58 protein-coding genes, 1 rRNA gene and 3 pseudogenes (1 of these 62 running past the window's edge) are annotated in these 57,671 nt (G+C 27.4%); 13 read left to right on the top strand and 49 right to left on the bottom strand.

Annotation, left to right across the window (positions count from 1 at the left end; all coding sequences use genetic code 11):
* The 3 genes from LLF98_RS08315 to LLF98_RS08305 form a co-directional block, all read left to right on the top strand.
* On the top strand, window positions 1-527 hold the 3' portion of the coding sequence (locus LLF98_RS08315) for a response regulator transcription factor (protein ID WP_291702650.1). 151 nt of this gene lie to the left of the window's left edge; 527 of the gene's 678 nt are visible here — the last part of the coding sequence; its start codon lies beyond the left edge, outside the window; it ends in the stop codon at window positions 525-527.
* Window positions 524-1,951, top strand: a complete 1,428-nt coding sequence (locus tag LLF98_RS08310; protein WP_291702648.1) for a HAMP domain-containing sensor histidine kinase — start codon at window positions 524-526, stop codon at window positions 1,949-1,951. The genes LLF98_RS08315 and LLF98_RS08310 overlap by 4 nt, the downstream gene beginning before the upstream one ends.
* A 215-nt stretch (window positions 1,952-2,166) precedes the next feature.
* Window positions 2,167-2,928: a hypothetical protein gene (locus LLF98_RS08305; protein ID WP_291702647.1), complete on the top strand. Its 762-nt coding sequence runs from the start codon at window positions 2,167-2,169 to the stop codon at window positions 2,926-2,928.
* A gap of 242 nt (window positions 2,929-3,170) precedes the next feature.
* Here the strand turns inward: LLF98_RS08305 and cax are convergent, their stop codons facing one another.
* The gene (cax, locus tag LLF98_RS08300) at window positions 3,171-4,220 is read right to left on the bottom strand and encodes a calcium/proton exchanger (RefSeq protein WP_291702646.1); all 1,050 of its coding nucleotides are present in this window, start codon (window positions 4,218-4,220) and stop codon (window positions 3,171-3,173) included.
* Window positions 4,221-4,447: 227 nt separating this feature from the next.
* Here cax and LLF98_RS08295 point away from each other — a divergent pair.
* The 3 genes and pseudogenes from LLF98_RS08295 to LLF98_RS08285 all read left to right on the top strand — a co-directional run.
* A pseudogene (locus tag LLF98_RS08295) lies at window positions 4,448-4,672 on the top strand (NTF2-like N-terminal transpeptidase domain-containing protein); the annotation flags it as partial.
* 37 nt (window positions 4,673-4,709) lie between these two features.
* Window positions 4,710-5,036 (top strand): annotated as a pseudogene (locus tag LLF98_RS08290) (transposase); the annotation flags it as partial.
* 475 nt (window positions 5,037-5,511) lie between these two features.
* Window positions 5,512-5,886: a hypothetical protein gene (locus LLF98_RS08285; RefSeq protein WP_291702645.1), complete on the top strand. Its 375-nt coding sequence runs from the start codon at window positions 5,512-5,514 to the stop codon at window positions 5,884-5,886.
* Between the two features lie 110 nt (window positions 5,887-5,996).
* Here LLF98_RS08285 and fba read toward each other — a convergent pair whose 3' ends face one another.
* Both fba and LLF98_RS08275 read right to left on the bottom strand, forming a co-directional pair.
* Window positions 5,997-6,863: a class II fructose-1,6-bisphosphate aldolase gene (fba, locus tag LLF98_RS08280; protein ID WP_291702644.1), complete on the bottom strand. Its 867-nt coding sequence runs from the start codon at window positions 6,861-6,863 to the stop codon at window positions 5,997-5,999.
* 423 nt (window positions 6,864-7,286) lie between these two features.
* Window positions 7,287-7,526 (bottom strand): annotated as a pseudogene (locus LLF98_RS08275) (IS110 family transposase); the annotation flags it as partial.
* Between the two features lie 358 nt (window positions 7,527-7,884).
* Between LLF98_RS08275 and LLF98_RS08270 the strand changes: the two are divergent.
* Entirely contained in the window at window positions 7,885-8,376 is a 492-nt protein-coding gene (locus LLF98_RS08270; RefSeq protein ID WP_291702642.1) for a CarD family transcriptional regulator, read from the top strand.
* Window positions 8,377-8,723: 347 nt separating this feature from the next.
* Here the strand turns inward: LLF98_RS08270 and LLF98_RS08265 are convergent, their stop codons facing one another.
* The 6 genes from LLF98_RS08265 to LLF98_RS08240 form a co-directional block, all read right to left on the bottom strand.
* A complete protein-coding gene (locus LLF98_RS08265) occupies window positions 8,724-8,933 on the bottom strand; it encodes a cold-shock protein (RefSeq protein WP_291702640.1) in 210 nt (69 codons plus the stop codon).
* A gap of 610 nt (window positions 8,934-9,543) precedes the next feature.
* On the bottom strand, window positions 9,544-10,737 hold the full coding sequence (locus LLF98_RS08260) for a hypothetical protein (protein ID WP_291702639.1): 1,194 nt from the start codon (window positions 10,735-10,737) through the stop codon (window positions 9,544-9,546).
* Window positions 10,738-11,292, bottom strand: a complete 555-nt coding sequence (locus tag LLF98_RS08255; RefSeq protein ID WP_291702637.1) for a sigma-70 family RNA polymerase sigma factor — start codon at window positions 11,290-11,292, stop codon at window positions 10,738-10,740.
* A 175-nt stretch (window positions 11,293-11,467) separates the two neighbouring features.
* Window positions 11,468-12,487 carry a hypothetical protein gene (locus LLF98_RS08250; protein ID WP_291702635.1) on the bottom strand — a complete coding sequence of 340 codons (1,020 nt, stop codon included), beginning with the start codon at window positions 12,485-12,487 and terminating at the stop codon, window positions 11,468-11,470.
* A 369-nt stretch (window positions 12,488-12,856) separates the two neighbouring features.
* The gene (locus tag LLF98_RS08245) at window positions 12,857-13,357 is read right to left on the bottom strand and encodes an RNA polymerase subunit sigma-24 (protein WP_291702634.1); all 501 of its coding nucleotides are present in this window, start codon (window positions 13,355-13,357) and stop codon (window positions 12,857-12,859) included.
* Window positions 13,358-13,620: 263 nt separating this feature from the next.
* Window positions 13,621-14,742, bottom strand: a complete 1,122-nt coding sequence (locus tag LLF98_RS08240) for a hypothetical protein (protein WP_291702633.1) — start codon at window positions 14,740-14,742, stop codon at window positions 13,621-13,623.
* A 255-nt stretch (window positions 14,743-14,997) separates the two neighbouring features.
* Between LLF98_RS08240 and LLF98_RS08235 the strand changes: the two genes are divergently transcribed.
* The gene (locus LLF98_RS08235) at window positions 14,998-15,570 is read left to right on the top strand and encodes a class III extradiol ring-cleavage dioxygenase (protein ID WP_291702631.1); all 573 of its coding nucleotides are present in this window, start codon (window positions 14,998-15,000) and stop codon (window positions 15,568-15,570) included.
* Between the two features lie 269 nt (window positions 15,571-15,839).
* Entirely contained in the window at window positions 15,840-16,454 is a 615-nt protein-coding gene (locus tag LLF98_RS08230) for a zinc dependent phospholipase C family protein (protein WP_291702630.1), read from the top strand.
* A 208-nt stretch (window positions 16,455-16,662) separates the two neighbouring features.
* Here LLF98_RS08230 and LLF98_RS08225 read toward each other — a convergent pair whose 3' ends face one another.
* The 5 genes from LLF98_RS08225 to LLF98_RS08205 form a co-directional block, all read right to left on the bottom strand.
* Entirely contained in the window at window positions 16,663-17,361 is a 699-nt protein-coding gene (locus LLF98_RS08225) for a response regulator transcription factor (protein ID WP_291702629.1), read from the bottom strand.
* A 51-nt stretch (window positions 17,362-17,412) separates the two neighbouring features.
* Complete coding sequence (locus LLF98_RS08220; protein ID WP_291702628.1) at window positions 17,413-18,885, bottom strand: HAMP domain-containing sensor histidine kinase; 1,473 nt, start codon at window positions 18,883-18,885, stop codon at window positions 17,413-17,415.
* A gap of 53 nt (window positions 18,886-18,938) precedes the next feature.
* The gene (locus LLF98_RS08215; protein ID WP_291702627.1) at window positions 18,939-19,676 is read right to left on the bottom strand and encodes an ABC transporter permease subunit; all 738 of its coding nucleotides are present in this window, start codon (window positions 19,674-19,676) and stop codon (window positions 18,939-18,941) included.
* Window positions 19,673-20,398 (bottom strand): ATP-binding cassette domain-containing protein, encoded by a 726-nt coding sequence (locus LLF98_RS08210; RefSeq protein WP_291702625.1) that lies wholly within the window; start codon window positions 20,396-20,398, stop codon window positions 19,673-19,675. Before LLF98_RS08210 ends, LLF98_RS08215 begins: the two co-directional genes overlap by 4 nt.
* Window positions 20,399-20,588: 190 nt before the next feature.
* Window positions 20,589-21,464, bottom strand: a complete 876-nt coding sequence (locus LLF98_RS08205; protein WP_291702624.1) for a hypothetical protein — start codon at window positions 21,462-21,464, stop codon at window positions 20,589-20,591.
* A 215-nt stretch (window positions 21,465-21,679) separates the two neighbouring features.
* On the opposite strand from LLF98_RS08205, the gene LLF98_RS08200 reads away from it, so the two are divergent.
* Window positions 21,680-22,744, top strand: coding sequence for a galactose ABC transporter substrate-binding protein (locus LLF98_RS08200; protein WP_291702622.1), 1,065 nt, complete (start codon window positions 21,680-21,682; stop codon window positions 22,742-22,744).
* A gap of 142 nt (window positions 22,745-22,886) precedes the next feature.
* On the opposite strand, the gene LLF98_RS08195 is transcribed toward LLF98_RS08200, so the two are convergent.
* From LLF98_RS08195 to LLF98_RS08180, 4 genes are all read right to left on the bottom strand, one after another.
* Window positions 22,887-23,324, bottom strand: a complete 438-nt coding sequence (locus LLF98_RS08195; RefSeq protein WP_291702621.1) for an ACT domain-containing protein — start codon at window positions 23,322-23,324, stop codon at window positions 22,887-22,889.
* Complete coding sequence (gene thrB / locus LLF98_RS08190) at window positions 23,324-24,220, bottom strand: homoserine kinase (RefSeq protein WP_291702620.1); 897 nt, start codon at window positions 24,218-24,220, stop codon at window positions 23,324-23,326. The genes LLF98_RS08195 and thrB overlap by 1 nt, the downstream gene beginning before the upstream one ends.
* Before the next feature lie 12 nt (window positions 24,221-24,232).
* Complete coding sequence (gene thrC / locus LLF98_RS08185; RefSeq protein WP_291702619.1) at window positions 24,233-25,690, bottom strand: threonine synthase; 1,458 nt, start codon at window positions 25,688-25,690, stop codon at window positions 24,233-24,235.
* A gap of 164 nt (window positions 25,691-25,854) precedes the next feature.
* Entirely contained in the window at window positions 25,855-26,793 is a 939-nt protein-coding gene (locus LLF98_RS08180) for a hypothetical protein (RefSeq protein WP_291702618.1), read from the bottom strand.
* Window positions 26,794-27,048: 255 nt separating this feature from the next.
* On the opposite strand from LLF98_RS08180, the gene LLF98_RS08175 reads away from it, so the two are divergent.
* Window positions 27,049-28,023 (top strand): alpha/beta hydrolase, encoded by a 975-nt coding sequence (locus LLF98_RS08175; protein WP_291702617.1) that lies wholly within the window; start codon window positions 27,049-27,051, stop codon window positions 28,021-28,023.
* Between the two features lie 148 nt (window positions 28,024-28,171).
* On the opposite strand, the gene LLF98_RS08170 is transcribed toward LLF98_RS08175, so the two are convergent.
* The 8 genes from LLF98_RS08170 to hemA all read right to left on the bottom strand — a co-directional run bounded on the left by LLF98_RS08170 (window position 28,172) and on the right by hemA (window position 36,237).
* Window positions 28,172-28,729: a DUF3867 domain-containing protein gene (locus LLF98_RS08170; RefSeq protein WP_291702616.1), complete on the bottom strand. Its 558-nt coding sequence runs from the start codon at window positions 28,727-28,729 to the stop codon at window positions 28,172-28,174.
* A gap of 96 nt (window positions 28,730-28,825) precedes the next feature.
* A complete protein-coding gene (locus LLF98_RS08165) occupies window positions 28,826-29,461 on the bottom strand; it encodes an epoxyqueuosine reductase QueH (RefSeq protein ID WP_291702615.1) in 636 nt (211 codons plus the stop codon).
* Between the two features lie 53 nt (window positions 29,462-29,514).
* Window positions 29,515-30,813, bottom strand: coding sequence for a glutamate-1-semialdehyde 2,1-aminomutase (gene hemL, locus LLF98_RS08160; RefSeq protein WP_291702614.1), 1,299 nt, complete (start codon window positions 30,811-30,813; stop codon window positions 29,515-29,517).
* A gap of 118 nt (window positions 30,814-30,931) precedes the next feature.
* Window positions 30,932-31,897, bottom strand: a complete 966-nt coding sequence (hemB, locus tag LLF98_RS08155) for a porphobilinogen synthase (protein ID WP_291702613.1) — start codon at window positions 31,895-31,897, stop codon at window positions 30,932-30,934.
* A 67-nt stretch (window positions 31,898-31,964) separates the two neighbouring features.
* Window positions 31,965-33,425 (bottom strand): uroporphyrinogen-III C-methyltransferase, encoded by a 1,461-nt coding sequence (gene cobA, locus LLF98_RS08150; RefSeq protein ID WP_291702612.1) that lies wholly within the window; start codon window positions 33,423-33,425, stop codon window positions 31,965-31,967.
* 18 nt (window positions 33,426-33,443) lie between these two features.
* Complete coding sequence (hemC, locus tag LLF98_RS08145) at window positions 33,444-34,319, bottom strand: hydroxymethylbilane synthase (protein ID WP_291702611.1); 876 nt, start codon at window positions 34,317-34,319, stop codon at window positions 33,444-33,446.
* A gap of 77 nt (window positions 34,320-34,396) precedes the next feature.
* Window positions 34,397-35,074, bottom strand: a complete 678-nt coding sequence (locus LLF98_RS08140; RefSeq protein WP_291702610.1) for an NAD(P)-dependent oxidoreductase — start codon at window positions 35,072-35,074, stop codon at window positions 34,397-34,399.
* A complete protein-coding gene (gene hemA, locus LLF98_RS08135) occupies window positions 35,032-36,237 on the bottom strand; it encodes a glutamyl-tRNA reductase (RefSeq protein ID WP_291702609.1) in 1,206 nt (401 codons plus the stop codon). Before hemA ends, LLF98_RS08140 begins: the two co-directional genes overlap by 43 nt.
* A gap of 570 nt (window positions 36,238-36,807) precedes the next feature.
* Between hemA and ade the strand changes: the two genes are divergently transcribed.
* Window positions 36,808-38,577, top strand: coding sequence for an adenine deaminase (ade, locus tag LLF98_RS08130; protein ID WP_291702608.1), 1,770 nt, complete (start codon window positions 36,808-36,810; stop codon window positions 38,575-38,577).
* 115 nt (window positions 38,578-38,692) lie between these two features.
* Here ade and LLF98_RS08125 read toward each other — a convergent pair whose 3' ends face one another.
* Genes LLF98_RS08125 through yidA form a run of 4 tightly spaced genes read right to left on the bottom strand, consistent with a single transcriptional unit; the run spans window position 38,693 to window position 41,034 of the window.
* Window positions 38,693-39,802: an HD-GYP domain-containing protein gene (locus LLF98_RS08125; RefSeq protein ID WP_291702607.1), complete on the bottom strand. Its 1,110-nt coding sequence runs from the start codon at window positions 39,800-39,802 to the stop codon at window positions 38,693-38,695.
* 11 nt (window positions 39,803-39,813) lie between these two features.
* A complete protein-coding gene (locus tag LLF98_RS08120) occupies window positions 39,814-40,047 on the bottom strand; it encodes a hypothetical protein (protein WP_291702606.1) in 234 nt (77 codons plus the stop codon).
* A 4-nt stretch (window positions 40,048-40,051) separates the two neighbouring features.
* The gene (locus LLF98_RS08115) at window positions 40,052-40,198 is read right to left on the bottom strand and encodes a hypothetical protein (protein ID WP_291702605.1); all 147 of its coding nucleotides are present in this window, start codon (window positions 40,196-40,198) and stop codon (window positions 40,052-40,054) included.
* Between the two features lie 29 nt (window positions 40,199-40,227).
* Window positions 40,228-41,034 (bottom strand): sugar-phosphatase, encoded by an 807-nt coding sequence (gene yidA / locus LLF98_RS08110; protein WP_291702603.1) that lies wholly within the window; start codon window positions 41,032-41,034, stop codon window positions 40,228-40,230.
* Between the two features lie 253 nt (window positions 41,035-41,287).
* Between yidA and ytaF the strand changes: the two genes are divergently transcribed.
* On the top strand, window positions 41,288-41,914 hold the full coding sequence (ytaF, locus tag LLF98_RS08105) for a sporulation membrane protein YtaF (protein WP_291702601.1): 627 nt from the start codon (window positions 41,288-41,290) through the stop codon (window positions 41,912-41,914).
* A 129-nt stretch (window positions 41,915-42,043) separates the two neighbouring features.
* Here the strand turns inward: ytaF and LLF98_RS08100 are convergent, their stop codons facing one another.
* From LLF98_RS08100 to rrf, 19 genes are all read right to left on the bottom strand, one after another.
* Window positions 42,044-42,553 carry a hypothetical protein gene (locus tag LLF98_RS08100; RefSeq protein WP_291702600.1) on the bottom strand — a complete coding sequence of 170 codons (510 nt, stop codon included), beginning with the start codon at window positions 42,551-42,553 and terminating at the stop codon, window positions 42,044-42,046.
* A 33-nt stretch (window positions 42,554-42,586) separates the two neighbouring features.
* Window positions 42,587-43,102 carry a hypothetical protein gene (locus LLF98_RS08095; RefSeq protein ID WP_291702599.1) on the bottom strand — a complete coding sequence of 172 codons (516 nt, stop codon included), beginning with the start codon at window positions 43,100-43,102 and terminating at the stop codon, window positions 42,587-42,589.
* Between the two features lie 15 nt (window positions 43,103-43,117).
* Complete coding sequence (locus tag LLF98_RS08090; RefSeq protein ID WP_291702598.1) at window positions 43,118-44,617, bottom strand: cobyric acid synthase; 1,500 nt, start codon at window positions 44,615-44,617, stop codon at window positions 43,118-43,120.
* An 86-nt stretch (window positions 44,618-44,703) separates the two neighbouring features.
* Window positions 44,704-45,360, bottom strand: coding sequence for a diphthine--ammonia ligase (locus LLF98_RS08085; protein ID WP_291702597.1), 657 nt, complete (start codon window positions 45,358-45,360; stop codon window positions 44,704-44,706).
* Between the two features lie 203 nt (window positions 45,361-45,563).
* A complete protein-coding gene (locus LLF98_RS08080) occupies window positions 45,564-46,646 on the bottom strand; it encodes a histidinol-phosphate transaminase (protein ID WP_291702596.1) in 1,083 nt (360 codons plus the stop codon).
* 121 nt (window positions 46,647-46,767) lie between these two features.
* Complete coding sequence (cbiB, locus tag LLF98_RS08075; protein WP_291702594.1) at window positions 46,768-47,718, bottom strand: adenosylcobinamide-phosphate synthase CbiB; 951 nt, start codon at window positions 47,716-47,718, stop codon at window positions 46,768-46,770.
* The gene (locus LLF98_RS08070; protein ID WP_291702593.1) at window positions 47,711-48,331 is read right to left on the bottom strand and encodes a phosphoglycerate mutase family protein; all 621 of its coding nucleotides are present in this window, start codon (window positions 48,329-48,331) and stop codon (window positions 47,711-47,713) included. The genes cbiB and LLF98_RS08070 overlap by 8 nt, the downstream gene beginning before the upstream one ends.
* A gap of 196 nt (window positions 48,332-48,527) precedes the next feature.
* Complete coding sequence (locus LLF98_RS08065) at window positions 48,528-48,902, bottom strand: bifunctional adenosylcobinamide kinase/adenosylcobinamide-phosphate guanylyltransferase (RefSeq protein ID WP_291702592.1); 375 nt, start codon at window positions 48,900-48,902, stop codon at window positions 48,528-48,530.
* A gap of 18 nt (window positions 48,903-48,920) precedes the next feature.
* A complete protein-coding gene (locus LLF98_RS08060) occupies window positions 48,921-49,679 on the bottom strand; it encodes an adenosylcobinamide-GDP ribazoletransferase (protein WP_291702591.1) in 759 nt (252 codons plus the stop codon).
* 15 nt (window positions 49,680-49,694) lie between these two features.
* Window positions 49,695-50,216, bottom strand: coding sequence for a bifunctional adenosylcobinamide kinase/adenosylcobinamide-phosphate guanylyltransferase (locus tag LLF98_RS08055; protein WP_291702590.1), 522 nt, complete (start codon window positions 50,214-50,216; stop codon window positions 49,695-49,697).
* A 10-nt stretch (window positions 50,217-50,226) separates the two neighbouring features.
* Window positions 50,227-50,757 carry a cob(I)yrinic acid a,c-diamide adenosyltransferase gene (locus tag LLF98_RS08050; protein WP_291702589.1) on the bottom strand — a complete coding sequence of 177 codons (531 nt, stop codon included), beginning with the start codon at window positions 50,755-50,757 and terminating at the stop codon, window positions 50,227-50,229.
* A 98-nt stretch (window positions 50,758-50,855) separates the two neighbouring features.
* The gene (gene cobT / locus LLF98_RS08045) at window positions 50,856-51,947 is read right to left on the bottom strand and encodes a nicotinate-nucleotide--dimethylbenzimidazole phosphoribosyltransferase (protein ID WP_291702588.1); all 1,092 of its coding nucleotides are present in this window, start codon (window positions 51,945-51,947) and stop codon (window positions 50,856-50,858) included.
* 534 nt (window positions 51,948-52,481) lie between these two features.
* Entirely contained in the window at window positions 52,482-53,243 is a 762-nt protein-coding gene (locus LLF98_RS08040) for a cobalt-precorrin-6A reductase (RefSeq protein WP_291702586.1), read from the bottom strand.
* A gap of 57 nt (window positions 53,244-53,300) precedes the next feature.
* Window positions 53,301-54,023 carry a precorrin-3B C(17)-methyltransferase gene (gene cobJ / locus LLF98_RS08035; protein ID WP_291702584.1) on the bottom strand — a complete coding sequence of 241 codons (723 nt, stop codon included), beginning with the start codon at window positions 54,021-54,023 and terminating at the stop codon, window positions 53,301-53,303.
* A gap of 248 nt (window positions 54,024-54,271) precedes the next feature.
* Window positions 54,272-54,631 (bottom strand): hypothetical protein, encoded by a 360-nt coding sequence (locus LLF98_RS08030; protein WP_291702711.1) that lies wholly within the window; start codon window positions 54,629-54,631, stop codon window positions 54,272-54,274.
* Between the two features lie 196 nt (window positions 54,632-54,827).
* Window positions 54,828-56,234 (bottom strand): dipeptidase PepV, encoded by a 1,407-nt coding sequence (gene pepV, locus LLF98_RS08025; RefSeq protein WP_291702582.1) that lies wholly within the window; start codon window positions 56,232-56,234, stop codon window positions 54,828-54,830.
* Between the two features lie 247 nt (window positions 56,235-56,481).
* Window positions 56,482-56,622: a heavy metal-associated domain-containing protein gene (locus LLF98_RS08020; protein ID WP_291702580.1), complete on the bottom strand. Its 141-nt coding sequence runs from the start codon at window positions 56,620-56,622 to the stop codon at window positions 56,482-56,484.
* 238 nt (window positions 56,623-56,860) lie between these two features.
* A complete protein-coding gene (locus LLF98_RS08015; RefSeq protein ID WP_291702578.1) occupies window positions 56,861-57,001 on the bottom strand; it encodes a hypothetical protein in 141 nt (46 codons plus the stop codon).
* A 531-nt stretch (window positions 57,002-57,532) separates the two neighbouring features.
* A 5S ribosomal RNA gene (rrf, locus tag LLF98_RS08005) occupies window positions 57,533-57,649 on the bottom strand.
* Window positions 57,650-57,671: the final 22 nt, after the last annotated feature.

The following is a 57,671-nucleotide window of genomic DNA, read 5'->3' as shown; positions in this document are numbered from 1 at the left end:
TAATATTGGATGTAATGATGCCTAAATATGATGGGTGGGAAGTCCTTAATGAAATTAGGGAACATTCAGATGTGCCTATAATAATGTTAACAGCACTAGCAAACGAAAAAAATGAGATTTTTGGACTTGAGAAAGGAGCAGATGAGTATATTGCCAAACCGTTTAGTTATAAAATATTTGTTGCTCGTCTCAATACCATTGTAAGAAAATTAAAGAAAGCAAGATTTGATGAAATAATTGCAGGACAAATAAAAATAAACCAAACAACACATAAAGTAAGAGTAGATGATTTAGAAGTTGAATTAAACCATAAAGAATATAGTCTTCTTATTTATTTTGTGAAAAATAGTGATAGAGTATTAACACGAGAACAAATATTATACAAAGTATGGGGATATGACTTTGATGGAGATATACGAACTATAGATACACATATAAAAACTTTAAGGGCTAAACTTTTAAAATGTAGTGAGTATATAAAGACAGTTCGGGGTAGTGGCTATATGTTTGAGGTGAAAAAATTATGAATACAATTAAGACAAAGCTATTTTTAATATTTTCAATATTTATGGTTTCCTTAGTAGCATTGGGTATATTTATAAATTCAATATTTCTAGAATCATATTATATTTATAAAAACAAAGGTATACTTATATCGACAAGTGAAAAAATTAGCAGTGAGTATATTAGGAATAAAGAAAATAGCTATGAGTACATAAGCACCATAGAGAATATTGAAAATATAAGAACAACCATTGTTGATCAAAATTTCAACATCGAATACAATTCTATTAGCCCACAAAAGGATGCTAATGGTAAACGTTTATCCAAAGAAATTAAACAAATTATTTTAGATAATGAAAAGAAACTTTCAAAGAAATTTTTATATTATACTGAAGAAAAAAACAATGATCAAACAAACAAATTAGTTTTTGTATTAAAGATGAGTAATGGAGAATACATTATTCTAAAAAAACCTTTTAAGAGTATTGACCAAAGTGTTTCAATAGCAAATCAATTCTATCTAATTGCAGGCTTCATTGTGATTTTAATTGGTGGCATAATAATACTTATCTTTTCAAAGAAAATAACAAAACCTATTATAGAAATGAGTAATGTTGCAGAGAATATATCAAACCTTGAATTTGATAAACTTGTACATATTGAGTCACAAGATGAAATTGGAAAATTAGGGCAAAGCATTAATAGAATTTCTGAAAAATTAAGTTCTAGTATTAATGAGCTTAAGCAGGATGTAGAACGTCGAAAACAACTTGTTAGTAATATGTCCCATGAATTAAAAACTCCAATAGGAATAATTAAGGGATATGCTGAAGGTCTAAAATATGGTGTGGTAGATGATAAGGAAAAAATGGCGAAGTATTGTTCAGTACTAGTGGAAGAATGTGATAGAATGGACAACTTAGTACGTGAACTTTTAAATCATTCTAAGATGGAAGCAGGAATGATTGAAATGAATACAACCAATTTTGATAGTGGTGAATTTATATCTAAAATAGCAGAACGATTTAAGCCTACATTTATTGACAAAGGTATTACTTTTGATTTTAAGTGCGTAAGTAATTATGTAATATCTGCTGATCGTGATATGTTAGAGAAAGCTGTAAACAATTTTATTACGAATGCTATTGATCATGTAGAGGGAAGAAATTTTATTCAATTGACTGCTGAAAAAAATGAAAATGGAATAGAAATAAGTGTTTTTAATACAGGAAATCATATACTAATGGAAGATATTGAAAAAATTTGGGATTTATATTATAAAGTAGATAAATCAAGGTCTAGGAAATATGGAGGGCATGGGGTAGGACTGGCAATTGTAAAATTAATAGCGCAACTTCATGGAGGTATTGCTAAAGTAGAAAATATAGATGACGGTGTAAGGTTTTCTGTTGAAATACCTATTTTAGGTGATAAACTAGGCAAATAAACAATTTATATAGTTTTGTCAAAAAACTTAAAAAACTGAAGTAGTTGGAATTAAATATAGTAAATAATACCTAAAAGTATAATTTTAATTAATTTATTTCACATAAATTTCACAAAAGAACGTTATTATGTACTTGTAACTAGTTATTACTAAGTTGCAAGTACATTTTTATTAATTTACATTCAAAAAAATATATAATAAAAGGAGAGATAATTATGAAAAAGAATAAACTATTAGGAATTGCTATTACAGCTATGATTTCAATGTCAAGTATTGTGCCAGCATTAGCTACTGATATTACTGCACATGATTCAACAACTAATATGGCAAACGTTGAAACACAACAAGTTAGTGAAGCAGACAAACTTGCAAAACTTACTCAAAAGGCAGCAAAACTTGGAGTAGATATTACAGGTCTTTCAAAGGAAGATGCAAAGGGTAGAATTCAAAGCGCAAGAGCTGCAAAGCTTGGCGTAGATATTACAGGATTATCAAAGGAAGAGGCAAAAGCTAAAATACAAGCAGCCCTTGAAGATAAAAAGCTAGATACAGATGAAAAAGTTTCGGCAAAAGCAGCAGTACTTGGAATTGATATAACAGGATTATCTACTGAAGAATCAAAATCTAAAATACATGAAGCTATTGAAGCTAAAAATCTTGAAAGACTTACTAAAAAGGCAACAGAACTTGGGGTAGATATTACAGGCCTATCAAATGAAGATGCAAGAATTAAAATTCAAACAGCAAAAGCAGCAAAACTTGGAGTTGATATTACAGGATTAACAAAGGAAGATGCAAGAGCAAAAATAAAAGCAGCTCGTGAAGCAAAAAAACAAGTAGTAACTGAAAAACTTTCAGAAAAAGCTACAAAATTAGGAGTAGATATTACAGGTGCTACTAACAAGGAAGCAAAAGAAAAAATTAAGGAAGCTCGTGAAGCAAAAAAAGCAGTGAAGGCTGCTACTATAGCACAATAAATAAAACTTATTATACGATTTTAATCAAACCTATATTCAGAAATAGATATTACTATTAAGAATAGAAAAAGTAGATTTTTGATAGATAAAGAGATATTTTCACCAATGAAAATATCTCTTTTGTAAATGTTATATTTTAAATTTATTTTGTTGTTCGATCATGTTTTTAGTAATATCATTTAAAGTAATTGATGTAAATTTCAATAATTCAGATGCTGGGAGACAGATTTTAAATAATTGAGCTATAGAATAAAAAATGAAGCTGCAATTATGAAATATACAGCAAGTAGTTGCACACCTTCTAACCAATTAGACTCACCATCATTGGAGACTCTGTTAGCTATTAATACTGCTACTATAAGAGCTATTAATTCAAAGGTATTAAATATAATACTCATAGGAGTAAAGATTAAGCTTATGAATATTAGTATTGGAGCTACAAATAGTATTATTTGTAGACTAGAGCCTATAGCAATCTCTAAAGCTACATCCATCTTATTCTTCATTGCCATAACAATACCTGTACTATGTTCAGCTGCATTTCCTATTATAGGAATTATTATTATACCAACAAAAAACTCACTAAGACCTAAGCTTTTTGTTATGGATTCTATGCCATTTACTAAGAATTCACTTTCAATAGCTATTAATGCAGTAGCAACAACTAATATTGATATTGATTTTTTTAAGGACCACTTAGCAGTAGCCTCACCTTCTTCTTCAGAATTAACTACATAGATATCTTTATGTGTGAAGAATGAAAAAATTAAGCTTAATATGTATATTGTGATCATTATTATTGCAACAACTATACTTAGCCCTTCATATCTTGTATTTAAAAGAGAAGGATCTACGGTATGTGTAAATAATGCAGGTACACATAAACCAACAACTGCAAATAATAACATACTTGAGGAAACTTCAACAACTTTTTTATTAAAAGTTTGAGTTTTGTACTTTAATCCTCCAGCAAGCATACTAGCACCAAGTACTAATAATACATTTCCTATTACAGCACCAGCTATTGAAGATTTAACAACTTCAAAAAGACCTTCTTTAAGAGCAAAAAATGATATTATAAGTTCTGTGGCATTTCCAAAAGTACCATTTAAAAATCCACCTATTTTAGGACCTGAATAAAATGAAATTTCTTCTGTTCCTTCCCCCATAAGTCCTGCTAAAGGAATTATAGAGAATGCTGCGAGTATAAACATTATTGATGGGGATGCATGTATGAATTCTGCGATGAAGCTTATAGGTACAAATATAAGCAAATACTTTAATATCTTCATAAAAATAATGACCTCCTAAATTAATTTTAATAAGCTTAACTACTTATGAAATATAAACTTGTTATAAATAGGAAAAAAAGCTCATCATATACTATTATAAAACATTATTGGATATAACACCAACTATAAATAGTATTTTTATTTAGTATATCCAATTATACAAGATAAAATTTATTTAGACGAATTAAAAAAAAATAAGTTGGTAAAATATTGAATTTCAGGAATATATGAATTTAATAAATGCAAAAGATTACGAAAAAATGTATGAACTAACTAATGGTGAGACTAAGCAAAAACTTTCTAAAGAAGACTTTGTTGCAAGAAATAAAAGAATATATGAAGGTATTCAAGCTAGTAATATTAAGATTGAAGTTAAAAAGGTTGAAAATAATAGCAATGTAGCAACAATAGATTACGATGCAACTATGAATACATTATGTGGAGAATTAGAATTTTCAAATACTATAACTATGACAAGAGAAATAGGTAAAGACTATACTGTAAAGTGGAACTAAAATAAGAAAGTCAAAATCAGGATATGAAGCAGATGTAACCATCTACGAATGCGAAAGCTGCAATGATTGTGAGTATAAATCAAAATGTACGAAAGCTAAAGATAATAGAAAAATGTAGGTATATAAAACATTTATTGAAAAAAGACAAAAATCTTTAGATAATATAACAACACCAGAAGGAATTCTATTACGAATGAACAGGTCAATTCAAGTTAAAGGTGCTTTTGGAGTTTTAAAAGAGGATTATGGATTTCGAAGATTTTTAACCAAAGGGAAAAATAATGTGAAGATTGAATTTTTGTCATGTTCAAAAATAATTATTAACTCAAAATGGACTCATTTTTATCATAGATTTTTACTCTGTTTATTTAAAAATACATAAAAAGAGGATGTTGCTCAAAATGATTTGAAAAATCATTTTGCAATCCCCCCTTATAATTTCTAAAGACATAAAAACTGATACTATTTAAAGGCTTTAGCTTTAAACTACAGGAGTAAAAAATCTATTTGGAATTTATCATAGTTTTATATTAATTAACAGTAAAAAGTAAAAATAATACAAAAAAATATATATAAGAAGGAAAGTAGAACATATATGTAGAATAATATAAAAAGGGGAAAGACTTAAAAATTGTACAGCTAATGTAAACGTATAAGTAATTTTGGATAAGTGTATAGTAACTAAAACTTCTTTAAATAATATTATTTACAGAAGTTTTATAAATTGAGAAAATATTATAGCTAAAATGCTTAATTCTTATCAAGGAGATGTTGGAGTGTTTATATATATATTAAATCTTTTACACGATGGTTTAAAGAAGAAAAATAATATTTATGAATATTCAGCTTTTGAAATTATAAATGATACTATGTATATTTCAGAACTAGCGTGCATTAAAAGGAGTTTCAATTATAAAAATATTAATGATAAGATTATGGATATTTTTAGAGTTTTAAATAAATATAATTTAACAGATAAAGATAGCATAGAGATTTTAAATATGCTTATAAGAAATAAAAATAATTCATGGCTCTTAGAATACCATTATAAAAATGAATATAATAGTAAAAAAGTAGAATTAGAGTCAGCTTTAAGACTAATTATAAATAATACATTTGATAAAACTAAAATGATAGATAAATACATATAAATAAATTAGAGATTTTCGCTTATGATATTTAATTGTGAAGAAAGAAATACGAGTGATAAATATTAAAAAAAGAGCATCTATACATAGATACTCCTCTTTTATAAATGAAATTAAGCTTGGTTTATTGAACCAAATAATTGCATTTTTTCTTTAACACAAACTTTAATAGCTTCAAATCCAGGATTTAATAATTTTCTTGGGTCAAATCCTTTTCCTTCTAAGTCTTTTCCAGCTTCAATATATTTTCTAGTAGCCTCTTGGAATACTAATTGACATTCAGTGTTAACGTTGATCTTAGCAACTCCTAAAGATATAGCTTTCTTTATCATATCTTCTGGAATTCCAGTACCACCATGTAATACTAATGGCATAGAAGTTCCAACTGCTTCTTCGATTTTAGCTAATGCATCAAAATCTAATCCAGCCCAGTTAGAAGGATATTTTCCATGGATGTTTCCGATTCCAGCAGCTAACATAGTAACTCCTAAATCAGCGATTTGCTTACATTCATTTGCATCAGCAACTTCGCCTTTTCCTATAACTCCATCTTCTTCTCCACCAATTGAACCAACTTCCGCTTCTAAAGAAAGTCCTTTTGCATTAGTTATAGCAACTAATTCTTTAGTTTTTTCTATATTTTCAGCTATTGGATAGTGAGATCCATCAAACATGATTGATGAAAATCCAGCTTCTATGCAAGCTTTAGCTGCTTCATAACTACCGTGATCTAAGTGTAATGCAACTGGTACAGTGATATTTAATTCTTCGATCATTGCTTTAACCATTGCAGATACAGTTTTGTATCCAGTCATATATTTTCCAGCACCTTCAGATACACCTAAAATAACTGGTGAATTGTTTTCTTGTGCAGTTAATAATATTGCTTTTGTCCATTCTAAGTTATTAATGTTGAATTGGCCAACTGCATATTTTCCTTCTCTAGCTTTGTTTAACATTTCTTTAGATGATACTAACATGTTACGACCTCCGTATAATTTATATTTATTATAATAACTATAATATCTTAAGAAAACTGATTATTAAACTTTACATATCAAGTTTTCTTTTCCTAATTTATTATACTCTAAAATTTAATGTATGAAAACAAAAAAAGAAAATTCTACATTTACAATATTAAGTAGAGTTTATAATAGAACTTTTCTAAAATATAAATAAATATTCAAATGGTAAAGTTTTCATAAAATATATTGACATGCTAATACATTCATGATAAAATAAAATTTTGAAAAAAGTAAATAATATGTTATACTAAATATAATAAGACAAAATAGACTAGCTAATAATAGTCAAGCAAAAAAATAAAAAATATTTTTTATAAAAAAGTGCATAAGAAACAAACCATTTAAAAACACGAATGGTTACAAAATTTGGATGATAAATTAAGCAGCCTTATTTAAAGTTTTATTTTCTAAAAACATTTGTTTATGTATTTTAGGATCTCTTTACTCAAACGGTGTTTTATCTCGGAGAACCGCAAAAATATAATTTATGCTTTTGTGTATTATAGCTACTTTAGCCTTTTTTCCTTTAAGATTTGTTTGATAATAGTCCAATAAAACGCTATTTATAGGAATTACGTTACGACTGCTTCTTATAGAAGCAAGTGCGACAGCATATAAAAATGAGTAAGGTTAAGCACGTAAAAACCCCCATTAGGGCTTAAATGACTCAGTATACAAGGATTAACGCAGCACCTGCTCTAAAATGCAGAACGAAGGAATAATAGAGGCACTACTAAGTGGTGTACTCAGGGAGATATGGTAGGATCAGCATTAGAGCTTTCGAGGTGAATACCTTCAAATTATTGAAAAATTAAAGATATATTGGGGACATCTAGAGTGCTTCATCAAAATAATTCTATTTATTCAACATAACACCATATATCTATTGAGTTACTTTAAGATATAAATTTAAAAATCTAAGAAAACAAGAGAAAATTAAAGAAAATATTAAATTATTGAGGTAGGAGGTAATTATTTGTTTAATATAGGAGATAAAATTGTCTATCCAAGCCAAGGGATAGGTGTAATTGATATTATAGAAGAAAAAGATTTTAAAGGTGAAAAAGAAAAATATTATACAATTCAATTATTTAATAATACTATGAAATTAACATTGCCACTTAGCAGAATAGAACCATCAAATATGAGATTAGTAAGCGATTCTAAAACTTTAGACAATAGTTTAAATGGTATTAAGAAATTTTTAGATGAGACAGATGAATTTTCTAAAATTAATTTTAAAGAAAGAAAAGCCATTAATGAAGTAAAAATAAAGTCAGGAACTTTAGATGCTTATCTTGAAGTTATATGTAATCTTACTCAACTTAAAAAGGAACATAATTTAAATTCAAGTGAAAAACAAATGCTAAGTAGTACAAAAAAAATTGTAATAGAAGAAATATCTCAATCAAAAAACTTATCTAATGATGAAGCTACTAGTTTATTGGATGTTTCTATGTTATTTTAAAATTAAGTCATATGTCACAAATCAAAAAGACTTGTTGTTTTGTTGAAACATGTTATACATAAAGAATATAAGTCAAAAAAGGTTTTTTTATAGATATGTAAACTTCTCCTTTTGAAAATTATGTTAATTAATGAACCTACAACATGTGTTGCTTGTAGAAGAATTAAAAAAGAACAAAATAACAGAAGATAATTTTGTTCTTTTTTGAAGAGTTATAAGATTTTCTTATGACTTTTTTTAATTTGTAAAAAAGTATTAAAAAATTAAATTGCTGGGACAGTAGATAGTTTTGTTTTTATATAAAACTATCTACTGTCCCGTACTTTCTTTATTTTATGGCAGCTTTATTATATTTTTTGAATATTTATAGCCATAGGACCCTTTTCACCATTTTCAATATCAAAGGTCACGCTTTCATCTTCATGTAAATCTTTCTCAGAACCTTTTTCTTTGACTTGTGAATGATGTACGAAAACATCATCTCCTTTATTGCAAGATATAAATCCATATCCTCTTTCTGCATCAAACCATTTAACTACACCAGTTATTTTAGCCATACAAAATCTCTCCTTATGCATTAATTATCATGCATAGTATTTGTTAAAAGAATTAAATTTAAACATTAATAATGAAATATTTATAAAAAGAAGAGATTAACCTAAAATAAATATAAGAAAGAATAAAAACTAGCATATAACATATATAGAATTCTAAATTTTAATTTATATAATAATTATTATGTAAACTAAACTTTATTAAAACTAGATTAGTACGGAAATAAATCTCAATAAAGTTTAAAATTCAAAATTCACAAAAATCAGAAGTAACTATCAAAAGTAAAATTATAATTATGTGATAAAATCACAGACAATAATAATTATATTAACTAAACTTATATATAAGTTGCAGTAAAGAGTTTATAGTAGCATTAACTTTTTAAGATTGAAGTTGCTATCTACAATATAATTTCATTATCACAACTTATATACATAATTAGAACATTTTTTTTGTTTATTAACCTATAAAAATTAGTTATAGAATTACCTTATTAAATAAAACAAATTTAACAATATAAAGAAAGATAGGATAGTTTACTTTTTGAACTATCCTATCTTTTCTTAAGTATAATTTTATTTAATTATTTTTTCATACTTTCTTATGATTTAATTAGTTATTCTTGCTTTTGCCTTTATTTTGTGAGCTTGAATTATTATTGCTTTTTGAATTTGATGAATTACTCTTTTCTGAATTTGAAGAATTATTATTTTCTTGTGAATTTACATTGTTACCATTATTTTGTTTTTGAGTTGTTGTAGTTGTAGTCTTTTTTTCTTCATTGCCATTACTCTTTTCTTCTTGTTTACTATTTAAATTACTGTCTTCTTCTTTTTTAGCATTATCTTTATTATTAGAACAATTACTATTTCTTTCTCGTTCTATAACTGTAGCTTCTTCTGAATCAACTGATGTTTTAGATAAAGTTCCCTCTTGAGTACTTTCTCCAGTAACTACATCCGCATTTGTATCCGTATTTATTTCAGTATTTGTGCTATTATCTATAGTAACCTCATCACTCTTACTATTTTTTCTTAATTCTTTAGTTTTCTTTTGAATGTCCTTTACAGAACTAGATTTATAATCTTCTACATTTATTGTTGGATCTATTGCTTGAAGCTTTTGTATAAGATTTAACTTACCAGGTGTTATTCCAAGTTTTCTTGCTTCATCTCTTCTTGCAAGAGCTACTTTTTCAGTTTCAACTTCAGCCTCTACATCATTGTTATTTAATGTTTCATCAGCTACATTTTTTAAAGATTCTTCTAATTCAGTTGCAACTTTTTCCTTGTCTGTAGACGTAGTAATTTCGATTGCAGATGAACCATCCGCATGAATATATCCATCAGAAATTGCATCTGAAATTACAGTACTAACAGCATTATCAATATCATAGTTTATTAAATTAGTACCTTCTAATACCTTTTCACCATCATCATTATAGGCTTCAACTGATACTACTTTATCAAAAGCATTTACACCTAATTCAACACTTGGATTAATATCTAAACTCACGTATGCGACTGGTGTCTTAGCATATGCATATGTTCCTCCACCTAAACTTAAAATTGCACCAACCGATAGAGCTAAAGCTATTCTTTTTTTCATAAAAATTCCCCCTAAAAGATTATTTATTTTATTTATAATTATATTATTTTCATTATAATAGCCTGTCTTCTTCTTTATAGATCTTTCAATACGTTTTCTAGTAGAAGAATCTAATGATAAGTTAATATCTTTATCTAATAGTAATTTAGTGTCTCTAATATTCAAATTATCTAATACTTCAAATAATTTATCTTCCACTTATATAATCCCTCCTAGCACTTTTTTTAGTTTTTGCATACATCTGGATACTTTTTTATCAATAGTATTAACCTTCAAACCAATATTCTTAGAAATATCTTTTGAACTTTGATACAAATAATACTTTCTTATAATTATTTCACTATCAGGTTCCCCTAAAGACTTTATAGCATCTATTAACACTGAATTACTCTCTTTTAATAATATTGAATCAGCTACATCATCTACTATACTATATAAATCTTGTGATACATCATCTATATGGATGTGATTATTATTCTTATTTTTTCTATACATATCTATGGCTTTTCTTTTTGCTATAATTGCTAAAAATGCTTTAATTGATCCCTTTTCCAGATCAATTCTATTTTTGTAATGAAATACTTCAAAAAAGACATCACTTACACATTCTTCTATATCTTCTTTTGAATACATACCGGAAATTTTATTAAATATTATTGTATAAATAAGTGCCATGTAGTTATCCATCATCATTTTTAGACCTACTTCGGGCTTATTATTCAATAACTTAAGTAATTCAATATCAGAAATCAAAGTGCACCTTCTTTCTATCAAATTTGATTTATATAATATATTTCGTAATACAATTAGTAAATCTGACAAAAAGTTAATAAAAAACATAATATTTATTATTATCTTAATTATTTACGTAGAAACTATCCTTATGTCAATAGTTCTACGTAAATGTGCTTGCAGGACTTTTGTTGTATTAATTATTCTTATTTTTCTCTTTATTGCTATTATTATTTTGTGAATTTAAATTATTACTATTATTTTGTTTTTCGGATGTATTTGTAGTATCTTTTTCTTTATTATTTGCACTATTATTTTCTTCTTTTTTACTATTAGCATTATTATTAGAAGAATTATCAGTATTCTCATAAGTAATTACATCAACACTTGTATTAGTGTTTGTACTATCATCTGCAGTGACTTCATTACTCTTATAATCTTTTCTTAATTCTTTAGTTTTCTTTTGTATGTCCTTTACAGAACTAGATTTATAATCATCTATATTTATAGTTGGATCTAATTCTTGAAGCTTTTGTATAAGATTTAACTTACCAGGTGTTATTCCAAGTTTTCTTGCTTCATCTCTTCTTGCAAGAGCAACTTTTTCGGTTTTAACTTCAGCATCAAAATTACTGTTATTTAATGTTTCATCAGCAACTTCTTTTAAAGATTCATCTAATTTGGTTGCAACCTTTTCTTTATTTGTAGATGTAGTAATTTCAATTGCAGATGAACCATCCTCATTTATATATCCTTCAGAAATGGCATTTGAAATTACAATACTAACTGCATAATCAATCTCAGAGTTTAATAAATTAGTACCTTCTAATATTTTTTCACCATCTTCATTATACGCTTCAACTGATACTACTTTTTCAAAAACATTTACACCTAATTCAACGCTTGGATTAATATCCATACTAACATACGCCACTGGAGCTTTAGCATATGCATATCCGCCTCCACTTGAAATTAACATTACCCCAACTGCTAATGCTAACGCTATCTTTTTTTTTATGAAAATTCCTCCTAAAGTATCACTTATCTTTTCTATAACAATATTTCTCTTTTCATAATAACCTGTCTTTTTCTTTATGGACTTTTCAATACGTTTCCTAGTAAAATAATCCACTGATAAATTAATATCTTTATCTAATAATAAAGTAGTGTTCTTAATATTTAAACCATCTAAATTTTCCAACAATTTGTTTTCCACTTCTAAAAATCCCTCCTAATAATTTTTGGGCTTCTGCATGCATCTAGATGCCTTTTTATCAATAGTATTAACTTTCAAACCAAGATTCTCAGAAAAATCCTTAAAACTCTGATATGAATGGTATATTCTTTAAAACTTCCAAAAAAATGCCTTAATTTGATTTATATAATGCATTTCGTAATGTCACCTTAAAATCTGACAAAACAAATAGCAAATTACATTATTTATTTAATTCAACTAATTATGAAAATAATTTTTATTTATAATTTATGTGTTTTATTATAATAAAAAAGAGCTTGTTAGTTTTAATACTAACTAGCTCTTTTCAATCTCAATTTTAACCATTCATGTTTTAAAATGGTTTATTAGTTATGCATAGATACTAACTCTCAACCCAGTATTCTTAGAAATATCTTTTAATCTTTGATTTAAATAGTACTTTCTTATAATTATTTCACTATCAGGTTCACCCAAAGACTTTATATCACCTATTAATTGTGAATTGCTCTCTTTTAATAAGATCGAGCGTACTACATCATCTGATATAGTATTTAAATGAACTGATACATCATCTATATAAATTTCATTATTATTCTTATTTTTTCTATACATATCTATAACTTTTCTTTTTGCTATAATTTCCAACAATACTTTAATAAAACTTTTTTGCGTATTAATTCTATTTTTGTAATGAAATACTTCAAGAAAGACATCACTTACACATTCTTCTATATCTTCTTTTGAATACATACCAGAAAGTTTATTAAATATTATTGTATAAATAAGTGCCATGTAGTTATCCATCATCATTTTTAGACCTACTTCGGGCTTATTATTCAATAACTTAAGTAATTCAATATCAGAAATCAAAGTGCACCTTCTTTCTATCAAATTTTATTCATATAATATATTTCGTAATACAGTTAGTAAATCTGACAAAAAGTTAATAAAAAATATAATATTTATTATTAGTATAATTATTCATAAATACTTATCTCTCTTTTCACCCTCATCTATGCACGTATATCACATATAACATTTAGATTGAATTATTGTTACAAAATTCAATCTAAATGTTTATACATAAAATTAGTGGTTTATATTAAATATAAACCACTGATTTTATAATTTAATTAATCATTTTTGTTTTTTTCTTTATTGCTACTATTATTTTGTGATTTTGAATTATTATTCTTTTCTGGATTTGAATTGTTACTATTATTATTTTGTGAATTTAGATTATTACTATTATTTTGTTTTGAAGGTATAGTTATAGTATCTTTTTCTTTATCATTTGAACTATTACTTTCTTCTTTTATACTATTTGAATTGCTATGTTCTTCTTTTTTACTGTTACCATTATTATTAGAAGAAGTATTAATATTTTCATCAGCAGTTACATCAGTACTTGTATCTGTAGTGTTTGTATTCTCCTCTGTAGTAACTGCATTACTCTTATTATCTTTTCTCAATTCTTTAGCTTTCTTTTGTATATCTTTTACAGAACTATCTTTGTAATCTTCAACAGTTATTGTTGGATCTAATTCTTGAAGCTTTTGTATAAGATTTAACTTCCCAGGTGTTATTCCAAGTTTTCTTGCTTCATCCCTTCTTGCAAGAGCTACTTTTTCAGTTTCAACTTCTGCATCCACATTATTGTTATCTAATGTCTTATCAGCAACTTCTTTTAAAGATTCATTCAATTCAGTTGCCACATTTTCCTTATCTGTAGATGTAGTAATTTCAACTGCAACTGCAGATGTAGTTGTAGCATCTTGAGTTATATATCCATCAGAAATTGCATTTGAAATTACAGTACTAACAGCATCATCAACATCACTGTTCACTAAATTAGTTCCTTCCAATACTTTTTTGCCATCTTCATTATAGGCTTCAGTGGAAACTACCTCATCAAAAGCATTTACCCCTAATTCAACACTTGGATTAATATCCACACTAACATATGCGACTGGAGTAGTTTTGGCATGTGCATATACTCCTCCACCTAAACTTAAAACTACACCAACTGATAATGCTAAAGCTATTTTTCTTTTCATAAAAATTTCTCCTAAAATATCATTTATTTTTTCTATACGAATATTGCTTTTCTCATAATGACCTATCTTTTTCTTTATGGATTTTTCAATACGTTTCCTAGTCAGATAATCTATTGATAAATTAATATCTTCATCTAATAATAAAGTTGTGTTTTTAATATTTAAATTATCTAATTCTTCAAACAATTTGTTTTCCACTTCTAAAATTCCTCCTTATACTTTTTAACTTCTGCATGTCTAGATGCTTTTTTATCAATAGTATTAACTTTCAAAACTACGCTTCTTAGAAAAATCTTTTTGAACTTTATATAATATATTTCGTAATGTCATTCAAAAATCTGACAAAACAAATAAAAACTTATATTATTTTTTTAATTAAATTAAATATGCAGCTATTTTATCATCTATGACTCGTGCGTTTTACTACAATAAAAAAGAACTTGTTAGTTTTTTATGGATTTCCTAAAGAACTTTATCAAATTAAATTATGAAGCAAAAGGTTGCGCTCTAATTGCATCTGAAATTGAAAATAAACTCAAAAAGCAAGGGATTGAAGTGAAAAAAGACTTAACTAGAGGTTTGGATCATGGAGCTTGGACTCTTCTAAAACATCTTTATCCAGATGCTGATATACCTATTATACAAATTTCTATAAATTCTCATTTACCTATTGAAAATCAAGTTAATATTGGTAATGCTATTAAAGATCTTGGTGAAGAAGATATTTTAGTAATTGGTAGTGGAAATACTGTTCATAATTTAAGATTAGTTAACTGGGAACAAACATCTGTAGATTCCTGGGCACAGGAATTTAATGATTGGTTAATTGATAAAATAAAAAATAAAGACTTCAATTCTCTTTTTAACTATAGAGATTTAGCTCCTCATTCTAATTTAGCAGTTCCAACTGCAGACCATTTTGTTCCATTGTTTATAGCTCTAGGTAGCAGTAAAAGCTCAAATCCTGAAATTCTGTTTAGAAGTTATGAATTGGGAAATTTAAGTTACCTTTGTTTTAAATTCTAGAATAATATTTTAGCTTATATTAAATTGTAGATATTCAACGTGAAAACTGCACTTTGAATATCTATAATTTTAGACTTTCATCTTAGGTTAAATATTTCTTGATTTTTACTTTTTACTAGCATAACATGTTAACTAAATAAATTTACATATTGTTTATATTTGATTTATATCAAATTTATAAGATTGATTTATGATTAAGTTAAATCTTAACACTTTTATGTTTTAATTAATTTATATACAAAATTTATTATTATGAGGAGAGATTAATTATGAAAGTAAAAACTCATGTTAAATTAGGCGAATTATCCTTAATCAAAAATATAAATTCTATTCCAAAAGGATTTTCTAAGTTTATGTTTAATTTTGGTCTTGTAATGGTTGATCAAAGTTGGCTTGTTAAAACTCATCCTCATTATATGCAAAAATCTCTTGTATATATTAATAAAAAAATAGAAGAGCTTCTATCCATTAAGAAATTTAATGCTTATTATTCAATGCAACTAGGAATAATTGTACATTATCTTTGTGATTTTTGTTGTAATTCTCATATATCTGGCTCAATTGGTAATATTTCATATCATTTGAAATATGAACGTGAATTGCAAAAATATTTATTTAGCAATTTTCATATTTTTAAAAATCGAATTCACAATAAATCAAATAATTCGAACTTAACTTTTCATAACATATCTTCTATAAAAACTTTAATTGATAATACATTAAGTAACTATATTAAAGGGGACTCATCTTACTTTTGGGATATTAAACATTGTGTGCAAATTAGTTCTTTTGTTTGCTCTACCATTTTTAATTTCAATATTAATTCGTCAAATAATATTGATTACCCTAAAAAGCAATTGAAATTATCTAATTTAGGCATATGAAAGAAAATAGCAAGTCAGTAGGTAGATTTATTTTGCATCAGACAAAATAGACACGTATACTGGCTTGTTATTATTTTAAGTATCTCTTAATACATGAAAACTTATTATTTTTAAAAATATGAACATAAAAATACTTCATCAGCATTTATACTAATGAAGTACTTTAAATTAAATTTAGAAATTATATGATTTTCTATAAAGTGAACAATTATATTTTGAATCTATAACCTGCCCCCCATACAGTTTCTATAAATTTAGGATTACTACTATCCTCTTCAATCTTTTCTCGTATTCTATTAATGTGCACTGTGACAGTAGCAACATCTCCAAAACAATCTAACCCCCAGATTCTATCTAAAAGAGTTGCCTTTGAAAATACAATATTAGGATTAGTCGCTAAAAATAATAACAGTTCAAATTCTTTGTTTGCAAATTTAACTTCTTTTTCATCAACATATACTCTCCATGCCTGTGTTAATATTTTTAATCTCCCAAAATTTATAACACCAAGTTCTGTATCCTCTTTTTTTTCTACTGTTGTTAATCTATCGTAACGTGAGAGATGTGCATTTACTCTAGCTACGAGTTCACTAGGATCAAAAGGTTTAACAATATAGTCATCTGCTCCAAGTCCAAGTCCTCTAATCTTATCTATAGACTCTTTTTTTGCTGTAACCATTATTATAGGTATCTCTTTACTATTTCTTATTTCTCTACAAATCTGAAATCCATCTTTACTAGGAAGCATTAAATCTAAAAGTATTAAATCAAATTCCTTATTTAATGCAAGCTCTAATCCTTTATCTCCAGTCATTGCTATCTCTGTTTCAAATCCGTTTATTTCAAGATAATCTCTTTCTAATTCTGCAATAAGTTCATCATCTTCTATAATCAATATTTTCCTCATTTTTCTCCCCCATTATGCCTTTATCAAACTAATTGAACATACATATATATATTAAATATTTTCTTCGTGCACTTCATCTTGACTACTAATTGGTAACGTTATAGTAATGACAAGTCCATCCATGTTTTCAGCAGTAATTTTCCCCCCATGTGCCTTAACTATATGTTCAGAAATAGAAAGTCCAAGTCCACTACCCTCACTTGGATTAGTTCTTGCCACATCTCCTCTATAAAAACTAACAAATAAACGTGAAAGATTCTCTTCTAAAACTCCTGGTCCATCGTCTTTAATCCTTAAAACAATATTATTTTCTTGTTTATTTACTGTAATATTTACATTTCCGTAATCACTAGTTTTATATTTTGCACTATTTTCAAGTATGTTCATCAAAACTCTATTTATTTCTTCAGAGTCAATATTAATCAAAATATTATTATTACAATTATTCTCATAAAATAAATTAATACCTTTTCTCTCAAATTCATCTGTAGCACTTTTAAAGAAACTTCTTAAAAATTCATTGCAATATACTTTTTCAAAACGGAAAGGAAATTTTCCTGTATCTAGCTTAGAGAACAAAAATAATTTATCAACTAGCATATCCATATCACAAGCTTTATTATATATAATATCATGATATCTTTCACATTTTTCAGGAGTATTTGCAACACCATCTTTTAATCCTTTAATATATCCCTTAATTGTTGTAAGTGGAGTACGTAAATCATGAGATATTCCTACTACTAAATCTTTTCTATCTTCTTCATATTTTAATTGCATTTGAACAGATTCTTGCAATCTAATTCTCATTTTATCAAAATCAGCACAAACCTTTGCAAATTCATCCTTTCCTTGATAATTCATTTTAAAATCAAGGTTACCTTCTTCGATTTGCCCTGCACCATAACTTAATAAATCTAAAGGTTCAATTAAACTTTTAGCTACACGTGATGATAATATACCATTTGTTAATATAATAATAAGTAATGCTATTACAAATACAATTCCCATATAGCTTACAAAAAAAGTTTTAACTTCAGCTTTCATATGCTCTCTACTCATTAAATTATTTGATTTAACTGCAATAATATTAATATGTTTATCATCTTTTATGAAACTATTTTTGATTAAACAAACAGAGTTAACTTCAAGTACTATTGAATCTGATGAAGAAAGCACATCACTTTGCACCTTAGAAATAGAATTTTTATCTTCATCAGTTAAATTTGAAAAGATTGTTTCTTCATCTCTGGTAATTATTAAATTATATCCTACTTCTTTAAGAACTTCTTCAATTTTTTTATCTTCTTCATCTTCTTCATTATAATTTTTTAAATTTTTGCTATAGGAATTTAAAACTTTATGTACATAATAAGTTCCATTATTATCATCTAAAACTTTTATCTTTTTCCCATATATCTCTGTAAAACCCTCAAGCACGCCTCCAGCAATTGCTACTATTAGTATTGCTGGAACTACTAACATGAGAATATTAGAAATAGTAAGACGCTTTTTTATCATCATAATAAGATATCCTCCTAATTTATCACATAACTAAGAGGTCCCTCCTAGTTATATTAATATTCCTTCTTTTCAAATAATTCATATGCTCCTGAAAAAAATATTAAAGAATATCCCATGAGCAGTCCTACAATTATTAATATTGATTTTATTGGCATTTGAGCTCCAATAAAAAGTTTATACCAACTTGTATATGAAATAAATATTATTGATGATATTGAAGGAAAAATTATTCCAATTAACATAATTATAATATAAATTAACACTGAAAGCATTACTGAAGAAGAGCTACTTTTTGATAATTGTGATATTAGTATCGAGAGGAAAATTATTGGTATTATAGGTAATATTGATACGACGTATGCAATAAAAATCTCGGGAATATTTATTACTTGTGTTCTTCCAAAGAATATTCCCATAACTAAACCTATTATAAATGTGATTATTAAAATGCTTGTCACATAAATCAAAATAGATATCATCTTTGAAATAAGAATTTCATTTCTACTTATGGGTCTTGTTATTACAGCTTTAATTGTTCCATTTTCTTGTTCTGCTGCAAATAAATCCGCAACTGCCATAAAAATAACTAACGGAATCAGAACAGTAGTCAATATTGATAATAAATTTAATGGAAGATTAGATAATGAAACATTAATTAAACCGCCTGTAAAATTACTTATTAAGCCTAGATCCATACATAATATTCCAATACAAATTAATAAAATTTTGTACTTACTTCTTTTAAATAGTTTTGTGCTTTCATTAATTATTCCGATTCTTATTGTATTCATACCTCTTCCCCCTTTCTTCCAACGTATTTAAGAAAATATTTTTCTAAAGTTTCACATTCATCCAGTGCATTTTTCATACATGTTACATTTAATAATTTCCCTTCCTTTATAATGCCAACTTTATTACACATAAGTTCTATCTCATGAGAAATATGACTTGAAACAAGAAATGTTATTCCAAGCTTTGCTTGTTTCATTATAATTTCTCTAATATCTACAGTTCCTTCTATATCTAAGCCATTAGTAGGTTCATCTAAAATCACTAACTTAGGTTTAGATATTAAAGCTAGAGCAAGCCCTAAGCGTTGCTTCATTCCAAGTGAAAAGTCTTTGACCTTTTCATTCGCATATTTTATTAATCCTGTTTGTGTAAGCATATCATCTATTCTTGGCACTTTAATTTCTGAATAATAATTTGCTGCAAGTTTTAGATTTTCTCTAGCTGTAAGATAATCATAAATTGCTGGTGCCTCAATAAGACATCCAATTTCTTCAAATGCCTTTGAACTTTCTTCTAAAGAATCACTTCCCAATATTTGAACACTTCCTTTGTCTGCATATGACAAACCAGTGATAATTTTCATAGTAGTAGTTTTTCCAGAACCATTTGGACCAAGTAAACCAAAAATATCTCCTTTTTCCATTTCAAAAGATATATCTATAATTCCACGACCATTTTTGTATGTCTTTGTTAACTCATTTACTTTAAGTACAGGTACCATACTAATTTCTCCTTTTTTCAAAAAACTGTCTCAAAGCTTATAAATCAAAAATCTAAATTCTACAATTTTAATAGTTCTTCTTTTCAAATTTAACTTTGAGACAGCCTTTGTATTTAGCTACATCTTGAATATCTTTAATATATATCTAAAATACATATTAATTTTGCTATTAATTTCTATATTCTGCTTATTATTTTAAGTGTTGTTTACTATTCATCATGTCTTGCATAGTTTGAACTTGCTTGCCTGTTGTATCAATTGAATCTGCTTTTGTTGAATTTACGCCACTAATTGTAGTATCTGCAGATACTTCAAATTCATGTGAAACACCACTTTCATCTTCGCCAGTAATTACAATTTTAAAAGCATTATCAGTCAATGTACTTCCATTTACTTTGGCAGTTATACTCAAAGATTTAATATCCACATTTTTTAAATTGGGTATACTTTTTAATGCGTCTTTTAATCCATCTTTTCCAGCTTCACCTTTATTATTATCTTTTTTATTATTTTGCTCTTCAGCAGCTGCTGAAATAGCTAATTTTGCAAGTTCAGGAATTTGTGCACCTTCAAGATTTACACTAATTGTATCTCCATCTACAACAAATTGATTTTTAACATCTCCAACTAAAGTGTCTAAAACCATTTCTCCTAGTTTTGCTCTACTTGATGAAGCATCAAATTTTTTCTCCATTCTCACATTCTTCTCTTTACCATTATTGTCTCTAGAATAATAATTTTCTCCATCTTTTACAATAGATTTACCATCTATTCTACTTGTTTCAGTTTCTTTTGTAACATCCCCAATTTTTATATTTGTAATTGAAGAATTATTAGTACCTTCAAGCTTTTCTACACTAGTTCCTGAGATGCTAGTATTTCCATTATCCTTTACATCAAAGGATGTTGAGAATGTGGCATTATCCGTAACTACTATATTTTTTGCTGCACTTTTATATGTTTCATATCCGGAAGCTCCACTTGCTGATGCCACTACAGTAACTGATAATAACATACATCCAGTTAATGCTGTAACCATTATTGTTTTAATTTTTTTACTTTTCATAGTTTACATCTCCTTTTATTTTTTAGCTATTAACCTAACCTATCTATTAACAACTTAATTTAAGTATAAAAGTCATGTGTAATTTTTTTATAAATGATATATAAATAATATATAAACAGTCCATCTATATCGAGGAATTACATAGTATAAATTTTTAATTAAAACATAATCTAAAAATAAATATTATCATTAAAATAATGATATGGAGGATTAAAATGAAATTATTAAAAAAGATAATACTTATTATAATTACACTTATCATAACTCCTATCCTAATAGGTAGTACTGAGAATAATTTATATATTAGTTCAAATGCTGATACTCGAAAGCAAGTTGACGTAGGAGTATTAGTATCTAATATTGATGATCCATACATAGCTCTAGTTAAACAAGGTTTAGAAAATATTCAAAGAAAGAATGAAAATACAGTTAAATTCACTTTTTTTGATGCAAAAAACAATCAATCTATACAAGATGAGACTTTAGACACTTTACTGCGAAATAATATTGATCTTTTATTAGTAAATTTAGTTGATACGAACACAAATGTAGTAGAAAGCTTTATTGATAAAGTCAAACAAAAAAATATACCATTACTTCTCTTTAATTCTGAACCAATCTCAAGTATAACAAATAAAATGAAAGATTATAAAAAATTTGCTATTATAACAACCTATCCTAAAGAAGCTGGCACTCTGCAAGGAAAACTTGTTGCCGATGAATGGAATAAAAATAAATCAAGTATAGATAAAAATAGTGATAACATAATGCAGTATATAATGTTACAAGGTAAACTTGATAATATAGGAGCAATTGATAGAACAATGTCTTCTATTTCAACAATTGAAAATGCAGGAATAAAAACTCAAAAACTTGCATTACAGGTTGCTAACTGGAGCCAAGAATTAGCTAAAAATGCTATTGAATCGTTATTTCTCACATATAATAACAGAATAGAAGTAATAATTTCAAATAATGATGCAATGGCAATAGGAGCTATTGAAGCATTACAAAAGTATGGTTATAACAAAGGAGATGCAGCAAAAAACATTCCTGTTTTTGGAATTGACGGAATACAAGCTGCTCAAGATTTAATAAGAAAAAATTTTATGACAGGTACTGTTGTTGAAGATCCTAACGACACAGCTGTAGCACTTTATACGGTAGGTATGAATTTAGTTAATAATAAACCTCCTCTAGAAGATACATCTTATAAATTTGATGAAACAAGATTTATAATTAGAATTCCATATCATAGAACATTTTCGGCAAAACAGTAATCTTCTTTATTATTCTCATTATTTTAGGCAAAAAAGTTAGGAAACAGGATTACCTCCTATTTCCTAACTTTTATACACTTTTTATATCTTCAATTTAAAATATAACACTAAGTATTTTTAACTTAACCTAATCAAGTTTGTATTATTCCATCCCAATAAACTCGACCTTCTCCACATTCTTAATGCTAAGCAAGCCATCGGTTAATGTTTTTATATCCCCATCCACAGTTGAAAGATCTATTGTTATACTTAAGTTAGCATATCCATTTAGAGGTATACCTTGATTTATAGTCAAAATATCTCCGCCTTTTTCTGCTATATAATTACTTATATTAGATAAAACACCCTTTTCATTTTTTAAAATTATATTATAAGTAACTTTTCTTCCTTCAGATGTTTCTGAAAAATCAAATACAAAATCTTTATACTTATAATATACACTTCTGCTTATACCTGCTATTTTTACTGCTTCTGTTATTTCTTTTACTTTTCCATCTTTTAATAGTTTCTTTGTAAAAAGAACTTTTTCATAAACATCAGGTAAAACCCGTTTATCTATAACTAAGTAATCTCCACTCATTAATTTGTACCTTCTATAATGGTTGCCCCCGCATCATCAATAGATAACTCTAATATATCCCATTCCAATCCTTTTATTCTTAAAAATTTCTTAAGCTCATTGCTAAAGCGCTCATCTTCTTCGTTAATAATCGCCATTATTGTTGGACCTGCTCCACTTAAGTAGCACCCTAATGCTCCTAATTCATAGCTCTTATTATACACCTCTTCAAAACCAGGAATTAACTTACTTCTGTAGTTTTGGTGAAAGGCATCTTTGCATGCATATTTTATTAATTCATATTTACCACTTGAAAAACAAGCTACCATAAGAGCTGCTCTTGAAACATTATAAACCCCTTCTTTTAAGCTTATCTCTTTTGGAATTACACTTCTTGCTTTTTTTGTAGATAATCTAAAATTAGGAATTATTGAAACAAACTTAATTCCTTTTTTTACATCTACTTTATCATAGAAAGTCTTGCTTTCATCAACTATTGCAACAACCATACCCCCAAGTAGTGCTGGTGCAACATTATCTGGATGACCTTCAATTTCTACAGCCATCTCTAATAATTCATTTTCTGAAAACTTCTTGCCTAAGATTTCGTTAGCTCCTACTAGTCCCCCAACTATACACGTAGAGCTACTTCCAAGACCCCTAGATACTGGTACATCTTGTTTAAGTTCGCTTATTTCCAATCCTTTTATTTTATAGCCCGCTTTATCAAAACAATATTTCATTGCTTCATAAATTATATTTTTTTCATTACAGAATTCTTCTGGCATTCCCTTAAATTTTAAACCATTTTCTAATTCTCTAAATTCAAAATCATTATATAAATTTAATGCTATTCCTAATGAATCAAATCCAGGTCCCATATTTGCTGATGTAGCTGGTACTCTAACTTTAATCATACGCTATTTCCTCTATGAGTTTAAGTAAGAAAGTAGAGCATCTCTCATTTCTGACTTATCCCAAACTTCATCATGTAATATTTTAGCTGTTTCTAAAGTGCTTAAGCTATTTGGTATTTTACTACTTGTTTCAGTTGATAACTTTTCTAACACTTTAAAATCATTTATTTTTTCTACATCAATATTAAGTGCATTACAAATACTTCTTGGGAATTTAAATGGACTTGCTGTTGAAAGTATTAAAGCTGGTTTATCATCTTTAGTTTCTTCTACATATTTGTTTTTAACTACATATGCTACAGCTGTATGAGTATCCATTAAATAATTATCTTTTTCATAAACTTCTTTTATAGCTGCATATACTTCTTCAGTATTTGCAAAGTTTCCATAGAATTCTTTTATGAAGCTTTTTACCTTTTCATTTACTTCGTAAACACCTTTAGTGTTTAAATCTTTCATTAATTGACTAACAATTTCAGCATCTCTTCCACTTGCTTCAAATAATAATCTTTCAAGATTTGATGAAACAAGAATATCCATAGATGGTGATTCTGTTAAAACAAGTTCTCTCTTCTTATCATATACCCCTGTTTCAAAGAAGTCTGTTAAAACTTTGTTTTCATTTGATGCACAAATAAATTTATCTATTGGTAGTCCCATTTGTTTAGCATAATAGCCCGCTAAAATGTTTCCAAAGTTACCAGTTGGAACTACTACATTTATAGCATCATCTTTTTTTATTATCCCTTGATTTACTAAATTAAAATATCCATAAAAATAATACACTATTTGAGGTACAAGTCTTCCAATGTTAATTGAGTTTGCAGATGATAAAATAAATCCCTTTTGAGCTAGCCCTGCTCTGAAATCATCATCCCCAAAGATTTCTTTTACTCCAGTTTGAGCGTCATCAAAATTTCCTTTTATTCCAACGACTTTAACATTGTTTCCTTCTTGACTTGACATTTGTCTTTCTTGAATAGCACTAACTCCATTTTTAGGATAGTAAACTACAACTTTAAAGCCTTCAACATTTGCAAAACCTTCAAGTGCAGCTTTTCCAGTATCTCCTGATGTTGCAGTAAGAATTGTTATATCTTCCTTAACATCACAAATTTTCTTAGCTCTTTTCATAACTTGTGGTAAAAATAGCAATGCTGCATCTTTAAATGCACAAGTTGGCCCATGATATAATTCTAAAAAATTATTTTTAACTTCTACACTAAATCTATCATTATATGCATCATTAATTGCCCCCATTAATTCTGCATCATCAATGTCTGTAAAATATTCATTGATAACCTTAAATGCTAAATCTTCGTATTTAATTTTTGTATTATTTTTTAATTCATCATATACCTTAGGAAATTCATCTGGAACATATAGCCCACCATCTTTTGAAATTCCATTAATTATTGCTCTAGCAGACGCTATATCTCTTTCTAAGCCCCTAGTACTTCTAAACTTCATTTAATCTCACCTCAAAATTGTATTAAATATGAATATATATGCTCTTTTATTGACAATTTTTATTATATATAAACATATTTCACCTGTAATCTATATTATCATGTATACTATAGATATACAAGTGTTTTTCTGTAAAATACATAATAATTATTTTATGAAATTATTTACATATAAATATTTAAAGGCATTATTTGTATCGCACATTTATTTATTCTTAAATCTGGACATTCTGGCACTAAAATATCATTTTTCTTTAAACACTCCAAAAGAGGTTTACACTGATCAAAAAAATTTTCATAAAATTTCTCTTGACCTGTTTTTCTAAGCAAACTTATGGAATCATCTTCCTCACTACAAGTTTTTATTACCTTACCGACAACCTTGCAATGACAATTAATGTTATCAAACATATTGCATCTATTGTTCATGAAATTATCTTTATTTACAGTTAAAATTGCTGTACCACTTCCACTTTTCATTATTAAATCTTGTGTATTATTATAAGTTAAAATACTTTTTATATACGTTAACATTTTTAAAAACATCGAAAAATTAATTTTCCCCGTGCAGTCTTTAGTTAAAGTATCTAAATATTCAGTTTCAAATATAGTTATTAAATTTATTAATGCATCAATATATGACAAAACACCCTTGTTAGTAATTGTTCCTTCAATTTCAATTAAATCCCCTTGATATATATTATCATTTTCAATATCTGTTTCATTTTTATGTTGTAATTGTTTATTTTCATTAAGATAGTTAATCAAGTTTCCATTTAATACAAAGGTAGTATAGGTAGTTTTAACTTGTTTTTCTTCTCTTATACATTGTCTGGCATCTATCTCATTATCTATATGATGGTGCAGATTATTATTATTATCTTCTAATTTATTCTTATCTTTAAAACCTTCTCTCTCACTTTTTATAATGCGTCTTTCATTAGAACTTTCAATTTTATCTCCTTGGTGAAATCCTGCTGATAAAGTTCTATCAAAAGATTGACTTTGGGTTATTGTTTCAATAAATCCTGTTAATACCAATGAAGATAAATTTCTAATTAAATTTTCATCTAAATAAATAAGTACATCAAAAGGATTACTCATGATTCCTCCTTCCAAAAAGATTAATAAATAATATATATTATTTATATTCATATAAATAATATATATTATTTATGCTTTTATTTTTGATTTATATAAATGAAAATCTATTATCTTCTAGAAAATTACAAAATTCTTAATTTACGGATTTTGTTAATTTCATATGTTATAATCTATAATGTAAATTTTTAAGAAAGGAGATAAGCCTAATTTATTCCAACTTATATCTACTTTGATTTATGGTTAGGCGCATACTTTATGAAGAAATTTTTCAAAATGCTTTTTTCAGTTTTATTTATTACAATTATTATTTTAACTATAGTATTTTACAAAAGAATAATGTTATGTTATGGAATTGCTGACAAGTATATTTTTTTAAAGAAGAATATATGGACAACGCAAGAATTTGATATAAAAAAATCATCAAGCTCTATGAGTTATAAAGATGTTGTTTATAAAAATACTAATGGAGTTTCTTTAACCCTTGATATTTATGGTTCAATAAAGCAAGTATACAAATCTTCACCTGTACTTTTATATGTTCATGGTGGAAGCTTTGCTTATGGTGATAAAAGTATTCCTGATACTTTAAGTCCAATACTTGATACATTTAGAGAACAAGGCTATACAATTATAAGTACTTCTTATGAACTTATGAAAGATACGGAAAACTTTAACAAGCAAGTTTCAGATGTTAAAGATACTATCAGGTGGATATATAAGAATAAATCTATTTATAATCTTGATACAAATGAGATAGGAGTTATTGGTGTTTCATCTGGAGCTCATCTTTCCCTTATAGCAGCCTATAGTAACAAATGTGATTTTATAGATGATACTGAATTAAGTAACTATTCATCAAAAGTTAAATACCTAATTGATTTTGCAGGTCCAACTGATTTAAGTCTTTTAAATACTAGAGAATTAAACTATGATTTATCAAAGATTTTTTCATCAATTGCAAATAAAGAGAATATAATTGAAAAATATAATCCTATAGATTATGTTAATTCCACAGTTCCACGCACCTTGATAATTCATAGTAATTCAGATGCTGTAGTTCCTTATGAAAGTTCAGAAAGGCTTTATGATAAGTGCATACAATCAAATGCTAAAGTTAAATTAATTACTTTAAATGGCACTGCTCATGATTTAGCAAGTATTTCAAATGATGATATTATTTCAATCTCTGAAGGACTATTAAAATTTGTAATACTAAATTCTCCTTTATAGATGAATATATTCACTCATTGTACATGTTGTGCATTAAAAATTCTCTATAATTTCCACACATAACTAAAGGTCATGAATTTGTTACAGTTACGTCAAATCTTCAGTAACTGTAACAAATTCATGGCCCTTATTTTGGTGAGTTATATTATTAGTATTCATAGCTGTTTATATTTTCACATAATACTATTTGTATTTTCTTATCTTCAATTACTTTTTTATATGAGCATAAAAATTCATTTAACTCATTATCATTTAAATCTATGTTTTTCTTACTTATTAATATTACATCTTCATTTTCTAACAATATTTTAAGATCATTTTTTTCATTTTTTATAAAATATTCAGACATTGCTTTAGTAGCTATTCTACTTTTGTATTTTTCTTGAAAGCCAATAGTCTTTTTCATTGTTTCATAATTTAATCCTAAGTTGTTCATATTAAATCCTGGAATTTTAAACTGTTCCTCCATTGTAGATGAATCAAATCCATATCTCTCTAAGAATTTTTTCTGTATATTAAGTAATTTGTCTTGTGATATATTGTTTTCTTGCATATAAGACATTATATTTTTAGAAAAATCAGACATATTCATTTTACCTTCAGCAAGTTTATAATACATCGAATATATGTAATCTTCGAACTTATCTATGTCTTTATCCTTTGCTTTATTTTTCAATTCATTAAAATCTATAATTTTATCAGACATATTTAATCCTCTCCTTTATACTATTATATAGTAATATATATATATCTGTTATAAATTTTTCATTAAATTTTTATAACAAAATAAAATCGAATCATCTTAATTTTGATTAATATAATTTATTCTTTCATTTTTGGAAAATATACATCCACAATAATCTTGTCTATATAGGTTATATTCATTAGAAAGCTCTATGGAGCGCTTATATCCTTCTTTCTTTTTAAAATCTGAATATAAATATTTTATGTTATATTCCTGTGATAACTTTTCACCAATTTCATTTAATTTTTGTGCATTTTTATAAGGACTTATAGATAAAGTAGTTGTGAAGTAATCATAGGCTTCTTCCTTAGCAATAATTGCAGCTCCTTTAAGTCTTAACTCATAGCACTTAAAGCACCTTGCACCACCTTCATTTTCTTCTTCTAATCCCTTTGATATATTATAAAAGTTTTCTGTATCATATCTTCCTTCAATGAATCTTATTTCATGCTTCACTTTAAGAGCTGAAATAAGACCTTTTTGTTCTGCTACCCTTCTTGAGTATTCCTCCATAGGATATATATTGGGATTATAAAAGAAAAGATCTATTTTAAAGTATTGTGATAAATATTCTAATACATAACTGCTACAGGGTGCACAGCAACTATGCAATAATAATGTTGGTATTTTTTTATCTTTTACTAAAGTTTCTATTAACGAATCTAATTCTTTTTGATAATTAATTTTATTCATATTTAGGTCATCCTTTTATAGGTTTTATTATTTCTTAAATTATAATGTATTATTTAAGATAAGAGAAATAAATTTTCATCTGCTGCAAATTCTTCAAAGGCTCTCAAAAAAGTATTAATATGGCTATCTTCATGCTTTACACTTAAAAATACAGCTTCAAATTGTGATGGAGCTATATTTATGCCACTCTTTATCATATGCTCGAAGTATCTATTAAATCTATCTACGTTGCATGTCTTAACATCATCATAAGTCCTAACTTCTTTTAAATCAGTAAAGAATATTGTCATCATTCCTCCAACTCTATTTATTACCATTGGAAGATTATATTTTTTTGATATATCTAATATTCCTTCTTGTAGCTTAGTTCCTATGTTTTCAATATGATCATAATAGGCTAAATTATTTTTTAATTTAGTCAATGTTGCAAGTCCTGCTGCCATTACAATTGGATTTCCTGACATAGTCCCTGCTTGATAAACTCCACCTAGAGGTGATAAGTTCTCCATTATTTCTTTACTTCCACCATATGCTCCACATGGAAGCCCACCGCCCATGATTTTAGCATAAGTAACTAAATCTGGTTTAACATTAAATAAAGATTGCGCACCTTTAAATGCTACTCTAAATCCATTCATTACTTCATCAAATATCAATAATGCACCATATGTATCACAAAGTTCTCTTAGAGTTTTCATAAAATCATATTCAGCTTTTATTACTCCCATATTCCCAGCTATAGGTTCAATAATAACTCCAGCAATTTCATTTCCATATTTCTCAAAAATCTCTCTTATTTGATTTTCATTATTATATATACCTATTAAAGTATTTTCTATACTTTCATTTGGAACTCCAAGTGAGCCTGGAATTCCACCTGTCATTACGCCAGAACCAGCCTCTATTAGAAATCCATCAAAATGTCCATGATAACATCCTGCAAATTTAACTATTCTTTTTCTCTTAGTATATCCTCTTGCAAGCTTTACTGCACTCATGGTAGCTTCAGTCCCAGAGTTAACCATTCTAATCATTTCAATATTATCTAAATTATTACACATAAACTTAGCCAAATCTAATTCTAATTTTGTTGGTGCCCCAAAGGCTAGTGCTTTTGAACTTGTTTCTTGCACAGTTTTTACAACATCTTCATCACAATGTCCAAGAATTAATGGTCCCCAAGCTAATACAAAATCTATATATTCATTATCATCTTCATCTTTAATTATGACACCTTTTCCTGATTTTATAACAGGAGGATTTAAATTAACTCCTTTAAATGCTCTAACTGGACTATTAACTCCACCAGGCATATACTTTTCAGATTCTTTAAATATTTCAAGGCTTTTCATTACAATTCCTCCCCCACTCGCATTTTACAAGTAAATCCCAAAATTCTAAAATTTTAAGATTCTGAACTTCCTAATTTCTAATATTCTTAAGAAGTTATGTTCTTATATTCTAAAGCGCTTATCTTTTTAGAACTTTTGCTGCCTCTAAAGCATGATACGTAATAATAATATCTGCGCCTGCTCTTTTAATAGAAGTTAATGTTTCCATCATTACTTTTTCTTCATCTATTAATCCAAGCTTTCCTGCAGCTTTAACCATTGCATATTCTCCACTTACATTATAAGCTGCAAGAGGCATATTAAAGTTTTCTTTGCAATCTCTAATAATATCTAAATAAGCAAGGGCAGGTTTCACCATAACAATATCTGCGCCTTCTTCTATATCCATTTGTGTTTCTCGAAGAGCTTCTATTCTGTTTGCTGGATCCATCTGATAAGTTTTTCTATCCCCAAATTGAGGCATAGAACCTGCTGCTTCTCTAAATGGTCCATAAAATGCCGAACAATATTTTGCAGAATAACTCATTATGCTAATATTTTTAAATCCGTTCTCATCTAAGGAATTTCTTATGTAGGAAATTCTTCCATCCATCATGTCTGAAGGTGCAATTATATCTGCACCAGCCTTTGCATGAGATACAGAAATTTTACATAGATATTCAAGAGTTTCATCATTATCTACATCACAGCCATGAATTATTCCACAATGACCATGGGAAGTATATTCACACATGCAAACATCTGTAATAACAAGTAAATCTTTATCTATTTTTTTTATTTCTCTTATAGCTTGCTGAACAATTCCATTGTCATTATATGCCTCTGAACCACATTCATCCTTCTGTTCTGGTACTCCAAAAAGCAATATTCCTGCAATATCTGCTTCTTGAACTTCCTTAATCACCTCATATAATCTATCAATAGAAAAATGATAATTCCCATCTAATGAAGAAATTTCTTTTTTTATATTTTCCCCCTCTACAACAAAAATAGGATAAATAAAATCCTTTGAACTTAAAGTTGTTTCTCTAACCATATCACGAATGGCAGAATTAGCTCTAAGTCTTCTACCTCTTTTAATCATCTCTTAAGTCTCCTTTTTATTATCTATACTTAATTATTACTTTTTATTTCTAAACCTATTTCTTGTATTATAATAAAGTTTTTATTTCATTCAAAAATCCATCTTCTGAATGTTCTTTGCACACACTTGCTTTTATCCCTAATTCTTCTAATGATTCATTTGTTTTTGGTCCTATCGCTATAACTTTTTTCTTTTTAATTTCCTCTACACCTAACATGTCTACCATATTTCTAACTGTTGATGGACTTGTGAAAAATACTATATCAACTTCATCAAAAGCTCTTTTATTTGCTACACTTCCACAAACTGTATCATATATAAATACTTTATCTACATGTACACCAGTCTTTAAAAGTTCTTCGTATATATATGCTCTGCTTTTTTCTGAGCATGGCAAAAGTAGTTTTTCATTTTCTTTTAAATGAGTTTTTAATATACTTATTAAACCTTCTCCAACAAATTCTTTTGCTTTTGCAAAACATGCAATGCTCCTTTGCTTTAAGGCTTTTGCTGTTGCATCGCCAATAGCAGAAATTTTTGCTTTTATTCTTCTTATATCATAGTCTTTTTCAATTAGATAATCAAAAAATGTTTCTACACTATTTACTGAAGTAAATACCATATGATCATAATCTTCTAATTTATTTATATAATTTTCTAAATTATTTGAACTACTTTTTATTTCTATGGAATTAAAACTTGTAACCTCTGCACCTAATTGTACTAATTTATTTTTTAAATTCTCTGACTGTTTTTTAGATCTTGTAATACATATATTCTTTCCAAACAAAGGTTTATTTTCAAACCAACTTAAATTTTCATTTAAGTTTACAACTTCTCCAACCACAATTATACATGGTGATTGTAGCTTTGCATCCTTTACTTTTTGTGAAATATTATCTAAGGTTCCTATTACTTTTTTTTGTTTAGCTGAAGTTCCCCTCATTACAACTCCACATGGTGTAGATAAGTCTTTTCCATTAGCTCCAAGCTGTCTAACGATATTATCTAAATTGCTTAAACCCATCATAAAAACTAATGTTCCTTCTTCCATAGCTAAAGCTTTAAAATTTACATTCAAATCTTGTGCAGATTTACCTGTTATAACATGAAAACTTTGAGCTATGCCCCTATGAGTTATTGGAATTCCTGCATAATTTAAAACTGCAATAGGAGATGTTACTCCGGGAATTACTTCAAAAGGAATATTTTCATTAGCTACAGCCAATACTTCTTCTCCGCCTCTTCCAAAAACATAAGGATCTCCGCCTTTAATTCTTCCAACTATATGACCTTCTTTTGCAAGACTAACTATAAGTTCATTAATTTCATCTTGAGTCTTAGAATGAGCTCCAGGCTCTTTACCACAATAATAAATTTCACAATTTTCATTCAAATAATTTAGTACATTATTTGAAACTAATCTATCATATAATACTGCTGTACATTCTTTTAGAACTCTAACAGCCTTTAATGTCAATAATTCTTCATCACCAGGACCTGTTCCTATTATATATACTTTACTCATATTATACTTCTCCTAATTTTAATAATTTAATATTTTTTCAGCTAATCTTCTTCCAAGCTCAATATTTTCATATTTACTTCCTAAAATATCTTTCTTAACTATTCTTCCGCAAACATCATATATTCCAATCATATATAAATCATTTCCTTGAATTTCTGAATATGCTCCAATGAGACTATGGCAATCACCATTTAATTTTTTCATAAAACTTCTTTCAGCTTCTACTGTTAATTTTGCATTTGAATCTTCTAATTTTTTAAAATACTCTTTAGCTTCACTACTTTTTAAACACTCAATGCCAAGTGCCCCTTGAGCAACTGCTGGCAAGAATTCTTTTGGATTAAAATATTCAGTTATTAAATTTTCTTCATTTAACCTTTTTAACCCTGCAGCTGCTAATATAATCCCATCTAAATTCTGTTGCTTCATTTTTTCCAATCTAGTTTGAACATTTCCTCTAATTGAAACTATCTCTAAATCATCCCTAAGTAATTTAAGCTCACATGCGCGTCTTATACTACTTGTTCCAATTATTGCTCCTTTTCTAAGTTCTTTAAATGGTATTTTATCCTTTGAAACAAAAACATCTCTTATATCTTCTCTTTCAGTTATAGCAGCAATTTCAAATTCATCATTTAACTCATAAGGAACATCCTTCATACTATGAACTGCACCATCTGCCTTTTTATCTAAAAGTGCAATTTCTATATCTTTAACAAATAGTCCTTTTCCACCAATTTTAGCTAAAGAGACCTCTAAATTTCTATCCCCTTCTGTGACTATAAGTAACTTTTCACTATCTATATTAAATTTATCTTTTAAACTTTTAATTATTATTTCTGTTTGTGTTTGAGCTAATTTACTCTTTCTTGTTGCTATGACTAAATTATTCATTAACTAATGTTACCTCCACACTTTTCTATTTAAAATATATTTACTACTTATGCTCTAAAAATATCTATTATATTAATTTATTTAAGTAAATAATCTACAATTTCTTTTGAAAAATTAATTCTTAATGCACTTTCACTTTTATTTTCATCAAAAAACTTCTTAAAATCATCAGTTACAATAAATTTAAGTATTTCATTCTTATATCTTGGAAATTCTTTTGCCCTAGTTCTTATTTTCCCTATAAATCCAATAAAATTATCATATTCTTCTAAAATATTTTTTACTTTATTAGAAACTAAAACTGCACCTTTAGGATTGCCATACTTAGTATTTAATGCAAAAGATATGTTTTCTGTATTTCTTTGAATTGGAATCACTCCCATTCCATCTATGAAATTAGATGAATCTATGTATATTTTATAATTTTCATCACAATATTTTTTAACTTTATCTTTTAAAATATCATCATCTAATGCAATAATTATAAGGTGCTTATCGCTTAAAAATTCATAACTAAATTCTTCATTTATCAGTTTGAGTCTTTCCATTGAAGTTTTTGAAAGTTCAATTATTTCTTCACTAAAAGTATGTGATAATACTTCAACATAGCATTTATTATTTACAAAATGCTTAGTTTTTATTGAACCAGCTTTCCCTCCACCAATTATTCCAACTCTAAGTTTACTAGATATTAATGAAATATAAGAATAGTCTATTCCTTCATTACAAATATCTTTTCTATTATCTTCATACATTCTTCACCACATCCTTTTAAAGTTTCTTCTTTAATAACTTCAATGGCTCTATTTATGTAAAAATCCGATGTACTTTCAATCAATTTATTAGCCAAAATAATATCTTTTTCACTATTACTTTTATGTGAAAAAGTTTGAATTCTTTTTTCAGAAATTTCAATTCCTAAAGCTTTTAAGCTTTTAATTGTAGGCGCAATACTTCTAAGTTTAAGCCACTCTTCATATTCTTTTAGATACTTAGTCATAATGTATTTGTTTTCTTCCATCTTTTCTTCTCGTAATTTTTTATTCTTATCATTTATGTAACTTATAGTATCAATATTATATACTTCCGTTCTATCTAATAAAGCAACTTCTTTTTCCACATCTCTTGGTACAGATAAATCATATATTATAAGTTTATTTCCCTTTTCATTAATATCCTTTTTTTTAACAACTGCATGAGGTGCTGAGGTGCAACCTATAAGGCATTCAACTTCATCTATGTACTTATTCTTTTCTTCGAAACCAATTACCTTAACTCTTTTATCATATATTTCATCTTTAATTTTATTATTTCTTACAACTAAATAAACAAACTTAGCTCCGTGAGAAAGCAAATATTTCATAGTAAGCTGTCCAACTTCTCCGTATCCAAAGATCATAAATTTAGTACATCCATGGCTAACAGCTTCATTTACTACTATGGAAGCAGATGATACTGGGATTTCAAACAACTTAGATTCTTTTCTAAATCTCTTTCCACAAGTTATGGCTTCTTGAAATAATCTATGTAATTCTAAAGAAATTGCTTTTATATTTAAAGCTTCTCCATAAGCATCTTTAACCTGCCCTAAAATTTGATCCTCTCCCAATATTTTGGAATGAAATCCACAGCAAACTTCAAATAAATGCCTATAAACATCTTGGCACGTAGTTATAAAAATATATTGTTTATACTCATAATCCCAGTTAAAAATATCAAAAATCTTTTTTAATAATTCTTCCTCATTAAAAGAAGCATTAAAATAAATTTCTGTTCTATTACAAGTAGCTAAAAGAACTACTTCCTTCATTTCCTTAAGTAATTCTTGCATATATTCTTTATGTCTTTTAGGTTTTATTACAAATTCCTCTCTAATTTCTAGTGGAATATTTTTCCGAATACCTATTAAACCTATCATCCATTGTCACCTCACACACTTTATTAAATTTGAATATGGTAAAATTCTTAACTATATATTCTGTAGAATATTCTTATATAATGTAGGTTAAGAATTTATTCGCAAACACAATTATAAATTTTTTCTCCTAATAATATTTTACTATATATTATTATCACATAAAAAGCTTTTAATTTAAAACTAATTATTCAATCAATACAATTAAACATACTGTTTCAAAATTACTTATTTAAATTGGCTTGCTGAAAATTGTTACATTTACTACTTATTTTCTTATATAACTATCTTATCTAATATCCCTTTCGAAAATAACTAAACTTGCAAAATCATATTTTTCCTATACGAAATATAAAAATAAGTTTATTGATATATTTTAATAAATTTATCAAATATATTCAAATACTTTTTAATATATATTTGTATAACAAGTGTTTAGTTACATACAAAAATTATATTTATTTAATCCTTTTTGCTTTTACAATATTAATCAACTTTGCTATAATTAAGAAATATATTTTACCGTATATACTACATGTAGTAATTAAAAATTTGCAAAAGGAGGAAATTATTTTGAATAAACAAATATTAAAAAATAAGATTGAAGCTTCTAATAGAAGTATAAAATGTGATTTAGTAATTAAAAATGTAACTATAATTGATGTTTTTAATAAAGATAGATTTGTAAATAGCATTGGTATTAAAGATGGTTATATTGTAGGAATTGGCGATTACGACGGTGAGGAAATTATAGATGGTACTAATAAATACATTTGTCCTGGTCTTATTGACTCTCATTGTCATATTGAATCCAGCTTAGTCACACCTACTGAGTACTCTAAAGTTGCCTTATTAAATGGAATTACATCCGTTATTGCAGATCCCCATGAAATATCAAACGTAATGGGAATTGATGGCATAAACTTTATGCTTGATTTATCAAAGAAAATTCCTTTTGATATATACTTTATGCTTCCATCTTGTGTCCCAGGCACTAGTTTTGAAAGTTCTGGTGCAACTTTACTTGCTAAAGACTTAAAGAATTTTTATAAAAATGATAACGTTCTAGGCTTAGCTGAAGTTATGGATTATCCTGCAGTATCAAATTGTGAAGAAAATATGATTGATAAGATTTATGATGCTATCACTAATAATAAAGTTATTGATGGACATGGAGCGGGTCTCACACCTATGATGACAAATACCTATAGAAGTGCTAATATCTTGACTGATCATGAATGTAATAATGCAAGAGAAGCTCTTGAAAAAGTTAGACGCGGTATGTACATTTTAATTAGAGAAGGTAGCGTTGCTAAAAACTTGAAAGAATTATTACCAGCAGTTAATGAAAGCAATAGCAATAGATTTTGTTTTTGTACTGATGATAAACATATAGATGATATTGCAAATAATGGCTCCATTAATAGTTCTATTACTTATGCAATAAAAGCTGGTTTTAAGCCTGAAACAGCTATTCAAATGGCAACTATTAATACATCTAATATATACAAGTTAAATAACAAGGGTGCAATTGCTCCTGGATATATTGCTGACTTTGTTTTATTAGATAATTTGGAGGAATTTAAAATATCTAAGGTTTATAAAGAAGGACTACTTGTTGTAAATAATGGTAAACTTATTAATTATAATGATGGCTCAGCAAAAGAATGTCATATAAAACATGCATGTAATAATTCTATTCATCTTCCAATATTAACTGAAGATAGTTTTAAGATTAATATCTCAAATGGATATTCAAAAAAATTAAATATAATTGAAATAATTCCAAACAAGTTAGAAAGCATTCACTTAAAACTCAGCATTTCTCATATTGATTCAATGAAAGATAATAAACATGATTTTTTTAAATGCTCACCAAAAGATGACTTAATAAAAATTTCTGTCATAGAAAGACATAATGCTTCTGGGAATATAGGTCTTGGAATATTAAAAGGCTTAGGAATTAAAGAAGGTGCAATCGGAACTACAATTGCTCATGATTCACACAATTTAATACTTGCTGGAACAAATGATAAAGACATGTTATTTGCAGCTAAAGAACTAGAAAAAATGCATGGTGGAATAATAGTTGTTAAAGATGAAACTGTTCTTGCATGTATTAGACTTGAAATCGGTGGCCTTATGACTAATAGAAAATATACTGAGATTGAATCTGATTTAGAAAATCTTCATTCTGCTATTAAGGTAATAGCTCCGAGTATTGAATTTAATCCCTTTCTAACACTATCATTTCTATCATTACCTGTAATACCAGATTTGAAAATTACAGATAAGGGTTTATTCGATGTTGTTAACTTTAAGTTTATAAACATTTGTGAATAAGTGATATGAAATAAAATAACAAGTCAAATATGCGATGTATATTTAACTTGTTATTTTTTTGAATATCTCTAAATATGGATACCCAAGGTCAAAATTTCATCTTGGTATCATACTATTACAGTGCTTCATATTTGACTTTAGTAATAACTATCGAAATTTCTTTGATCAAATCAACTTTTATACCTACTCTACTTATTCTTGGACTTTCAATTATCTTTACAGTTGGTCTTAATGGAAACCCTGGTGTTGTTTCTTCAACTATAGCAACCTCTTCAGTACTAATTTCTACAATAGTTCCTTTTGGAAATGGAATTACTATTTTGCAAAAAGCATTAACAATATTATAATCAAACATTGTTCCTGCATGTGACATTAAATATTCTAAAACATCACTTGGAAACATTGCTCTTTTTTCTGGCAAATCTGTTGATAAATTATCATACGCATCGGCAATACTTACAATATGACTTAAATCAAGAATATTATCTACATTTAATTCATCTGGATATCCTTTTCCATCTGGTCTTTCATGATGTTGAAGAACTATTAATTTGCTCAAACTATTTATATTGTACGTACTTGACAAATATTTATATCCAAGCCTTGGATGCTGTTTCATTATTTCTTGTTCTTCCTCATTTAGTTTATTCTGTTTATATAAAACTTCTTTTGGGAGTAATGATTTCCCAATATCATGAATTAAAGCTCCTATACAAAGAGCCTCTAATTTCTTCTTTGGCAATTTAAATGCGATACCTATTGTAAGAGATATTACTGCAACATTTACTGAATGAGAATACAAATAGTTATCCATACTTCTTATATCCACTAGCGCAAGCATTACGTCTTTATGATTTAATATATCATTTATCAAATCTACTGCCATTTTGCCTATATTATAAAAATAACTTTGCTCTTGCCATGTATAATCGCTTTCCTTCTCCCTTACTTGATTTGTAGTATTAAGTCTTCCTATATTGGAAAAGGATTCTTTTATAGTTATAATTGCCTTTTGCCTCAATTCTGGTTTAATAATATCTTCAATTTCTTCAGTACTATATTTATCTACTATATATATTGATAAAATATTTATTTGTTTTATTTTTGCAATTGTATTTTCTCTTAAAACCACTCCAGCTCTTAGCAAAATTCTACCATCAATATTATATAGTGATTTGCCAAGTACTGTATTAGGTCTTACATATTCAATTGGAACCAATCTCATAGCTTATCCTCCTAAAGTTGCCAATATTCCCATTCTAATCCCAAATACCAATCATATATACATAATATTCCTTTAAAATACTTATTGTTTATTTCTAAATGCATGGGTTTAAAATCTTTGCATACATATCTATATTCGTATTCTTTACATTTATCTATATAGTTGCTGGATATTTTCAAAGATTCAAGGATGATATATTTATCTGTAATTTGATTTAAGCTATAAACTCTACCATTAACATTCAAAAATTTATTTCTTGATACATAATCCTATATTTTCAATAGCCATTTCTCTTAAAACAATCTTATCCTTCAATAAAACTCTACCTTCAAAATCATATAGAGCTTTACCTAATACAGTATTATGCCTTACACTTTCAATTGGAATTAATCTCATACCTACTCCTCCCAATTATTTTAAACAGACTAATTTAAAATAAATTTTTCTATTACGTTTGCTATTCCATCTTCATCATTTGATGTGGTAATGAAATTAGCTGTCTCTTTAACTTCTGGAATTGCATTTCCCATAGCAACTCCAAGTCCAGCATACTTAATCATTGAAAAGTCATTGCCAGCATCTCCACAAGCAATTATTTCTTCCCTTTTGATTCCAAGATATTCACCAAGCTTTTTTAATCCAAGACCCTTGTCTACTTCTTTATGAGTAAATTCTAAAAAGAATGGTGAACTTTTAAATACACTATACATTTCATAAATTTCACTAGGTAGTTTCTCTATAGCTGGATCTAGTATTTCTTGTGGATCTATCATCATAACCTTTATAATATCTTCCTCATCATCAACTTCATTAAAATCCTTTATAGTAATATCAATTCCATTCATTGTTGCTTCATATTCTGTATATTGACTAGTCTTAGGTGCTATTAATCCATCTTTTGCAGAAAAAGCATGAATATTAATATTAAGTTCTTTACTTATTTTATATATGTATTTTAAATCTGATCCTTTCAGAGAAACCTTTGACACAATTTCTCCAGTCTTAGTATTTTGAACTAATCCTCCATTAAAGCTAAGTACGTAATCTTCACCTTTTAATAAATCTAGTTCCTCTAAATATCTATTTAATCCAATCAAAGGTCTTCCTGAAGCCAACACTATTTTAACACCGTTTGCTTCTGCTGCTTTTATAGCTGCTTCAGTCTTCTCTGAGACTTTTTTATCTGTAGTAAGTAATGTTCCATCCATATCTAATGCAATTAATTTGTACATGCTTCTCCCCCATTTATATAAAAATATTATTCCTATATATTTCAACTAAATATCTAACCATTAACTTATATATTTTCATTCTTTTTAATTATAACATAAAATATTTATTTTTAATTTTAACTTGTTGCCATAGAAATTTATTTAAAATCTGCTGGATTAATGATTTTATAAATATAATACCTCTAATTTTGTAACTAAAAGTAGTTTTTCTTCATATTATGAATTATATCTAGAAACTTATGAGGTAATATTTATGCTTGAATCCCTATTATTAGTATCATCTTTATGTATAGATTCCTTTGTTGCAAGTATTGCTTATGGTACTTCTAAAATTCGCATCCCACCTTTATCTGTAATAATACTAAATTTAGTATGTACTCTTACCCTTGCTTGCTCTTTATTTATTGGATCTATATTTAAAAGCTTTCTTCCTGGTAATCTTCCTACAACTTTAGGATTTTTACTTTTAATGGCCATTGGAATATATCGATTATTTGAATATATTTTTAAGGCATATATATCAAAATGCTCTAAATCTAAAAGTCCACTGACCTTCAAAATTTTTGATTTTCAATTTGTTTTGCAGGTTTATGCAGATGAAATTAAAGCTGACTTTGATAACTCTAAATGTTTAAATGTTAAAGAATCATTTTATTTAGCTCTAGCATTATCATTAGATAGTCTTGCAGTTGGATTTGGCTCTAGTTTATGTAGTATTAATTATATGGAAGTTTTAATACTATGCTTTGTTATAGGAATTCTTTCAGTATCCCTTGGCGTATTTCTTGGAAGGAAGTTTGCTCAAAAATTACCTTTTGAATTAACTTGGCTCTCAGGGGTACTACTTATATTATTAGCGATACTTAGAGTTTTAAAATAAATTGATTTATGTAAGTTTTTATTATTCTGCCATCCTGACGTATGTTACTTAGAATATTAATGTAAACAATAAAATCAATAATTTCTTTATAATTCAGATAAAGAAATTATTGATTTTATTGTATTAATTTTAAATACCATATCTTTTTGCTTGTTTATCCAGTTCATCCAGATTCTCTTCTAGAAATTTATGAAAAGTATTTATGTTTACTTTAAATGCAAATTCTTCTGATGTTAAAGATTCCATATATCTCATAATTAAAGAAGTTATATCTTCATCTTCTACACAATAAACCTCTTTAAGAATATCTATAATAGTTCCTCCTTTAAATTTTCTAAATTTATACTCTGCTTCTTTCTTTATAGCAGACAATTTATGTCCTCCAAATAATTCCACTTGTTCTTTTAATGAAGCATATCCATATCCTAGCATATTCATATATTCATCTATAACTGCCTCTTTAGTATTTTTAATGTTTTTTCTAGACATTATATCTTTCAATATTTCATATGCTCTATCTTCTGGTATTAAAAATGCTTCTTTTAATATATCTGTATTTCTAAAAAATTTCTTATCCTTAACATTATATTTTGCACGTTTTTCTATATACTTAAATAATTCTTGATTATCCACTGCCATAATAAATTGCCTCCTTAGTTATATACGGTCTTATTATAATTTAACAAATCTATCAAATTGTTTATCTAATTCTTCTAAATCTGATTGCAAAAATTTATGAAATGTTTCCTTATCTAATCTAAATACGAATGATGGAGAATTTAGAAACTTTAAATATTTTTCTGTTATATCAATAATATCATCATCTAAAATTTTATAAACTTCTCTAAGTACATCAAAAAATGTTCCTCCTTTATATATTTTAGATCTTTTTTCTGCAGTATTCACTATACTTGATATTTTATCTCCACCAAATACATCCACTTGTTCTTGTATTGAAATATATCCTTTTTTTAACATGTCAATGTATTCATTTATAATATCATTTTTAGAATTACCTATATTTTTTCTTGACATTATATTCTTCAAAACCTCATATGACTTCTCTTCAGATAACCAAAAAGCATGCTCCAATACATCTGTCATTCTAAAAAAACTTTGACCCTTAATATTTTCTCTTGCACGATCTTCTATATATTTCAATAGTCTATCTTCTGTTTCTGTTATCATGCCGTCAACCCCTAATCAAATTTCTATTATATCTCTTAACTTATTCATATCTATATTTTCTTTAAAAAACTTTGCCAACTTATCGTATTCATTATTTTTATACTCATTTATTTTTCCTATAATTGCTTCTTCTGATATTATTATATCGTTACTTTCTTTAAGTGATTTTATAAATAAGTTTATAAAATCCTCTGAATCAAATATACCATGAAGATAAGTTCCTGCCACCATTTTTTCTTTATCACACACTCCTACAACATTTCCCTCTAAGTCCTTAATAAATGGAATTGCTTTTTTCCCCACTTTACTTATTCCATTATGAATTTCATAACCACTTATTATATTTCCTTCTATGGATTTTACTAATTTAAGATCACATAAAATCTCGCCTTTGGTTTGCCTTGTAATTTTAGTTTCATTAAATCTTGTTTTTATATCAAGAAAACCAAATCCCTCTTCTTGAGAGATATTCCCTTCTACACCTAGTTTGTCAAGAACTAAAGTCCCAAGTATTTGATACCCACCGCATATTCCGAATATGGATGTTCCATTTTCTTTTAGTTCTTTTATTTTATCAAATAATTTATTCTCTTTCATATTTCTCAAATCATCAATTGTATTCTTTGTCCCAGGAATTATTATTAAATTCGGATTTTTTAATTCACTAGGCTTTGCAACATATCTAACTGTCACGCCTTCTATTCTTTCTAAAACATTGAAATCAGTAAAGTTTGACATATGTAAAAGCCTAATAACAGCGATATCTAAAGTTCCCTCTTCCTCTTTATTCTTAATTCTTTCAGTTACACTATCCTCATCTTCAATATCAAATTTTTCATAAGGCATGACTCCAAGAACAGGAATATTTATTATATCTTCTAATTGCTTTATAGCAGGTTTAAATAATTCTACATTACCTCTAAACTTATTTATTATTACACCTTTTACCCTGTTTCTCTCTTCTTCTGATAATAATGAAATTGTTCCAACAATTGATGCAAAAACTCCTCCTCTATCAATATCTGAAACTAGAATTACAGGTGCATTGGCCATTTCTGCCATAGCCATATTAGAAATATCACTATCTTTTAAGTTAATTTCAGCACAACTCCCTGAACCCTCTAGGACAATAATATCATGTTGTTTACTTAACTTATCATAAGCCTTATTTACTTTTATTTTTAGTTCCTTATTAAGTTCTTTATATTTATACGGCTCGATGTTACAATAAACTTTACCTTCTACTATTACTTGTGTATAATCACCACTAGGCTTTAATAAAACTGGATTCATTAAAGCCTCTGGCTCTATTTTGCAAGCTTCAGCTTGAACTACTTGCGCTCGTCCCATCTCTAACCCATCTTTTGTAACATAAGAATTCAATGAAATATTTAAAGCCTTAAAAGGAGCCACATCTAAGCCCTGATTTTTTAAGTATCTGCATAGGGCTGTTACTAGAGTACTTTTCCCAACAGAAGATGCTGTACCTAAAAATATTATACTTTTCTTATTCATTTATATCCCCCTTTCAATTGCCAATATTAAAATTTCAATGATCAATATCAAATATAAAATTATCTCTACTGAATTATTAATTGAATTTATGACTTATCAATTGTTAAGTATCCAAATTCTCCTATTATTTCTTTGTTAACTTTATTGAATTTGATCCCGTGCTTAAATATTGGACCATCAAACACTAATGTATGATATTCCCCATTTTCACCACTTGGATCACATCCTAGTTTTTTCACTTCATTAACAACTTCTTTATTTAATTCTTTTCCAAGAAATTCTTCTCCTAATTTTTTTAAATTCACTTTTTTAATTACAGCCTTAAATCCATAATTTATAAATTCATTAGTCAAGCTTTCTCTATCTTCTTGCCACAAAGGAAACTTTCCTTTCATTCCTGCTACATTACATCTATCTAAGCACCATTTTTTATGAGCTTCTATATCTATATCTCCAAATACACAAATTTCTGCTCCCTTATCTTTTGCACTTTTTAATGTTCTTTCAAATTCTTCTTCATAAACTTTCTCGTCACTACAGTCGACTTCAATTAGTGGAATTTCTAATTCCTTTGAAACTTCTTGTAAAATATTTTTCGGTATTCTATGGAAACATGAATCCTTTTGATTGTCAAATGTAACTAATAACCCAATTACTTTATAACCACCTTTTATCATTCTATATAAAGATAAAGTACTATCCTTACCTCCACTGAATGAAATCACAACTTTTTCTTTATTCATGTTATCTCACCTCATCATTACTCTTTTATTTAGACAGCTTCGAAAAAAATACCAATCCAGTATACTAGTCTATTTTGTCTTAAGATAAAATAAACATCATATCCTTTACTTGTTATTTTCTTTCAAATGCCTTGATTTGAAATTCTGCTGATAGTTCTTCACTTGATTTTTAAAATACTTACTCTTGTCTTATATTTATATTACTATTCATTTTTATATACTTCAAATATATTTCTTATATTCTTTATTAATATAGAATTTTCTTCATGTGTTCTTACTGCAATCCTGTAATAATTATTATCTAATCCTTCATAATTACTGCAACTTCTTATTAAGATGTTATTCTTTAAGAGTTCACTTTTTAAATTTACTTTAATAAGAGTTTTTAAGAAAATAAAATTTACACTTGGTTCATAGACTTTTAATCCTTTTATTTCTTTTATTTCACTATATAAACGATTTTTCTCAGCTTCTATGAAGCTTATAGATTTCCTTATATAATTATCGTCTTTAATTCCAATTTTGGTAGCTATTTCTGCTAAAATATTTATATTCCATGCTGGAGATATCTTTTCTATCTTTTCTTTTAAATCTATATTACCGCATATTCCATATCCAATTCTTATACCTGGAAGTGCAAAAAATTTAGTTAATGATTTTATTATAATTAAATTTTCATATTCATTTATGTAAGAAATCATTGATAAGTTTCCTTTTATAAAATCTAAAAAGGATTCATCTATTATCACCATAACATTATTCTTCTTTGCCCTAATTAAAATCTTTACTAATAAATCTTTTGTAGTTGCAACTCCAGTTGGATTATTAGGATTACATATAAACATTAAATCTAACTCACTATTTATATAATCTAAAATATCCTCTTGTATATAAAAGTTATTTTCTTCTTTTAATTTATAATAAATAATATTACCATTTATAGCTTTTGTTGCTTCTTCATATTCTGAAAAAGTTGGTGCTAAAATAAGTGTATTCTTTGGATTAATTCCTCTGACTACATTAAATAAGACATCTGCTGCTCCATTTCCTAATATTAAATTATTTTTATTGATATTTTCAAATTCTCCTATTGCACATTTAAGTTCAAAATAAGTTATATCTGGATATTTCTCAATTTCATCTAAACCTTCTATAATTGCCTTTTTTACACTACTTGGCATTCCTAATGGATTTATATTGGCTGAAAAGTCAAGTATTTTATCATATTCCATTTTATTGTCTCTGCTTATTTCTTTTGCATTTCCACCATGACCAAAACTCGCCATAACTTTCCTCCCTTGTCCATTGTACAATCAATTTATGTTCAAATTACACACATCAAATAAAATAGTAACTTAAGTTATCGTGTTAGTTAAATTGTGCTACCATTTTAATTGTAAATTTTAACTAGCTAAATAACATTACTATTAAGCTTTTAATTACTAAAGCAAGCACAAATCCTATAAAAGAAGATAAATAAAGAACTTTAGCTGTTTTATAAACATCTTTAATCTGAATTTCATTAAGGTTATCACCTATGGCAGGCTTTTCTACAAGTTTTCCAAAATAGTAGTTTGCTCCTCCAAGTTGTAATCCGAGTGCTCCAGCTATAGCCGCTTCTGGATGAGCACTATTGGGGCTTGTATGATTATATCTATCTCTTTTGTATATCTTAAAACTGTTTTTATAATCATATCTTAATATTGCAGCGCATATTACTATTAATATTCCTGTTATCCTGGCTGGAATATAATTAAAGATATCATCTAATTTAGCTGGAAAATATCCAAAATCTATATATTTATTATTCTTATACCCAAACATTGAATCTAATGTATTAACAGCTTTATATGCAAAAGCTAAAGGTGCACCAAAAATTCCTGCATAAAATAAAGGTGCTATAATCCCATCTGCCATATTTTCGGCTATAGTTTCAACAACTGCTTTTATTATTCCTTCTTTATTTAAATTTGCGGTATCACGCCCTACAATAAACGATAGTTGTTTTCTTGCACCCTCTATATTATCGTTTATCAAGAACTTAATTACTTTATAGCCTTCAACCACCAAACCTTTTGATGCTATACAAAAATATATTAAAATTCCTTCTAAAATAATACCAAAATAAATATTCAATTCCTTAGTTATATTAACAATTTCAAAGGTAATCATAAATGTTAGCATAACTGTAAGCATCCAAACCATAAGTCCTGCGAATTTTAAATATTTTTTTAAGATGCTTCTAAATATTATTTCAAATTTTCTTGCAACATATCCAATTCCCCTAACAGGGTGAAATGGGTTATTTGGGTCTCCAATTATTATATCTAAAATGAAGCCTATTGTTAACTCAATCATATAAGCCTCCTTTTTCAATTACTTTATCTATTTTAAACTTTCCATTTTTAGATGCAGTTATAGTTAATTCATATCCTTCTCCATTTTTAGGTTGCCACTCATAAAATTTCTTTTTATCATCATATAACATTTCTAATAACATACCTATACTTCCACCATGGGTTACTCCAAAAGCTGTTTTTATATTTTCTTTTATAAGATATTCTATAAGTTCTGTAAAGCCTTCTTTAATTCTTTTTCTAAATTCTGCTCTACTTTCTCCGTTTGGGCATTTTATATTGCCTTCTTTATCACCTATCCAACTTATGTATTCTTTTAATAATTTTATATCTTCATATGATTTTAATTCAAAATCCCCAAAATCATATTCAAAAAACTTTGCTAAAATATTATATTTATTTCCCGGGCAAAGAATTTCTAATGTTTGATTTGCTCTTTTTGCTCCACTGGTAAAATAAAAATCACACTTTGGATATTTATTCTTTTTTGCGTTTTCTTTTAATTCTTGAGTTCCAGTTTCAGCTAACTCAACATCGCTTTTTCCACAATATAACTTATTTTCATTACAATAAGTTTTTCCATGCCTAATTAAATATACTTTAATTTCATTCATAAATTATTATTAGTGATAAAATCATTATGCAAATTTATCACTAAAGTTTCCCCACCTTTCTATAATAAAACTTGACTCATAGATTTTCACTAAGTCAGTGATTCACACAAAATCTTTTTTTGTAAAGAAATTAACTCGTATGCGCGAGTTAACTAAGTTCGAGGAACCAAATACAAGATTTAGACTCTCACTTATCTCACTTAAGTTTTTCTTGCAGTCCGAAGAATATTCTATATACAGAATAAGAATGTTTTGTAAAGAATTGCAACATATGTCCTGTTTCTTCTCTCCAAGCTCTGTCTAACTTTTCCATTGGAACAATCCCTGAATTTATTTCATCACAAATTATTATCTTATCTTTCAACGAATTTATATTGGCTTCTAAAATATCCAGTGAACTAATTTTATTTAAAACACAAGCTCTTGTGAAAACATGTAGTCCACATAAGACCTTTTTATCAAAGTTTAGATGCTGATCAGTGCAGAAAAATATTTCTTCATTATCTATATCATATTTTTTTTTTACAAATTCTAATTTTCCATTATAAGCTCCACCAAAAATCAATACCATTAATTATCACCTCTAAAATCATGAGATTATGCCTAAAGTTAATATTCCTATTACCTCACCTACAACTAAAGCAAATCCAGCAACATCGCCTGATATTCCACCAAATTCTTTTTTGCATTTTTCTACGGCCCATGTAATTCCTAAGATTATTAATAAAATTAACAATATCCCATAAAAACTTAACAACGCAAATGAAATTATAATCATTAATATTAATGAAACTATCATAATAATTTTATCATGAATATTGGTTCCTTTTTTAAAATAAGTTCCAAGAGTACTTTCTTTTATTGTGGTTCTACTTAAGAGAAAATATGCTACAACACTTCTACTTACTATTGGAATTAATATAATTGTGTAAAAGGGAATATTTTTTTCTAAAACAGAATATATACCTCCAAATTGCAAAAAAAATAAAATTAGTAGTGATATTACTGCAAATGCTCCTGTTGTAGAGTCTTTTAATATTCTAAGTTTTTCTTCTTTATCTCTTCTTGAGAGAATTGCATCACAAACATCCATAAAACCATCTAAATGTAGCATTCCCGTAATGCAAAATGGCACTATCATACTAACTACACTTTTTAAAATAATTGAGATATTTAAAATGCTAATTAAATAATATACTATGATCCATATAACTCCAACTATCAACCCTATAGTTGGATAAAATTTCATCATATTTTTAACACCCTCATCATCCCATTCAATATATGGTGTTGGAAGTACAGTAAACATACTTAGTGCCATTATAAATCCTTTGTATAATTTCTTCATAAAATAGTTTTCTCCTCATAATTTAATATATCTTATATTGCCAAAGCTGCATTCCATAACATTATCAGAAATCTTTGATAATTCTTTATTTATAATAGCTAGTTCCTTTTTGAAAGTTTCAGTTACTTCATCATATTTTATAGCATCATTGAATATATAATCACTTACAATCACAGTATTTTTAGCTTTTATCATAATTTTTTTTAGTCCATTTACTATATTTACTGAAGGATTTTCTATAATTTTATTTTCTATAAACATTTCATTAGTCAAAAGTGATGTAATACTATCTATTAATACTGTATCATTATATTTAATATTATTAACTATTTCATGAAGATTTCTTTGCACCTCTAAAGTTATAAAATTTAATCCTACTCTATTTTGTATATGCTTCTTTATTCTTTCTTCATCTTCTTTATCATATGGCTTCATGGTAGCAATGTATATGACTTTGTCTTTGTTTAAAGTTAACGCTATTTTCTCAGAAGCTTCAGATTTACCACTTTTAGAGCCTCCAATTATTAAATAATTCATTGAATATCCCTTACTTTTCTATACCTATTCTTGAATTTATGCCTTTTTCATATGGATGTTTTACAGCCTTAATTTCAGAAACATAATCTGCAAGCTCAACTAACTTCTCATCAGGATTTCTTCCAGTTAATATAACTTCTAATCCCTCTGGCTTATTTTTAAGAAATTTTACAACTTCATATAATGAAATTAAATCTAAATTAGTTGACGCTATTATTTCATCTAATATAAGTAAATCAAAGTTTTCATCTACAGCTTTTTGGGTAACTTTTCTAAATCTATTTGCATGTTCATTCTTAGTCAATATTTGTTCTTCAGTGCTCATAAATTTGAAAAACTTATTTACTGGAATTCCTTTAAAAATTTCAAAGTTTGGTCTAAGTTTTTCAATAGAATTTAATTCACCAGTTTCATTGTCTTTTAAAAATTGAGTTAATAAAACTTTCTTGCCTCTACCTACAGCTCTCATTCCAAGTCCCATAGAAGCTGTAGTCTTTCCTTTTCCATCTCCACAATAAATATGAATAAGACCTAATTCCATAACTTACTTCCTTTCTTTAAGAATTTTTCCACTAAATTTTCATTAAAAATACTACGAATATTTCCTTTAGTAATTATTCTTGCATTCCTTTTGTTAAATTAATTGTCCATTGCTTTAAGTTCATCTAAATAGCTATCATTAATTTCTGCTTCTTCAAAAGTTGCCATATTATTCATTACTGCACATGCTGAATCAATTATTGAAAATGCTAATGGACATCCACTTCCTTCTCCAAGGGCCATATCTAAATTCAATATTGGGCTTAAGTTTAGTTCTTTCATCGCCACTTTAAATCCGAGTTCTCTTGAACCATGGGAAGTAAACATATACTCTCTAGTTTTAGGATTTAGTCTAAAAGCAACAAGTGCTGCAACTACTGATATAAAACCATCTATAACAACTGGAATTTTATAATAAGCAGCACCTAAAAATACGCCTGCCATAGCTGCTATATCAAATCCTCCAACTTTAGACACTACATCTATTGGATCTTCTTTAATTGGCTTGTTTATTTCTATAGCTTTCTTAATAACCTCTTTTTTCCATTCAAAAGTTTCGTCTGTAATTCCACCACCTCGACCCACTACATATTCCACTTTAATATCTGTTAAAGCTGATAAAACTGCACTGCTTGTTGAAGTATTTCCTATTCCCATTTCTCCAACACCAAGAATTTCATAGCCTAATTCTTTTGCATTTTTTACACATTCAAATCCAATTAACATTGCTTTTATAGCTTCTTCATAACTCATAGCAGGTCCTTTAGCAATATTATAAGTAGATTTTCTTATCTTTTTATTAATTACATCTGGATAATTAAAATTACAGTTAATTCCAACATCAACAACCATAAGCTCTGTATTATTTGCTTTTGCAAGAACTGCAACACCTGTTAATCCCTTAGTAAAATTGATTGTTTGAGCTAAGGTTACAGATTGCGGTGCTGATGCAACGCCTTCTTCAACAACACCATTATCCGAGCACATTATAATAACCATTTTTTTATTAATTTGATTCTTTACCTTACCTGTAATTCCAGAAAGTTTTATTGCTATTTCTTCTAATTTCCCTAAACTCTTTAAGGGCTTTGCAAGTGAAATCATTCTTTTATCTGCCTGTTTTATTATTTCTTTATTTACATCGTCTATTGCATTTATAATATTGTTTAATTGCTCCAAATTAGTATTCATTTTATGTATCCCCCAATTATTTAACTTTTTCTCTCCTAATAAAAAAAACACTTAATGATAATCTCCACCATGTTGTTTAGTATTAAGTAGTACATCAAATTCATATTTAAAACTAAAAGCTTTATCTTTTTCAGATAACATCTTATATGCTATTTTGTAATTGTCAACGCCACTCCTTGAATATTATCAAAATTCATTCCAAATAACAACTTGATTTGCGTTAATAACAAAACATGTACACATTATCTATAATATCCTTTTTGTTAAATATAACATAATTAGATAAGTTATGACCATATAAAAATGTTCTAAAATGATCATACTAAAGTTTTTAATATATATTATAAAAAATAATCTTGATGAAAACGGTTAACAGTAAGCTATTTTCTTGAATATTCCTAATATATATTACAACCTATATATATGCTATTTATAATTTTAATATTAAATAAATAAAAAAATTAAGAGAAACCTTTCCCTTCCTAATTCAGGGACAAGTTTCTCTTCTGGATTATTTATTAAACTTATTAATATTTATATTCTTTTTATTAAAAATTCTACTAAACTTTCCTCATCATTAAATGCTAAGTCATAATTAAACTTTGGCTTTTCTATTACTATTAATTTTATTTTACATTTACGCACTGCTTTAAGTTTTTCTAATACTCCACCCTCAATTCCACTATCCTTAGTTAAAATTGCTTTAACATCATATTGGTTTATAAAAGCTTTTTCAAGTTCATAAGATATTGGCCCTTGAAGTGCAATAATATCTTTAATGTTAATCCCTGATCCTACTATCTTTGTTAAAACTTTAGGTGATGGCAAAATCCTATGTATAATTCTATATTTAAAATCCAAATTTAAAAACTTAGAAACATTATTCCCACCTGTTGTATTTAAAACATTTCCTTCTATTCTTTTTATAATATCAATAGCTTCATCATAACTTTTAACTCTTACTATATCTTCACCATCAATATTTTCTAATGCTCCTTGTCTTTCATATCTCACATATTGAATTTCAAGGTCATTTACACATTCTAAAGCAGTTTTAGTGACTTCCTGCGCATAAGGATGTGAAGCATCAACTAAAACATTAATTCCATTCACTTTTATCCAATTTAGCATTTCTTCCTTATTTAAAGGCTTTGTATTTAAAACCTTTATATTAAATTCTTTAAGTATCTCACCACCATAAGTTGTGGCTGTTGTAACTGCAATTTCATCTGTATATTTATTTATTAAAGATACAATTTTTCTTCCTTCTGAAGTTCCTAAAATAAATCCAATCATTTTTTCTCCAATTCTAAATCATCTAAAAAATAACTTTCTAGAAATTCCCTATTACTTTTATCTCTTATTTTCATAGCCTCTAGGAGTTATAAATTTTCCATCTTTATAATAACTCTTTGAGTTTCCTACTATTACGATTGACATCATATCTACTATTTCAGTATCAAAATCTTTAATTGTAAACAGTTTGTAGCTTTGTCCTTCTCTAAGTGCATGTCTTACCACTGCTACTGGAGTAGAATCTTGTCTAAATTCTTTTATTATATCAATACATTCTCTTAAGTATTCTGATCTCCCTATGCTTTTAGGATTATATAAAGATATTATAAAATCTCCTTCTGCAGCTAATTTCACTCTCTTTTTTATGTCCTCGTAAGGTGTCATAAGATCACTTAAGCTAATATTACAGTTGTCGTGCATAAGTGGGGCACCAATTACTGAACCGGCTGCACTACTTGCAGTTATTCCTGGGATTATTTCAACCTCTTCATTTTCTCTAAGTTCAAGAATTAATCCAGCCATTCCATAAATCCCAGCATCTCCAGTACTTATTAATGCTACATTTTTATCTTTACATAAACTTAAGGCTTCCTTGCATCTAGCTTCTTCACCTTTCATTCCTGTTGAGTATAATTCTTTATCTTTAACTAACTCTTTTATCATATCTATATACTTATTGTATCCCACAATAACATCACTATCTTCAATTGCTTTTAAAGCTCTTAAACTCATATTTTCGATACTTCCAGGACCTATTCCTATAACTCTTAATTTCCCCATTTAAAATCCACCTTTCTCTTTATTGTTTATCTCTTGAATATTGTTTAATATGTATCACATCTAGTTTTATATTATACCATTTTGCTACTTAATAAATATATATAATGTTTAAAATAGCTAAATATAAAAATTGAGTAACCTTTCTCAAAGTTACTCAAAATTGTTTTAGCTATCATAAAAACCATAATCCATTGAATTATAAAAGAACCAACAATACTGCTGTATCTCTATTTATTCCATACTCCTTACTAATAATTATAGTAAGGATTATAAGGATACGGTGGTTGATAAATGTAAGGGTAAGGTAATAATGATAATGCAGCTAAACTAGCAAGTGGAAAAGCTCTACGTCTAAATCTTCTGAATCTTCTTCTACGACGAGGACGACCATGATATTGTCGTTGTTCATCAGATTGATCTTCACCATCTTGCTCCATTACATCCTCACCAACTAACACGATAATTCGATCTGGGTCAACATTTTCAATAATTCCATCAAATGTACTTCCATCTGTCATTGTTAAAGTAGTATGATAGTACAGGCATCTTTTGCATTCATCATATAAAGACTGTACATCTCTGTAATAATCATTTCCTTCTAAATCCATTTTTCTAACCATCTCCTTTCAAATACCATGATATTCATATGCAAGGAGAAATGTACCATTTTAATGGGTAATTCTTCATAAAAAAATCAAAAACTAATTTACTATTTTATCTTATTTAAAGTCATTTTTATTAGCTAAATTGCCCTACAATTAAATTTTCATATGGCAATTTAGCTCCAGGGTAATTTTTATTATATTATTTACATAAATCAATTATTGCTTGAGTAAATATTTTAGCACTTAGTATTAATTCATCTATATTGGCAAACTCATCATTTCCATGCATATTATTCTCAGTCCCTAGCATTGTACAGCCAAATGCCACACCATTTTTAAGATGATGCACATATGTCCCCCCACCAATAGCAAGACATTCTCCTTTTTTACCGCTATATTCTTCATAACATTTTAAAAGTGTACGTACAAAATCAGAATCTTCACTTACATGATGTGCTTCAACTAAATCATCATAAGAAAGACTAATATTTTCTTTTTTCATAGTATCTCTTAAAACATCACGTAAATTTTCATTTGTAGCGCAAATTGGGGCTCTACAATCAAATACACCACTAAAGCCTTTAGTAGTATATTCAAAAATATTTAATGTAATAGTTAATTCCCCTGATATTTCATCACTCATTTTAACACGGCTAGCTTCACCATTAAAATCACCATGAGGAAATAATTTTTGTACTTCACATAATCTATAAAAACCTTCACTCTTTGCAAATGGAACATCTTTAAGTAATTCTAACATTCCAGTTAATGCATTATTACCATTATCAGGGGTAGATGCATGCGCCCCACTTCCTTTTGCAGAAATAATTAACTTTCCATTAGCTTCTTCATGTACTGTGAATTTTATTCCCGTTTTCTGTTCAGTAGATTCTAAGTATTTTTTAATTTCATCTTTATTAAAACCTTCAACTGTAGCATTAGCTTTGTCTGGAACAACATTAGCCTTAACTCCACTTTGTACACATACTATTCTAGGAAGAGTAACATCTTCTTCAAACTGTGCTTCAAATTTGCTAGCTAAACGACCTTTTTCAATATTTATAACTGGGAACTCAGCATCTGGTGAAAAAGTCATAGGTGCTTCTTTTTCAATTTTATAATAATAATCAATGTCTTCGCTACCACACTCTTCATCTGTCCCCAAAATAAGTCTAGCGTTTTTACTAAGTGGTATATTTAAATCTTTAACTGCTTTTAAGGCATACAAGGCTACAATTGCCGGTCCCTTATCATCTGCACTTCCTCTACCATATAATTTTCCATCTTTTATAATAGGTTCAAAAGGCTTTGTAACCTTCCAGTCATCACTAACTGGTACTACATCTAAATGAGCAAGAATATCTAAACCTTTTTCATTTCCATTTAAATCAATAGTTCCAACATAATTATCATAATTCTTAGTTTTAAATCCCATCTCTTGTGCTAAATTTAATGCTAATTCTAGCGCTTTAGCCGGTCCTTCTCCAAAAGGCATTCCAGGTATTGCTTTTTCTCTATCACTTTTTATTTTAATAATGCTACATATATCATTTAACATTTCATCTTTGTGAATAGCAAAATAATCTTCAATTTGTTTTCTGTACATTGTATCTCTCCTTCCATTTACCCTTGTTGTAATTTACTGAGGGTAATTACTATTATATTATATATCACAAATTCATTAATGTGGTATTTGCCTCTTTATTATTTCACTCTTCTTGCTGTAATATAATCAGATCTAATCCCTGACCACATCTTTAACTCATTGTGCTCCATTTCCCGAAAAATTTTGTGTTAATGTATTAATACTAGCATTAAAGGAACTATTCCTTAGTGCAAATATCACTATTATATTAAACAATTACTTGCTGAGCAGTATAACTAGCCATTGAATTTATAACTCCAGAAACTTTCTTTAGTGCTCTTTCTACTCTTCCTTCACAAGAAGTACATGTCATGTCATAAACTTTAATAATCTCTCTTTTAATGTTCATATTTCCCTCCACTAAATTACTGCATTTTGTTCCAGTAATTTATTTTATTATAATTTACCTCTACATATATTAAGTATAATAAAAAGTTATGAAGATTTTATGCGGATATGAAAATTTTTAAAAATAACATCAAAAATTTCCATGCTATTTTGCTATATATTAATATAAGATAATCATTATATACATTAGTAAAGCTGCCTCAATAGAATTTCAAATTCAATATGAGGCAGTTCATTATTTACTTATCACTCTTGTTTCTTACAGGTTTATATGATCCTGTTTTATCTTCTGGATCTATATAAGTATAATCGCCAGTTGAAGTTTTTTTCAATCCAAGTGAAGCCATTTTCTTTTTAGTAGTTTTATGTTTATTAGCCATAAATATCACTCCTTCTACATTTTTAGGATTTCCATATAGAATTAATTCATACATGAATGTAGGATTCAGCATGTCTTTATTTTAAATCCTTATCCTAAAACCTGATATCATGCAGGCAGTTTCATAATAATTATGCCCTGCTATAGTGCTGCATTATTATTTAATTCCCTTTTATAACAGTAACAATATGTTTTGGAGCTCTACACGTAAATTCTTAATATGAACATCCACGACTCTATCTGAACCTCAAAATCAATGCCAAAAATCCTTTCTATTATAGCTTCCCGTGTAAATACTTTTCCTCCATTTGAAGCTAAAACATATTGTTTAACCTATCTTCTTTTTTACCAGTTTGAAGTTCAATTATGAATATATCCAATTTTAACCATTTATTAAAATCTCTATTATGAAAATTCTTTGTTCCTTGCGCCACTTCAAATTCTAAAATTTATAGTTATATAAACACAACATAAAAAGAGGTATAATACAAAATGATTGTTCAAATCATTTTGTATTATACCTCTTTCAATTACCTCGCAACGTCCTACTCTGCCACACAGTCACCCGTGCAGTACCATCGGCGCTATAGACCTTAACTGTCCTGTTCGGAATGGGAAGGAGTGTTACCTCTATGCCATCGTCACGAGATGCTAGTTTATTCTAAATCTTT

The organism is Clostridium sp. (genome assembly GCF_021372645.1).
GTDB lineage: Bacteria > Bacillota > Clostridia > Clostridiales > Clostridiaceae > Clostridium.
The sequence above is the reverse complement of the archived record's forward strand: the minus strand, read 5'-3'. Positions and strand labels throughout refer to the sequence as shown.

Excerpts from the sequence above, each read along its gene's own strand:
- LLF98_RS08310 (WP_291702648.1), top strand. The coding sequence starts at position 524 with ATGAATACAATTAAGACAAAGCTATTTTTAATATTTTCAATATTTATG.
- LLF98_RS08305 (WP_291702647.1), top strand. The coding sequence starts at position 2,167 with ATGAAAAAGAATAAACTATTAGGAATTGCTATTACAGCTATGATTTCA.
- cax (WP_291702646.1), bottom strand. The coding sequence starts at position 4,220 with ATGAAGATATTAAAGTATTTGCTTATATTTGTACCTATAAGCTTCATC.
- fba (WP_291702644.1), bottom strand. The coding sequence starts at position 6,863 with ATGTTAGTATCATCTAAAGAAATGTTAAACAAAGCTAGAGAAGGAAAA.
- LLF98_RS08265 (WP_291702640.1), bottom strand. The coding sequence starts at position 8,933 with ATGGCTAAAATAACTGGTGTAGTTAAATGGTTTGATGCAGAAAGAGGA.
- LLF98_RS08235 (WP_291702631.1), top strand. The coding sequence starts at position 14,998 with ATGGATTTCCTAAAGAACTTTATCAAATTAAATTATGAAGCAAAAGGT.
- LLF98_RS08230 (WP_291702630.1), top strand. The coding sequence starts at position 15,840 with ATGAAAGTAAAAACTCATGTTAAATTAGGCGAATTATCCTTAATCAAA.
- LLF98_RS08225 (WP_291702629.1), bottom strand. The coding sequence starts at position 17,361 with ATGAGGAAAATATTGATTATAGAAGATGATGAACTTATTGCAGAATTA.
- LLF98_RS08220 (WP_291702628.1), bottom strand. The coding sequence starts at position 18,885 with ATGATGATAAAAAAGCGTCTTACTATTTCTAATATTCTCATGTTAGTA.
- LLF98_RS08215 (WP_291702627.1), bottom strand. The coding sequence starts at position 19,676 with ATGAATACAATAAGAATCGGAATAATTAATGAAAGCACAAAACTATTT.
- LLF98_RS08210 (WP_291702625.1), bottom strand. The coding sequence starts at position 20,398 with ATGGTACCTGTACTTAAAGTAAATGAGTTAACAAAGACATACAAAAAT.
- LLF98_RS08205 (WP_291702624.1), bottom strand. The coding sequence starts at position 21,464 with ATGAAAAGTAAAAAAATTAAAACAATAATGGTTACAGCATTAACTGGA.
- LLF98_RS08200 (WP_291702622.1), top strand. The coding sequence starts at position 21,680 with ATGAAATTATTAAAAAAGATAATACTTATTATAATTACACTTATCATA.
- LLF98_RS08195 (WP_291702621.1), bottom strand. The coding sequence starts at position 23,324 with ATGAGTGGAGATTACTTAGTTATAGATAAACGGGTTTTACCTGATGTT.
- thrB (WP_291702620.1), bottom strand. The coding sequence starts at position 24,220 with ATGATTAAAGTTAGAGTACCAGCTACATCAGCAAATATGGGACCTGGA.
- thrC (WP_291702619.1), bottom strand. The coding sequence starts at position 25,690 with ATGAAGTTTAGAAGTACTAGGGGCTTAGAAAGAGATATAGCGTCTGCT.
- LLF98_RS08180 (WP_291702618.1), bottom strand. The coding sequence starts at position 26,793 with ATGAGTAATCCTTTTGATGTACTTATTTATTTAGATGAAAATTTAATT.
- LLF98_RS08175 (WP_291702617.1), top strand. The coding sequence starts at position 27,049 with ATGAAGAAATTTTTCAAAATGCTTTTTTCAGTTTTATTTATTACAATT.
- LLF98_RS08170 (WP_291702616.1), bottom strand. The coding sequence starts at position 28,729 with ATGTCTGATAAAATTATAGATTTTAATGAATTGAAAAATAAAGCAAAG.
- LLF98_RS08165 (WP_291702615.1), bottom strand. The coding sequence starts at position 29,461 with ATGAATAAAATTAATTATCAAAAAGAATTAGATTCGTTAATAGAAACT.
- hemL (WP_291702614.1), bottom strand. The coding sequence starts at position 30,813 with ATGAAAAGCCTTGAAATATTTAAAGAATCTGAAAAGTATATGCCTGGT.
- hemB (WP_291702613.1), bottom strand. The coding sequence starts at position 31,897 with ATGATTAAAAGAGGTAGAAGACTTAGAGCTAATTCTGCCATTCGTGAT.
- cobA (WP_291702612.1), bottom strand. The coding sequence starts at position 33,425 with ATGAGTAAAGTATATATAATAGGAACAGGTCCTGGTGATGAAGAATTA.
- hemC (WP_291702611.1), bottom strand. The coding sequence starts at position 34,319 with ATGAATAATTTAGTCATAGCAACAAGAAAGAGTAAATTAGCTCAAACA.
- LLF98_RS08140 (WP_291702610.1), bottom strand. The coding sequence starts at position 35,074 with ATGTATGAAGATAATAGAAAAGATATTTGTAATGAAGGAATAGACTAT.
- hemA (WP_291702609.1), bottom strand. The coding sequence starts at position 36,237 with ATGATAGGTTTAATAGGTATTCGGAAAAATATTCCACTAGAAATTAGA.
- LLF98_RS08125 (WP_291702607.1), bottom strand. The coding sequence starts at position 39,802 with ATGAGATTGGTTCCAATTGAATATGTAAGACCTAATACAGTACTTGGC.
- LLF98_RS08115 (WP_291702605.1), bottom strand. The coding sequence starts at position 40,198 with ATGAGATTAATTCCAATTGAAAGTGTAAGGCATAATACTGTATTAGGT.
- yidA (WP_291702603.1), bottom strand. The coding sequence starts at position 41,034 with ATGTACAAATTAATTGCATTAGATATGGATGGAACATTACTTACTACA.
- ytaF (WP_291702601.1), top strand. The coding sequence starts at position 41,288 with ATGCTTGAATCCCTATTATTAGTATCATCTTTATGTATAGATTCCTTT.
- LLF98_RS08100 (WP_291702600.1), bottom strand. The coding sequence starts at position 42,553 with ATGGCAGTGGATAATCAAGAATTATTTAAGTATATAGAAAAACGTGCA.
- LLF98_RS08095 (WP_291702599.1), bottom strand. The coding sequence starts at position 43,102 with ATGATAACAGAAACAGAAGATAGACTATTGAAATATATAGAAGATCGT.
- LLF98_RS08090 (WP_291702598.1), bottom strand. The coding sequence starts at position 44,617 with ATGAATAAGAAAAGTATAATATTTTTAGGTACAGCATCTTCTGTTGGG.
- LLF98_RS08085 (WP_291702597.1), bottom strand. The coding sequence starts at position 45,360 with ATGAATAAAGAAAAAGTTGTGATTTCATTCAGTGGAGGTAAGGATAGT.
- LLF98_RS08080 (WP_291702596.1), bottom strand. The coding sequence starts at position 46,646 with ATGGCGAGTTTTGGTCATGGTGGAAATGCAAAAGAAATAAGCAGAGAC.
- cbiB (WP_291702594.1), bottom strand. The coding sequence starts at position 47,718 with ATGATTGAGTTAACAATAGGCTTCATTTTAGATATAATAATTGGAGAC.
- LLF98_RS08070 (WP_291702593.1), bottom strand. The coding sequence starts at position 48,331 with ATGAATGAAATTAAAGTATATTTAATTAGGCATGGAAAAACTTATTGT.
- LLF98_RS08065 (WP_291702592.1), bottom strand. The coding sequence starts at position 48,902 with ATGGTATTGATTTTTGGTGGAGCTTATAATGGAAAATTAGAATTTGTA.
- LLF98_RS08060 (WP_291702591.1), bottom strand. The coding sequence starts at position 49,679 with ATGAAGAAATTATACAAAGGATTTATAATGGCACTAAGTATGTTTACT.
- LLF98_RS08055 (WP_291702590.1), bottom strand. The coding sequence starts at position 50,216 with ATGAATTATTTAATAATTGGAGGCTCTAAAAGTGGTAAATCTGAAGCT.
- LLF98_RS08050 (WP_291702589.1), bottom strand. The coding sequence starts at position 50,757 with ATGGAATTAGGTCTTATTCATATTTATTGTGGAGATGGAAAAGGAAAG.
- cobT (WP_291702588.1), bottom strand. The coding sequence starts at position 51,947 with ATGAATACTAATTTGGAGCAATTAAACAATATTATAAATGCAATAGAC.
- LLF98_RS08040 (WP_291702586.1), bottom strand. The coding sequence starts at position 53,243 with ATGATTGGATTTATTTTAGGAACTTCAGAAGGAAGAAAAATTGTATCT.
- cobJ (WP_291702584.1), bottom strand. The coding sequence starts at position 54,023 with ATGGGGAAATTAAGAGTTATAGGAATAGGTCCTGGAAGTATCGAAAAT.
- LLF98_RS08030 (WP_291702711.1), bottom strand. The coding sequence starts at position 54,631 with ATGGATTTAGAAGGAAATGATTATTACAGAGATGTACAGTCTTTATAT.
- pepV (WP_291702582.1), bottom strand. The coding sequence starts at position 56,234 with ATGTACAGAAAACAAATTGAAGATTATTTTGCTATTCACAAAGATGAA.
- LLF98_RS08020 (WP_291702580.1), bottom strand. The coding sequence starts at position 56,622 with ATGAACATTAAAAGAGAGATTATTAAAGTTTATGACATGACATGTACT.
- LLF98_RS08015 (WP_291702578.1), bottom strand. The coding sequence starts at position 57,001 with ATGGCTAATAAACATAAAACTACTAAAAAGAAAATGGCTTCACTTGGA.